We start from the raw sequence: 56,167 nt of genomic DNA on the forward strand, positions 1-56,167 counted from the left end.
GGCGACGCCCTTCACCTCGGCGCCGCGGGGGCGGATGGTGGAGAAATCATAGCCGATCCCGCCGCCCTGCTGCATGGTGAGCGCGGCCTCGCGCAGGGCGTTGAAGATGCCGTCGAGATTGTCGGGGATGGTGCCCATGACGAAGCAGTTGAAGAGCGTTACCTGCCGCGCGGTGCCGGCGCCGGCGGTGATGCGGCCGGCGGGGAGGAAGCGGAAATCCTCGAGCGCGTGGAAGAACGGGTCCTCCCAGGCCTCCGGCTCGGCCTCGTTCTGGGCCAGCGCGCGGGCCACGCGGCGCCAGGTATCCTCGACCGTGCGGTCGCGGACCGTGCCGTCGCCATCCTTCAGGCGGTACTTCATGTCCCAGATGGACTCGGCGATGGGGGCGGCAAAGCGGGTCATGTGCGGCAGGTCCTGGTTCGTGGAGACATCCACAATACCTTGAAGCCGTCCGGATTTCCACTACCGTATCTGGCCCAAAGGACGATTCTTTCACATGGCCAAACTGCATCTCATAAAACTCAGCGTCGGCTCGAAAAACGTCGAGAGCATGGCGGATTGGCAGGCCCTGCGCCGGGCACAGACCGAGGACGGGCTGCCGCGGCATGTCACGCGGATGTGGCCGCGGCGGGCCGACGAGGTGCTCGAGGGCGGGTCGCTTTACTGGGTGATCCAGGGGCTGGTGCAGTGCCGGCAGCGGATCGTCCGGTTCGACGAGGTGACCGGGCAGGATGGCATCCGGCGCTGTGCAATCGTGCTGGACCCCGAGATCGTGCGGACCACCACGGCGCAGAAGCGGCCGTTCCAGGGCTGGAGATACCTGCAGCCGGGCGATGCGCCGGCCGATCTGCCGGCCTCGCGGCGGGACGAGGAGGCGCTGCCGGCGGACCTGTCGGCGGCCCTGGCGGATATCGGGGTTTTGTGACGCGACAGGGCGATTTCCGGAAACGGCACGCGAATCAGGGTTAACGCGTTGATTTCGCGGCAGGAGGCCGTGTCGGTATCACGTCGGTATAACGTCGGTATTTTGTCGGTGTTCGGGACGGTGGCCGGCCGGGTTAACGCCCCGCGCGGTGGTGTTGCGCCGCGACAGGCGTCGATGGCCCGGACGCCCAAGAGGCGGCGGCGGCGCGCCCGCGCGGGTGCTGCATCGCTGCAACAGTCCGCTCATGACGCTAGGTCATCGGCGCAAACCGGCCCAAGTCACTGACATGCCGGCCAGTTTCTGCTTCTTTACCCCACCGCACCGTGCGCCCCGATCACGAATATCTGATTATCGCGGCACCCCCCTTGTCACGCCGCCGCAGGCGTATATGTGCGCCCAACACCCAAAAGATCGGGCGATGTCCCGACGGGGTGTCCGGTGCCGCGCGGCGGACCGGAGGAGCAGAAAGAGAATGGTCGTCAGACCAAAGGAGACCAGACATGAAGAGAACGCTTACCGTGCTTGCGGCAACCTCCGCCCTCGTCGCCGGCCCCGCGCTGGCCGGGAGCATGACGCCCGCCCCGCAGGAGCAGCCCGTCATTGCGCCGGTGGCACCGCCGGCCCCCGCAGGCCCCGACTGGACCGGCTTCTACGGCGGTGGCCAGATCGGTTACGCGAATGTTGACACCAACGTGCCCGGCCTCGACGGGGACGACGTGATCGGTGGTCTGACGTTCGGTTACGATTACGACCTCGGCAACTGGGTTGTGGGTGCCGGCATGGACTATGACTTCGCCGATATCTCGCTGGCCCCCGGCAACGATCTCGAGCGGGTCTACCGCGTCAAGGCGCGCGCCGGCTACAAGGTGGGTCAAGGCCTGCTCTACGGCACCGGCGGCTACGCCAACGCCGACGTGAGCAACGTGGGCGACGACGACGGCTATTTCGTCGGCGCAGGCTACGAGCACATGGTCAGCCAGAACGTGTCGGTTGGTGGTGAAGTGCTCTATCACGAGTTCGACAACTTCCAATCGACCGGCACCGACGTCGAAGCGACGACGGTTCAGCTTCGCGGCACGTTCCGCTTCTGATCCGACCAAGTCTTTCGATCGGAATTACGGCCCGGGCTTTCCCAAGCCCGGGCCGTTCATTTTTCAACACCGCCGCGTGTTTTCTCGGCGGCTTCTTGCTCAAAACTGCCTGTTATCCCGGGTTTGAGGGACTTTAGGTCACATGAGAGCAACACTTGCAAAACGACAAGAGATTTTGGCCCTTCTGTCGTTGAGTGTCGGGGCATCTCGCCTAGATACTGCGTCGTAGCACCCGGCACTTTCGGGCCAAATCTGATAATGCACAAATGGTTCGTGAGCGAACACGCGGACCGAAACGTGAGGACAAGAATATGAAGCACGCGCTTTCCCTGTTTGTGGCCGCCACTCTGACCGCTACGGGCCCCGCGCTGGCAGGCAGCCTGGCGGATCCTGTCGTCGATGCACCGGTCACGGTGCCGGCCCCGGCGAAACCGGCCATCCCCAACTGGACCGGTTTCTACCTCGGTAGCGAAATCGGCTACCTCAACATGGACACCAACTTTGCCGGCATCGACGGTGACGATCCCATCGCGGGTTTCACCGCCGGTTACGACTATGATTTCGGCAACTTCGTGCTGGGTACCGCGGTCGACTATGACTGGACCAGCCTGAACCTGACCCCGGCCGTGCAGGCCGAGAACATCCTGCGCGTCAAGGTGCGGGGCGGTGTGAAGATGGGCCGCGGCCTGGCCTATGCCACCGGCGGCTACACCAACCTCGACACCAATATCGCGGGTGACGTGGACGGGTATTTCGTCGGCGGCGGCTACGACTACATGGTCGGCGACCACCTGACCGTGGGTGGCGAACTGCTGTACCACGATTACGACGACTTCACCGGTACGCCGGTGGGCGCCGAGGCCACCACGCTGGCCGTGCGGACCGTCTTCAAGTTCTGATCTGTCGGAACATCGAAATCGAAGGCCCGGATGAGCGATCATCCGGGCCTTTCTCGTTCTGCGGTGCGGGGGCCCCTGCCCCCGTTTCCTGCCCGGCTCAGTCGGCGCCGAGCCTGGCGATGAGCTGTTTCAGGGTCTGGCGGTCGGCCGTGCCCATGTCGACCCCGCGGGCGCGGAACAGCGTGGCCTGGCTGCGCAGGATCAGCCCGTCTTCCAGCGTCTTGAGGTGGTTGGCGCGCAGGGTGTCGCCTGATGAGGTGATGTCGGCAATGGCCTCGGCGGTTTCGTTCTTGACGGTGCCCTCGGTCGCGCCCTGGCTGTCGACGAGCTGGTAGTCGGCGACGCCGTTCTCGCGCAGGAAGTCGCGGACGAGGCGGTGATACTTGGTGGCGATGCGCAGGCGGAAGCCGTGTTTCGCACGGAAGGCGGCGGCGACGGCGTCGAGATCGTCGAGCGCGCCCACATCGACCCAGACCCGCGGCACGGCGAGGACGAGGTCGGCATGGCCGAAGCCCAGCTCGGCCAGCTCCTCGACCCGGTGATCCCACCGGCCCAGCTTTTCCCGGACGAGATCGGTACCGGTGACGCCGAGATGGATGCGGCCGGCGGCGAGTTCGCGGGGGATTTCGCCCGCCGAGAGCAGGACGAGTTCGACATTGTCGATGCCGTCGACGAAGCCCGCATATTCCCGGTCGGAGCCCGCCCGGCCCAGTGCGACGCCACGGGCGCCGAACCATTCGAAGGTCTTCTCCATCAGCCGGCCCTTGGAGGGCACGCCCAGCTTCACGCTCATGCCGCACCCCCCAGCGAGATGACGAGGCCGGGGCGGATGACGCCGCCGACCGCCGGGATTTCCGCGCCGCCGCCCAGTTGGCGGGTCAGCGCGTCGTAGCGCCCGCCGGTGGCGACCGGGGGCAGGTCGGGCCGGCGCTCGGCGTAGAAGCCGAAGACGAAGCCGTCGTAATATTCCATTTGCGTGCGGCCGTAGCTGGCCTCGAAATCGAGCGCGGTGACGTCGATGCCGGCGTCGCCCAGCGCGTCGAGGCGGCGGGCCAGCCGGTCGATGGCGGGCGCGATGGCGGGCATGTCGACGGCGATGTCGCGAAGCTGTTCCAGCGCGTTGTCGGAGGTTTCGCGCACGGCGAGGATGGCGTCGAGCAGCGCCACCTCGTTTTCCGACAGGGGCGCGGCGGCGGCATCCTCGCGCAGGGTGTCGATGCGGCTGCGGATCTCGGCGGCGCTGCGCAGGCCGATCATCGGTGCGGCATGGGCCATCGGGTCGGTGGCGGCCAGCAGGGCGGCGCGGCTTTCGGGCACGCGGGCGCGGCCGGCGTAGCGGTCGATGAGTGCGCGGAAGCGCTTGGGGCGCCAGATGTGACGGCGGAGCGCGGCCTTGCGGCGTTCGGGCGTGCGGAGGCCCTCGACGGCGGCCATGAGGATGCCGATATCGCCGGTGGCGGCGCGGAGGTTCAGAGGGGCCAGCACCTTGTGGAAGAGGGCGAAGACGCGGGCGTCGGCGGCCTCGGGGTTGGCGCGGTCGAAGACTTCGAACCCGGCCTGGATGTATTCGTTGGCGCGGTCGGGGTCGTGTTCCTGGCGGCGGAAGACCTCGCCCGCGTAGGTGTAGCAGGCGGGGTCGGCGCCGTGGGCCATGTGCATCTGCACGACCGGCACGGTGAAGTCGGGGCGCAGCATCTGCTCGCCCCGAAGCGCGTCGGAGGTGACGTAGGCGCGGGCGCGGATATCCTCGCCATAGAGGTCGAGGAGGAGGTCGGCGGGCTGGAGGATGGCGGTTTCCACCGGGTCCGCCCCTGCCGCCTCGAACAGGCCGCGCAGGCGCATCGCCTCGGCCCGGATCGCGGCGCGGTTGGTCATCCGCCCTGCCCGTCCAGGATCTCGCGGACCTTGGCGACCATCTGGTCGCGCGGCACCTCGAACTGGCTGGGCCGTTCCTTCCATTCCTCGAGCGTGGCGTTCTCGGCGATCTTGGCGCCAAGGACCAGGTCCTTGATCTGGACGATGCCCTTCTCCTTCTCGTCGCCGCCCTCGATGATGGCGACGGGGGAGTTGCGCTTGTCGGCGTATTTGAGCTGGTTGCCGAAGTTCTTGGGGTTGCCGAGATAGACCTCGGCGCGGATGCCGGCCTGGCGGAGTTCGCCGACCATGGCCTGGTAGTCGGCCATGCGGTCGCGGTCCATCACGGTGACGACGACGGGGCCGGTGGCGGCGGTGCCGATGCGGCCTTTCTCGCGCAGGGCGGCGAGCAGGCGGTCGACGCCGATGGAGATGCCGGTGGCGGGGACGGCCTGGCCGGTGAAGCGCTTGACGAGGTCGTCGTAGCGCCCGCCGCCGGCGACCGAGCCGAACTGGCGCTTGCGGCCCGTCTCGTCGAGGATGTCGAAGGTGAGCTCGGCCTCGAAGACGGGGCCGGTGTAGTAGCCGAGGCCACGCACGACGGAGGGGTCGATGACGATGCGGTCGGGGCCGTAGCCTTGCGCGGCGAGGAGGTCGGCGATCTGTTCGAGCTCGGCGATGCCCTCCTGCCCCATGGGGCTGTCGCCCACGGCGCGGCGGAGGTTGGCGAAGGTTTCGCCCGTGTCGGCGGCCTTGGAGGTGAGGAAGGTCAGCACCGGGCCAGCCTGTTCATCGGTGAGGCCGACCCCATCAATATAAGCGCCCGACGCATCCAGCCGCCCCTTGCCAAGCAATTCGCGCACGCCCGCTTCGCCGACCTTGTCGAACTTGTCGATGGTGCGCATGACGGCGGCGCTGCGCTCTGCGTCGTCGGCGAGCCCCATGCTTTCCAGCACGCCGTTCAGAACCTTCCGGTTGTTCACACGGATCAGGTAATCCCCGCGCGGGATGCCCACCTCTTCCAGCGTGTCGGCGAGCATGGCGCAGATCTCGGCGTCGGCGGCCATGCTGGCGGTGCCGACGGTGTCGGCGTCGCATTGGTAGAACTGGCGGTAGCGGCCCGGGCCGGGTTTCTCGTTGCGCCAGACCGGGCCCATCGCGAAGCGGCGGTAGGGGGTGGGCAGGTCGTTGCGGTGCTGGGCGTAGACGCGGGCCAAGGGCGCGGTGAGGTCATAGCGCAGGGCGAGCCAGTCGCCCTTGCCGTCCTCGTCCGCCTCCTGCCAGGCGAAGACGCCCTCGTTGGGGCGGTCGACATCGGGGAGGAACTTGCCCAAAGCCTCGACCGTCTCGACGGCGCTCGATTCCAGCGCGTCGAAGCCGTAGCGATGGTAGACCGCGGCGATCTTCTGCAGCATCTCTGCGCGTTCGCTCACTTCCGCGCCGAAATAGTCGCGGAACCCCTTGGGGGTTTCGGCCTTGGGGCGGGGCTGTTTCTTGGTCTTGGCCATCTTGCGGGTCCTTGCCGGTGCCATTCGCCGCGCGGTCTAGCCGAAGGGGCGTGAAGGGGCAAGCGGCAGGCGCGCGCTTGACCGGTCCGGCCGGCCCGCCTAGATGCCTTTCATGGAAAAGCTCGAAGAACACATCGCCCACCTTGCCCGCGTCGTCGACGACCTGTCCGACGTGGTGGCCCGGCAGGAGACCGAGATCGGCCAGCTCAAGCGGCGGGTGGCCCTGCTGTTGCAGCGGGAGGCGGAGCGGGAGAGCCTGAGCTCCGCGGCCGAGGTGATCGGCGACGAGCGGCCGCCGCATTACTGAGGCGGCGCGGCGTCAGAGGCCGGTCTTGCGGTCCTGTGCCACGAGGTCGCCGCCGTGGAGCAGCAGGTTCATCCACTGGGCATTGCCGCCGAAGCGTTCGTAGACGCTGACGAAGACCGTGTCCTTCGCCATCTGGCCGATCCGGCTGCCGCAGGGTTTGCGGCGGGGCTTGTTGCAGACCCGGCGCTTGAGCTTTTCATAGGCCTTGTCGGTGTCGGAATAGGGCTGCACCTCGGCCGGCAGGCCGTAGCGGAGCTGTTCGTGCATCTCGACCGAGCCGAAGACGGCCATGGCGGCGGTGAACTGCCGGGCGCAGCCATCGTCGAAGCCGGTGATGTAGAAGGTGTGTGGCTCGGTGCTGCCCGGCGCGCTGTCGTAGAGTTGGTAGCGGGGGCGGCGTTCGGGATACTGGGCGGACCGCTGGCCCAGGCTGGCCGTGTCGACGCCGCAGATCGTGGCGACGCGGCCGTAAGGCAGGCTTGTGCCGAAGGCGATCTCGCTTTTCGAGGCGTCGGCGGCGGGCAGAGAGGCCTCGGTCACGGTGGCGCCGGACGGGGCCGCCCCCTCCTCTTCGGGCGGGGCGGTGGCGGCGCGGTTGCCGCCGAAGAGGCCGGCGAGGAAGCCGGTGCCGGAATTCTGGGCCATCGACATGGCGGGGGCGTCCGGATCCACGCTCTCGTCGGCGAGGCGCGGCACCCCGGCCATCTCGGCCCCGCAAGAGGCCGTGAGCGTGAGAACCAGACATGCCGCAGCGATACGCATCCGGGGTGACCCCTCCCATTCCAACGGATCGCGCAGAGCTTATCCGAGGCCATACGCCGCCGTCCAGCCCGGGGGCAATGCTGCGACAATTCAGGCACTTGCCCGCGTGTGTTCAGATTTCCTCGACCATGGCGACGCCCGGCAGGGAGCGCAGCGCGCCCTTGATCTGGGGCGAGACCGGGTAGTCGCGCCCGGCGGAGATTTCCACCTCGCCCGGCAGGGCCTGGTCGAGGAGGCAGAAATAGATCGGCCCGCGCCCGCCCTTGGCGTCGGCGGATTTTTCCAGAACGGTGGCGACGGAGGGCACCGCGCCCGCATCCTCGACGAAGATGCGCAGGCCCGAGGCCCCGGCATCGGCGACGACGCTGTCGGCGGGCTGGATGACGCGGGCCAGCAGCTTGAGCTGGTCCTCCTCCATCGTCGCCTCGACGGTCAGGACGACCATCGAGCCGGTCTCGAGGTGATCGCGGGAGGCTTCGAGCGTGTCGGAGAAGACCGTGACCTCGTAGCTGCCGGTGGTGTCGGAGAGCTGCACGAAGGCGAAGCGGTTGCCCCGGGCCGAGCGGCGTTCCTGCCGACCGGCGACGACGCCGGCCATCTTGACCACGGCGGCGCCGCGGCGGGCGTGTTCGGTGACCTCTTCCAGCGTCTTGACGTCCTTGCGCTTGAGCGGCGCGGCGTAGTCGTCGAGCGGGTGGCCGGAGAGGTAGAAGCCCACCGCCTGGAACTCCTCGGTCAGGCGTTCGGCGGGCAGCCAGTCTTCGACCGGGGAGAGGCGCGGTTCGGGCAAGTCGTCGCCCGCCTCGCCGAACAGCGAGACCTGATTGGAGTTCTTCTGTTCGTGGATCGCGGCGGAGTAGTTCATCAGCCGTTCGACATTGTCGAAGACGCGGCGGCGGTTGCGGTCGAGCTCGTCGAAGGCGCCGGCGCGGGCGAGCATTTCGAGCGGGCGTTTGCCAATGCGCTTGAGATCGGCGCGGCGGGCGAAGTCGAAGAGGGTGACGAAGGGTTTCTCTCCCCTGCCCTCGACGATCAGGCGCATGGCGTCGACGCCCACGTTCTTGAGCGCGCCCAGCGCGTAGTGGAGCGCGCCGTCCCTGACCATGAAGGTGGCGTTGGAGCGGTTCACGCAGGGCGGCACGTAGGGCAGCGCGAGGGCGTGCTTGACCTCCTCGAAATAGGTGGCGAGCTTGTCGGTGAGGTGGATGTCGCAGTTCATGACGCCGGCCATGAACTCGACCGGGTGGTTGGCCTTGAGCCATGCGGTCTGGTAGCTGACCACGGCATAGGCGGCGGCGTGGGACTTGTTGAAGCCGTAGTTCGCGAACTTGTCGAGCAGGTTCCAGACCTCGAGCGCCTTGTCGTCGTCGACGCCGTTTTCCTTGGCCCCGGCGATGAACTTGGGCCGCTCGGCATCCATCGCCTCCTGGATCTTCTTGCCCATGGCGCGGCGGAGCAGGTCGGCACCGCCGAGGGAGTAGCCGGCCATCTCCTGCGCGATCTGCATCACCTGTTCCTGGTAGACGATGATGCCCTGGGTCTCGTCGAGGATGTGGTCGACCGAGGGGTGCAGGTTGTCGCGCTTGGAGAGGCCGTTCTTGACCTCGCAGTATTTCGGGATGTTCTCCATCGGGCCCGGGCGGTAGAGGGCGACGAGGGCCACGATATCCTCGATGCAGGTGGGCTTCATCCGCTTGAGCGCGTCCATCATGCCCGAACTTTCCACCTGGAACACGGCGACGGTCTTGGCGCGGGCGTAGAGCTCGTAGGTTTTCGGGTCGTCGAGGGGGATCTGGCCGATATCGTTCTCGGCGCCGTCGAAGGGTTCGTAGATGGTGCTGCCATCGGCGGCGATGTGCAGGTCGCGGCCCGAGGCGTGGATCTGTTCGATGGCGTTCTGGACGACGGTGAGGGTTTTCAGGCCGAGGAAGTCGAACTTCACGAGGCCCGCCTGCTCGACCCATTTCATGTTGAACTGGGTCGCGGGCATGTCGGAGCGCGGGTCCTGGTAGAGGGGGACCAGCTCATCCAGCGGGCGGTCGCCGATCACCACGCCGGCGGCGTGGGTGGAGGCGTTGCGGAGGAGGCCCTCGACCTGCATGCCGTATTTCAGGAGGCGGTCGACCACCTCCTCGGAGCGGGCCTCTTCCCGAAGGCGGTCTTCCTGTTGCAGGGCCTTCTCGATCGAGACGGGTTTGACGCCCTCGACGGGGATCATCTTGGAGAGGCGGTCGACCTGGCCGTAGGGCATTTGCAGGACGCGGCCGATGTCGCGGACGGCGGCCTTGGACAGGAGCGCGCCGAAGGTGATGATCTGGCCCACCTTGTCGCGGCCGTATTTGCGCTGGACATACTGGATCACCTCCTCGCGGCGGTCCATGCAGAAGTCGATGTCAAAGTCGGGCATGGAGACCCGCTCGGGGTTGAGGAACCGCTCAAAAAGCAGCGAGTAGCGCAGCGGATCGAGGTCGGTGATAGTGAGCGCGTAGGCCACGAGGGAGCCCGCGCCCGAGCCGCGGCCGGGGCCGACGGGGATGTCGTGGTCTTTCGCCCATTTGATGAAGTCGGCCACGATCAGGAAGTAGCCGGGGAAGCCCATGCCCTCGATGATGCCGAGCTCGAACTCGAGGCGTTTCTCGTACTCCTCGACCGGGGCGGCGTGGGGGATGACGGCGAGGCGGGCCTCGAGCCCTTCCTTGGCCTGACGGCGGAGCTCGTCGACCTCGTCATCGGCGAAGCGGGGCAGGATCGGGTCGCGCCGGTAGGCGCCGAAGGCGCAGCGCTTGGCGATCTCGACGGTGTTCTCGATGGCCTCGGGCAGATCGGCGAAGAGGGTGGCCATTTCCTGCGGCGATTTGAAATAGTGCTGGGCGGTCAGGCGGCGGCGGGGTTGCGACTGGTCGACATAGGCGCCTTCGGCGACGCAGATCATGGCGTCGTGGGCCTCGTACATCTTTTCCTGCGGGAAATAGACGTCGTTGGTGGCGACGAGGGGGATCTCCATGGTGTAGGCCATCTCGACGAAGCCCTGCTCGGTCAGCCGTTCGTTTTCGGGCGCGCCCGTCTCGCCGGGGTGGCGTTGCAGCTCGACATAGAGGCGGTCGCCGAAGGCCTTGTGCAGGTCGCGCATGAGCGTCTCCGCCGCCGGGCGCTGGCCCGCCTGCAGGAGGCGGCCGACCGGGCCGTCGGGGCCGCCGGAGAGGCAGATGACGGCCTCGGAATGGCGCTGCAACTCCTCCATCGTCACGTGCGGCAGTTGCCCGTCGCCGCGCAGGTAGAGGCAGGAGTTGAGCTTCATCAGGTTTTCGTAGCCGCGTTCGGTCTGGGCCAGCAGGACCACGGGCGCCGGGGGCTTGTGGCGTTCGCCCGGTGCAGGCGTCACGTATTGCAGGTCGACCTGGCAGCCCATGATGGGCTGGATACCCGCGCCTTGCGCCGTGACGGAGAATTCCAGCGCCGCGAACATGTTGTTGGTGTCGGTCACCGCCACCGCCGGCATGTCGGCCGCCTCGCACAGGCCCGGCAGCTTCTTCAGCCGCACGGCGCCTTCGAGGAGGGAGTATTCGGTATGGACGCGGAGGTGGATGAATCGGGGGGCGCTGCTCATGGGGGCGAGCTTACGGCAGGCGACGGGGGGGTGGAAATACCCGATTGTCGCATGACCCGGCGGCAAGGCCATGCCGGGCGGCGGGGTGCAGACCACCCGTGGCCCTGCCCCGAGATTGGGCGAACCCATTGCCATATCCGGTCAGAAACACTTCCTCCGATTCCAAGGCAATCGGGGTGGGCGCCGCCCAACCCCTTGATTTCCCTTGCGTCACGGTGCCGCGGCCACGGCCCGTTCCGCCGCGGCACGCGCCGCTCCGCGGCCCACTCAATCCTTGCCAAGCCGCGAATTGCGCGCATAGCCTACCCTTCAGGAAAGCCCGCGCCCCTCTACGCCGCATCGGGGGAGCGCACCAGAAAAGGGCGGAGGTAACGCGGCAGGCAGACGTGCTTATGGACATTTCCTTTCGGTTGAACGGGGAGGCCATCGATCTTGCCGGGGTGTCGCCCACCGAGACCCTGCTCGACTGGCTTCGCGAAGGTCGGCGGCTGACCGGCACCAAGGAGGGCTGCAACGAGGGCGATTGCGGGGCCTGTACGGTGATGGTGAGCGATGCGCAGGGGGCGAAGGCGCTGAACGCCTGTATCCTGTTCCTGCCGCAGTTGCATGGGAAAGTCGTTCGGACGGTGGAGGGGATCAGCGGGCCGGATGGCACGCTGCACCCGGTGCAGCGGGCGATGATCGAGCATCACGGCTCGCAATGCGGGTTCTGCACGCCGGGATTCATCGTGTCGATGGCGGTGGCGCATTTGAACGGGGAGAGGGATTTCGACACGGCGCTGGCCGGCAACCTGTGCCGGTGTACCGGCTATGCGCCGATCATCCGCGCGGCGGAGGCGGCGGCGACCGAGCCGGTGCCGGAATGGCTGCGCGAGGATAGGGCGGCGGTGGCCCCTGCCCCGGCCTTGCCGGAAAGTGCGGACGACTTGGCGGCCCTCTTGGAGCGGGCGCCGGAGACGGTGCTGGTGGCCGGGGCCACGGATGTGGGGCTTTGGGTCACCAAGCAGTTGCGGGAATTGGCGCCGGTGGCGTTTCTGCACCGCTGCCGGGATTTGCAGCAGGTGGAGGAGAGTGGCTCCGGCCTGCGGGTCGGCGCGGGGGTGACGCTCGACCGGCTGATGCGGGAGATGGCGTCGCGCCACCCGTCTTTTGCGGAGTTGATCCGGCGCTATGGCTCGGCCCAGGTGCGGGGCGCGGCGACAATTGGCGGAAATATCGCCAATGGCTCGCCCATTGGCGACGGGCCGCCAGCGCTGATCGCGCTGGGCGCGGTGTTGCATCTGCGGAAGGGCGATGTGCGGCGGGAGCTGCCGCTGGAGGATTTCTTCCTCGAGTATGGCAAGCAGGACCGGGCGCCCGGCGAGTTCGTCGAGGCGGTGACCATTCCGGCGCAGGCGGACCGGTTGCGCTGTTACAAGCTGTCGAAGCGGTTCGATCAGGATATTTCCGCCGTGTGCGGGTGTTTCAGCATCACCGTCGAGGATGGCGTCGTGAGCGGGGCGCGGATCGCGTTCGGTGGCATGGCGGGGGTTCCGAAGCGGGCCACGCATGTGGAGGCGGCGATTACCGGCCAGCCGTGGACGCTGGAGACGGTGGAAGCCGCGGCGGGGGCGTGGGAGAAGGATTTCACGCCGCTGTCGGACATGCGCGCCTCGGCCCGGTATCGGTTGGAGGGGGCGCGGAACCTGCTGACCCGGTATTTCCACGAGGATCAGGGGCAGGCGACGAGCGTGCTGGAGGTGTCGGCATGAGCGTGACGAAGCCCCTCCCCCATGACGCCGCGCCGCTGCATGTGACCGGGCAGGCAAGGTATGTGGACGATATCCCGGCGCCTGCGGAGACGCTGCATTTGGCCTTCGGGCTGAGCGAGGTAGCTGCGGGGTCGATCACGGCTCTGGATGTCTCGGAGGTTCGGGCCAGTGCGGGTGTTGTCGCGGTGCTGACCGCCGACGATCTTGAGCGGGAGGCGGATACCTCGCCGTCCATTCATGACGAGCCGTTGCTGGCCACGGGCGAGGTGCATTACGCCGGGCAGGCCTTGTTCCTCGTGGTTGCCGACAGTCATCTGAATGCGCGCAAGGCCGCGCGGAAGGCGGGTGTGGAGATCGAAGAGGCCACGCCGATCCTGACGATTGACGAGGCCATCGCCGCCGACAGCCATTTCGAGGACGGGCCGCGCCTCTACGAGAAGGGCGATGCGAAGGCCGCCATCGCCGGTGCGCCTCATTCCATCGAGGGCACGCTGGAGATGGGCGGGCAGGAGCATTTCTACCTCGAGGGTCAGGCCGCCATGGCCCTGCCGCAGGAAGGCGGCGACATGGTGGTCATGTCCTCGACCCAGCACCCCAGCGAGATCCAGCACAAGGTGGCCCATGCGCTGGGCATTCCGATGCATGGCGTGCGGGTGGAATGCCGGCGGATGGGCGGCGGTTTTGGTGGCAAGGAGAGCCAGGGCAATGCGCTGGCGATTGCCTGTGCACTGGGGGCGCAGTTGACGGGCCGGCCCTGCAAGATGCGCTATGACCGCGACGATGACATGATCATCACCGGCAAGCGGCATGATTTCCGGATCACCTATCGGGCGGGGTTCGATGATGACGGCCGGGTGCTGGGGGTGGAGTTCACGCAATATGCCCGCTGTGGCTGGAGCCAGGACCTGTCGTTGCCTGTGGCGGACCGGGCGATGCTGCATGCGGACAATGCCTATCACCTTGAAAACGCGCGGATATTGTCGCACCGGCTGAAGACCAACACGCAGTCGGCCACCGCCTTCCGGGGGTTCGGCGGGCCTCAGGGGATGATCGGGATCGAGCGGGTGATGGATCATATCGCCCATGAGCTGGGCCGTGATCCGCTGGAGGTGCGGCGGGTGAATTACTATGCCGCGCCGAAGAAGACGGGCCCCGGCACGGGGCAGCGGTTCGGCGGGGATTTCTCGCCGGGGGCCAGCAGGGCCCAGCCGATCCCGGACGATATCGACCCGACCTCGCGCGGGGCGCAGGCGGAGATGCCGCCGGACGCGGTGCCGAAGCCACCCGCGGGCGTGCAGACCACGCCATACGGGCAGCCGGTCGAGGATTTCATCCTGCACGAGATGACCGATGCGCTGGTGGCGAAGGCCGAATATCACGCGCGGCGCAAGGCGGTGGCGGAGTGGAATGCCGCGAATGCCGTGCTGAAGAAGGGTATCGCGCTGACGCCGGTGAAGTTCGGGATTTCCTTCACGCTGACCCATCTCAATCAGGCCGGCGCGCTGGTGCATGTCTATAACGACGGCTCGATCCACCTGAACCACGGCGGGACGGAGATGGGTCAGGGGCTGTTCCAGAAGGTGGCGCAGGTGGCCGCCGCGCGGTTCGGGGTGCCGCAGGAGGCTGTGCGGATCACCGCGACCGATACCGGCAAGGTGCCCAACACCTCGGCCACGGCGGCGAGTTCGGGGAGCGACCTGAACGGGATGGCAGTGAAGGCGGCCTGCGACACCATTCGCGACCGTATGGCGGAATTCCTGGCGGAGTATCACCAGACGGAGCCCGCGACGGTGCGGTTCGAGGGTGGCAAGGTGTATGTGGGCGAGCACGAACGCAGCTTTGCCGAGGCCGCGAAGCTGGCCTATGAGCACCGGGTGAGCCTGTCCTCGACCGGGTTCTACAAGACGCCCAAGCTGGCCTGGGACCGGATACGCGGCGAAGGGCGGCCGTTCTTCTATTTCGCCTATGGGGCGGCTGTCACCGAGGTGGTGATCGACACGCTGACGGGCGAGAACCGGATTTTGCGGACGGATATCCTGCATGATGCGGGCGCCAGCCTGAACCCGGCGATCGATATCGGGCAGGTCGAGGGCGGTTACGTTCAGGGTGCGGGGTGGCTGACGACGGAAGAGCTGGTGTGGAACGACAAGGGGCGGCTGACCACGCATGCGCCGTCGACCTACAAGATCCCCGCCTGTGGCGACCGGCCGGACGTGTTCAACGTGGCGCTCTGGGATGACGGGAACCGGGAGGAGACGATTTACCGGTCCAAGGCGGTGGGCGAGCCGCCTTTCATGCTGGGGATTTCGGCCTTCCTTGCGTTGTCGGATGCGATTGCGAGTTGCGGTGCGGGTTATCCGGCGCTCGATGCGCCGGCGACGGCGGAGCGGGTGTTCCTGACGGTGGACCGGGTGCGTCATGGGGTTTGATCTTGATATGCTTGCCTGCGCCGTGGCCGAGCATGGGCGCGTGACGCGCGTGGTGATTGCGGCGACGCATGGCTCCTGCCCGCGCGAGACCGGGGCGGCGATGCTGGTTTGGGTCGGCGGGCAATCCGGGACGATCGGCGGGGGCGCTTTGGAACATGAGCTTGCCCGCGCCGCACGGGAGCAGGCGGTGGCCTGTCGGCTGAGCCGCCATGCGCTGGGGCCGGAGATGGGCCAGTGCTGCGGCGGGGCCGTGGAGGTGGTGAGCGAAGTGTATGACGCCGGGAGCCTGCCAGAGGCGGAGACGGTTGTCGCCCGCCCGGTGAGTGGCCCGGCGGCGATGCCGCTGTCGGTGAAGCGCATGTTGGCCACCGCGCGCAACCAGGGGCGGCCGCCGGAGGCACAGCTGCTCGATGGCTGGATGATCGAGCCGGTGGCAAGGCCCACGCGCGAGGTCTGGATCTGGGGCGCGGGCCATGTGGGCCGGGCGCTGGTCTCGGTGCTCGAGCCGCTGCCGGAGGTGCGGATCACCTGGGTCGATACGGCGCCCGACCGCTTTCCCGAAGACATTCCCGAGGGCGTGACCCCCCTGCCCGCGGCGGAGCCCGCGCGGCTGGTGCCCCACGCGCCCAAGGACGCGCATCACCTGATCCTGACCTATTCCCATGCGCTCGACCTCGAGCTGTGCCACCAGCTTCTGAGCCATGGTTTCGCCAGCGCCGGGCTGATCGGCTCGGCCACGAAATGGGCCCGGTTCCGCAAGCGGCTGGCGGCGCTCGGGCATGGGCCCGATCAAATCGACAGCATCCGCTGCCCGATCGGCGACCCCACCTTGGGCAAACACCCGCAGGCCATTGCGGTCGGCGTGGCGGCGGAGATACTGAAAACCGGGGCGCAACGACGCCTCCAACAAGGAAAAATCGCGTGACAGGGACACTTCTGACAATCAAGGGCCTGACCAAGGCCTATCCGGGCGTCGTTGCCAATGACGACGTCTCGTTCGAGATCAAGGAGGGCGAGGTTCATGCCCTGCTTGGCGAAAACGGCGCCGGCAAGTCGACGCTGGTGAAGATGATCTACGGGCTGGTGAAACCCGACAGCGGCGCGATGACGCTGCGCGGCAAGCCCTTCACCCCGGCCGAGCCGCGCGCGGCGCGGGCGGCGGGGGTGGCGATGGTGTTCCAGCACTTCTCGCTCTTCGATGCGCTGAACGTGGCGGAGAACATCGCGCTGGGGATGGAGCACCCGCCGCAGATGCGCGACCTTGCGGCGCGCATTCGCGAAGTGTCGGAGACCTATGGACTGCCGCTCGATCCCTATCGCACGGTGGGCGATTTGTCGGCGGGGGAACGGCAGCGGGTCGAGATCATCCGCTGCCTGTTGCAGGAGCCGAAGCTCCTGATCATGGACGAGCCCACCTCGGTGCTGACGCCGCAGGAGGTGGAGATCCTGTTCGAGACGCTGCGCAAGCTGACCGGGGAAGGCGTGGCGATCCTCTATATCTCGCACAAGCTGGAGGAAATCCGCGCGCTCTGCGATCACGCGACGATCCTGCGGCTGGGCAAGAACGTGGGCACCTGCGTGCCGGCCGAGACCTCGGCGCGGGAGATGGCGGAATTGATGGTGGGCTCGGCCTTCGAGGCGCCGGAACGGGCCGGGCGGGAGCTTGGTGATGTGGCGCTGGATATCTCGGGGCTGTCGGTCAAGTCGCCCTCGGCCTTCGGCACCTCGCTGAAGAACATTCACCTGACGGTGCAGCAGGGCGAGATCCTCGGGATCGGCGGGGTCGCGGGCAACGGGCAGGACGAATTGCTGGCGGTGCTGTCGGGGGAGCTGAAGACCCATCCCGACGCGATCCGCCTGCTGGGCCAGCCGGTGGGCCGGCTGGGGCCGACGGCGCGGCGCGAGCTGGGCTTGCTGGCCGCGCCCGAGGAGCGGCTGGGCCATGCGGCGGCGCCGGATATGAGCCTGATCGAGAACGGCGTGCTGACGGCGGCGCAGCGGGAGAACCTGCTGAACCGCGGCTTTCTGAAATGGGGCGCGGCGCGGAGCTTTGCGGAGAAGGTGATCGAAAGCTTCGACGTGCGCACGCCCGGCCCGGATAACGCGGCAAGGTCGCTGTCGGGCGGGAACCTGCAGAAATTCGTCATCGGCCGGGAGGTGCTGCAGCGGCCCAAGGTGCTGGTGGTGAACCAGCCCACATGGGGCGTCGATGCCGCGGCGGCGGCGGCCATCCGGCAGGCGCTGCTGGACCTGGCCGCCGAGGGGGCGGCGATCGTCTGCATCAGCCAGGATCTCGACGAGCTGATGGAAATCTCCGACCGGTTCGGCGCGCTGAACGAGGGGCGGCTGTCGGATATCCGGCCCGCCAAGGGCCTGACGGTCGAGGAGATCGGGCTGATGATGGGCGGTGCCCACGGGATGGAGGTGTCGCATGCCTGAGCGTGGGGGAAAGAGATTCTGTGCCTCCGGCGGGGATATTTTTGGCCAGAAGAAGCGTCGGGGCGTTTGCCTGCTTCTTCTGGCGGGAAAATATCCAGGGGCAACGGTGAGGGAGGCGCGCCATGCTGAAGCTTGAGAAACGGCCGCAGCCGTCGCGGCTCTGGACCTACCTGACGCCGGTGGTCGCCGTGGTGATCACCATGATCGCGGGCGGCGCGCTGTTCGCGCTTCTGGGCAAGAACCCGGTCGAGGCGATCGGGACGATCTTCTGGGAGCCGCTGTTCGGCGAGTTCGCGTTCTATTACCGGCCGCAATTGCTGGTGAAGGGGGCGCCGCTGATCCTCATTGCCATCGGGTTGAGCCTGGGGTTCCGGGCGGGGATCTGGAATATCGGGGCGGAGGGGCAGTATATCATCGGGGCGCTGACCGGCGCCGGTGTGGGGCTGGCCTTCTACCCGATGGAGGCGTGGTTCATCTTTCCGCTGATGGTGATCGCGGGGGCGCTGGGCGGCTGGGCCTGGGCGATGATCCCGGCCATCCTGAAGGTGCGGTTCGGGACGAACGAGATCCTGGTGTCGCTGATGCTGGTCTACGTGGCCGAGCAATTGCTGGCGAAGATGTCGCTGGGGCTGTTGCGGAACCCGGAAGGGCACGGCTTTCCGGGCTCGCGGAACCTGCAGCAATACGAATCCGCCCACAATGCCGAGGTGATTGCCGGGACGGGGATGCACTGGGGCGTGGTGGCGGCCTTCATGGCGGTGATCCTGGCCTATGTGCTGCTGAACCGGCATATCCTGGGCTATCACATCCGCCTGACGGGCGAGGCGCCAAGGGCGGCGCGGTTCGCGGGCGTCAACCCGGCGCGGCTGATCCTGTTCTGCCTGGGCACCGCCGGCGCTCTGGCCGGGATGGCGGGGATGTTCGAGGTGTCGGGCCCGTCCGGGCAGGTCAGCATCGATTTCAACGTGGGCTATGGGTTCACCGCGATCATCGTGGCCTTCCTCGGGCGGCTGCACCCGATCGGTATCCTGTTTGCCGGGCTGTTGATGGCGCTCACCTATATCGGGGGCGAGATCGCGCAGTCGAACCTCGGCCTGCCCGCCGCCGCCATCCAGATGTTCCAGGGGATGCTTCTGTTCTTCCTGCTGGCCGTCGACCTGCTCACCAATTTCCGTATCCGGATCAAGACAGCGGAGGCCGCGTGATGCAGCGATCCCTGAGATATCTCCTGATTTCCGCCGGCATCGCGTTCCTGGTGCTGGCCGGGTTGTCGTTTACCCCGCTCGATGTCTTTCCTGCGATCTTCACCCTGGTTGTTTCCAGTTGGGAAGGCATGGTTATCGGGCTCTTTCTGTTCGGGATGCCCTTCGGAGGCTACGTACTCATGCTGACCACCAATCACCCCCGGAAATGGCTGAACGAGGCGGCCGGACTTACCGGGTTTTGGATCGGCGCGACCTGCGGGTCGCTGACTGGACTCAAGCTTGCGGGGACACTTTAATGGACCTTTCTTCGATCAACCCTGCCCTTCTCGTGGCCTCGCTGCTTGTCGCGGCGACGCCGATCCTGCTGGCCGCCATCGGCGAGCTGGTGGTGGAGCGCTCGGGCGTTCTGAACCTCGGGGTCGAGGGGATGATGATCACCGGGGCGATCTGCGGCTTTGCCGTGTCGGTCGAGACCGGCTCCCCTGCCCTGGGCTTCCTGCTGGCGGCCCTGGGGGGCGCGGTGCTTGCGCTTCTCTTCGCGCTGCTGACGCAATATGCGCTGGCCAACCAGGTGGCGAGCGGGCTGGCGCTGACGCTGTTCGGGCTGGGGCTGAGTTCGCTGATGGGGCAAGGCTATGTGGGGATCAAGCCGCCGCCGACGCCGAAGCTTGATATTCCGGTGTTGAGCGACCTGCCCTTTATCGGCCGGGTGGTGTTTTCCCATGACCTGATGGTCTATTTCGCGCTGGCGCTGGTCGCCGGGGTCTGGGCCACGCTGAAATACACCCGTGCCGGGCTGGTCCTGCGGGCGGTGGGCGAGAACCACGATGCCGCCCATGCGCTGGGCTACAAGGTGGTGCGCGTGCGGCTGATGGCGATCCTGTTCGGGGGCGCCTGTGCGGGCCTGGGCGGGGCCTATATCAGCCTCGTGCGCGTGCCGCAGTGGACCGAGGGGATGACCGCCGGGGCCGGCTGGATCGCGCTGGCGCTGGTGGTGTTCGCAAGCTGGAAGGCGGGGCGCGTCCTGCTTGGCGCGTGGCTCTTCGGCGGGGTCACGGTGCTGCAGCTCAACCTGCAGGCCGCGGGGGTCGCCATTCCGGTGGAGTATCTTTCGATGTCGCCCTACTTGATCACCATCGTCGTGCTGGTCATCATGTCGGCGGACAAATCCCGCGCGCCCGCATCCCTGGGCCGCGTCTTCCACGCCTCGGCCTGAGGCAGACCGCAACGCAACACGAACCACCAAAAGACAACACGGGAGACCTTCATGACCCTTACCAGACTTCTCACCGGCGCCGCGCTCGCGCTTGGCCTGGCCACCTCGGCGGTGGCGCAGGACAAGACCAAGGTCGGCTTCATCTACGTGGGCCCGATCGGCGACGGCGGCTGGACCTACGAGCATGACAAGGGCCGGCTCGCCCTCGAAGAGCATTTCGGCGACAAGGTCGAGACCGTCTACCAGGAAAGCGTGCCCGAGGGCGCCGATGCCGAGCGGGCGATCACCCAGATGGCGCTTCAGGGCGCCGACCTGATCTTCACCACCTCGTTTGGCTACATGGACCCCACGATCAACGTGGCCAAGAAGTTCCCGGACGTGAAGTTCGAGCACGCCACCGGCTACAAGACCGCCGACAACGTCAGCACCTACTCGGCCCGGTTCTACGAGGGGCGCGCCGTGCAGGGGCATATCGCCGGCAAGATGACGGAATCGAACATCATCGGCTACATCGCCTCCTTCCCCATTCCGGAGGTGATCCGCGGCATCAACTCGGCCTATATCCACGCGAAGAAGGTCAACCCGGACGTGCAGTTCAAGATCATCTGGGCCTATACCTGGTTCGACCCGGCGAAAGAGGCGGATGCCGCCACCGCGCTGATCGAACAGGGCGCCGACGTGATCCTGCAGCACACCGATTCGACCGCGCCGCAGGCCGCCGCCGAGAAGGCCGGCAACGTCATCACCTTCGGGCAGGCCTCGGACATGGCCGAGTACAAGCCGAAACCGCGGGTGAGCTCGATCATCGACAACTGGGCGCCCTACTATATCGAGCGTACCCAGGCGGTGATGGACGGCACCTGGGAGAGCAAGCAGACCTGGGACGGGATCGGCCCGGGCATGGTCGAGATCGGCGAGATCACCGATGCGGTGCCCGCCGAGGTGAAGGAAGAGGCGCTGGCGATGAAGGAGGCGATGGCCAATGGCGAGTACCACCCCTTCACCGGGCCGCTGAAGAAGCAGGACGGCTCGGACTGGCTGGCCGAGGGCGAGACGGCGGATGACGGCACGCTCTTGGGCATGGATTTCTATGTCGAGGGGCTGACGGGGGAGATCCCGCAGTAAGGCTGGACGTTTTCGAGAAAAGGGAAGGCCCCGCCGGGTTGGCGGGGCCTTTTGCTTTTTTGGGGTGGGGTCGGGCATGGCTGACTGCGACCACAGCGGCATTCCGCCGGGTGCGGGGCCGGAGGAGGTGGTCATGCGTCGACCGTGACGCATCAGTCGGGTATCGTCGGAAAAAATTTGTGGAGGTTAGTATGGAAAAGGTGACTGGAATCGGTGGTGTCTTCTTTCGATCCCGCGATCCTGAATTCCTGGCTGCATGGTATCGGGACAACCTCGGGGTCGATCCCATCTCCGAAGGCTTCTGGAAGCAAGAGGCCGGGCATACGGTGTTTGCGCCTTTCGCCAGTGATACCGAGTATTTCGGCCGGCCGGATCAGCAATGGATGATCAACTTTCGTGTGAGCGATCTGAACGCAATGCGCGCGCAACTTGCCAGGTCCGGCATCGAGTCTGAAACGCGCGACGAGTGGGACACGCCGGAAACCGGACGATTTGCCCGATTGCATGACCCAGACGGCAATCCGATCGAACTCTGGGAACCTCCACATTGACAACCCGTCCCCGCTGGTTGTCGCAAGGCCCACCGAGGGGCTCTAGATGGGGGAGCGTTTCTTGGTAGGGGGCCGGCCGGTTCGACGCGGGCCTTTTTGTGGGCCGGCCGCTTGAAAATGTCCCGGCCCCGGCTATCGTGAAGGGCCAACCGCGGGAGAGTTCATGCCACAACGCCACCTGCCTGCAGAGCTTGCCTCGGTCGCCGAGCCGGGCGGGGACGCGCGGCTGTCGGCGCCCTCGGCGCTGCGCAATGCCGGGCCGATCACGGATTTGCTGCGCGCCCATGCGCCGGCGGAGGGCCGGGCGCTGGAGATTGCCAGCGGGACCGGGCAGCACGTGCTGGCTTTCGCGCGGGCGTTTCCGGGGCTGGACTGGCAGCCGACCGAGATCGCGGCCGAGCGGCGGGCCAGCATCGACGCCTGGGCGGCGACGGAAGGACTGCCCATTATCCGGCCTGCCATCGCGCTCGACGCCACCGCGCCGGGCTGGGCCGATGCGCATGGCGGGCAGGACCTGATCGTGCTGGTCAACCTGCTGCACCTGATCAGCACGCCAGAGGCGCGGGCGATCATCGCCGAGGTCGCGCGGGCGCTGGCGCCGGGCGGGCGGTTCATCCTCTACGGCCCCTTCCTGCGCGATGGCGAGGCCACCTCGGAGGGCGATGCCAGCTTTGACGCCAGCCTGCGCGCCAGTGATCCGGAGGTGGGCTACAAGGACGATTTCACCACCATCGACTGGCTGCACGCGGCGGGGCTGACGCTCGTCGACGTGGTCGAGATGCCCGCCAACAACCTTGCGTTCGTCACGCAACGCGACCCGGAAACCTGATCATGCCCCGCCTTGCCGCTTCGCTGCTTTCGCTGATCCTGCTGGCCGGTCTCGCCCTGCCCGGGGTGGCGCTGGCGCAACAGCAGGTGATCGAGGTCCGGTCCTCCGATTTCGACGATCGCGACCCGGTGGATTTCGGGCGCAACGGGCCGGATCGCTACCCGGTGCACGGGATCGACGTGGCCCGTTACCAGGGCACGGTCGACTGGCACGCGGCGGCGCGGGCCGGGGTGAACTTCGCCTTCATCAAGGCGACGGAGGGCGGCGACCTTCTGGATTCGCAATTCGCGCAGAACTGGCAGATGTCAGGGCGCGCGGGGGTGCTGCGCGGGGCCTATCACTTCTACTATTTCTGCACCGATGCCGAGACGCAGGCGAAATGGTTCATCCGCAACGTGCCGCGCGAGAGGGGCGCCCTGCCCCCGGTTCTGGACATGGAGTGGAACCACCTGTCGCCCACATGCCAGAAACGGCCCTCCGGGTCGGCTGTCCGGAGCGAGATGAAGATCTTCCTCGACATGCTGCACCGGCATTACGGCCAGCGGCCGGTGATCTACACCACCCCGCAATTCTACAAGGACGCGGGGCTGCACCGCCTGACGCAGGAGGAATTCTGGCTGCGGTCGGTGGCGCGGCCCCTCGACCAGGTCTATCCCGGCCAGCGCTGGAGCTTCTGGCAGTATAGCGGCACGGGGATCGTGCCGGGCCTGAAGGGCGATGTGGATCTCAACGCCTTTGCCGGGTCGCGGCAGGCCTGGGCGCAATGGGTCGGGCTGCGGCAGCAGTAGCGGGCCGGTGTGGGGCTGGAGGCCGCGGGACGCCTCCGGCGGGAGTATTTGGGGAACAATGAAAGCTGGGGGCGCGCCTTGCCGGCTAGTGGAATTTCCTGCGGATGCGGCGGACGAGAAGCCAGACGGCGGCGACGACCGGCAGGGTCACGGCGGCGGTGATCAGCCCCTTGCTGACCCCCAGCACGCCCGTGAGCGGGTAGAGCAGGTAGCCCGCCAGCGAGACGGCGTAGTAGCTGATGGCGACCACCGAGAGCCCCTCGACCGTCTTCTGCAGGCGAAGCTGCAGGTCGGCGCGCCGGTCCATGCTTTCCAGCAGCGCCTGGTTCTGGGCGCTGCGTTCGACATCGACGCGGGTGCGCAGCAGCTCGCCCGCGCGGCGGGCGCGGTCGGCCATGGCGCGCAGGCGGTCCTGGGCCGAGCGGACGGTGCGCATGGCCGGGTCGTAGCGGCGCATCATGAACTCGGCAAAGGTCTGGCGGCCCTTGAAGCGGTCCTCGCGCAGAACCGAGATGCGCTGGTTGACGATGGTCTCGTAGGCCTCGGTCGCGCCGAAGCGGAAGGAGCTTTGCGTCACCATCGCCTCGAGCTCGGCGGAGATGTCGAGCAGGTCGGGCAGCGTTTCCTCGGCCTTCTTCTCGCCGCCGGTCATGTCGCCGATCATGGCGCGCATCCGGTTCTCCAGCTCGCCCATGCGCGGGCTGAGCTCGCCCACGCGGGAGAAGCCCAGCATCGACATCGACTTGTAGGTCTCGATCTCGCAGAGGCGCTGCATGATCCGGCCCACCCGACGCGGGCCGGTTTCGGGCGAGACGCTGATCAGCAGGCGCTGGTGGCCCGCCGGGTCGATGCGGAAATCGCCGGCTATGACGGCGGCGTTGTCGAGCACGCGGGCGACGGCCACGCTGTCGGGCACGAACCACTCGGCGATATCGGCGCTGAGCGCGTCGTCATCCTTGAGCGGCTGGATGCGGATGAGCGCCGAGGTGATGCGCAGGCCGGGCGCCTCGGCCAGCCAGTCGGGGGGGAAGACCTCGAAATCGGCCGGGTCGAAGGGGCGCTTGCCCTGCCCTTCGGAGAAAGCGGTGTAGGTGACGAACTCGGTATGGCTTTCCCATTTGAGCGTGTGCCGCCCGATGGGGCCGGAATAATGCGTGGCGCCGGGCTGCGGATGGGCCGCGCCGTGCCGGTCGAGCAGCGCCACGAGATGCGCCATGTCGGCCGCCCGGTCGCGCCCCGCCGCGCCGTGCTCCTGCTTGATGGCGAGGAAGACGGCGGTCGAGGGCACGCCGAGCGCCGGGAACGGGCGGGCGTGCAGCTCGTTCGCGAGGCCGTAGCGAAGGGGATGGTCCTTGATCGGTGGCATGGGCGCGGGTTTTACGTGATGTCACGGGCAAACTACGACACCGGGCCGCTGAAGGGAACAGATTTATTCGCAGGTTCAATAGGTTAGATGAATACTGCCGTATGCAATCCGTTTTCGGACCCGCGACAGGCAACGGGGCGCCGGATCCTCGCCGCCGCCCCGTGGTGGTTCTCGCCGAATACGGCTCAGGCCGCTTTCTTCAGGGCCTTCTTGGCTTTCTTCAGCTTGGTCTCCTGGCGCGCGACTTTCTTCTTGCGCGAGGCGACTTCCTGTTTGAGTGCCTTGATCTTGGCTTTCTTGGCCATGTGATGTCCTTTCCTCATATGGCGCCGCTGGTTAAGCGGTGCGGCGCATATGCGTTTGATATACTGCGTATATACTAAAATCCACCCCTGCCGGCAAAAAACTGCCCCACGAAACGAAACGGGCACGGGGGTTTTCGCCCCCGTGCCCGCATGGTCCGGATGGGACCGGATCAGTCGATCAGGCCGATCAGCTTGGTCACGCTCTCCTTGGCGTCGCCGTAGAACATGCGCGTGTTGTCCTTGTAGAAGAGCGGGTTCTCGATGCCGGAGTAGCCCGTGCCCTGCCCGCGTTTGGAGACGAAGATGGTCTTGGCCTTCCAGACCTCCAGCACCGGCATGCCGGCGATGGGGCTGTTGGGGTCTTCCTGCGCGGCGGGGTTCACGATGTCGTTCGAGCCGATGACGATCACCACGTCGGTTTCCGGGAAGTCGTCGTTGATCTCTTCCATTTCGAGGACGATGTCGTAGGGCACCTTGGCCTCGGCCAGCAGCACGTTCATGTGGCCGGGCAGACGGCCCGCGACGGGGTGGATGCCGAAGCGGACATTCTTGCCCTTGGCGCGCAGCTTGTTGGTCAGCTCGCTGACCGCCTGCTGGGCCTGCGCCACCGCCATGCCGTAGCCCGGCACGATGATCACGCTGTCGGCCTCGTTGAGGGCCTGTGCCACGCCGTCGGCCTCGATGGCGACCTGTTCGCCCTCGATTTCCGCCGCCGGGCCGCCATCGTTGCCGAAGCCGCCGAGGATCACACTGATGAACGACCGGTTCATCGCCTTGCACATGATGTAGCTGAGGATGGCACCCGAGGAACCCACCAGCGCGCCCACCACGATCAGCAGGTCGTTGCCGAGCGAGAAGCCGATGGCGGCGGCCGCCCAGCCCGAGTAGCTGTTCAGCATCGAGACCACGACCGGCATGTCGGCGCCGCCGATGCCCATGATCAGGTGGTAGCCGATGAAGAGCGCCATGGCCGTCATCAGCAGGAGCGGGAAGAAGTCGCCGCTGTTGAGATACCAGATCAGGCAGATCACCGAGATGATCGCGGCACCGGCGTTGAGCATGTGCCCGCCCGGCAGCTTCTCGGCCTTGGAGCTGACCCTGCCGGCAAGCTTGCCGAAGGCGATGACCGAGCCGGTGAAGGTGACCGCGCCGATGAAGACGCCGAGGAACAGCTCGACCCGGAGGATGTTGATTTCCACCTGGGTCTTCTTGGCGACGAGCGCCGCGAAGCCCTTGAGGGTGGAGTAGGTGTCGGCCTCCATCGCCATGACGCGGCCGATCTCGATATCGGCGTTGAAGCCCACGAAGACCGCGGCGAGGCCCACCAGCGAGTGCATGGCGGCGACAAGCTGCGGCATCTCGGTCATCTGCACGCGCTTGGCGACATAGACCCCGATCGCGCCACCCGCGGCGACGAGGATCAGCGACAGCAACCAAAGGCCGGAGCCCGGACCGATGAGCGTGGCCAGCACCGCCAGCCCCATGCCGACGATCCCGTACCAGACGGCGCGCTTGGCGCTTTCCTGCCCCGACAGCCCCCCGAGCGAGAGGATGAAGAGAACGGCGGCCACGACATAGGCCGCAATGGTAAATCCGAATTCCATCTCTCAGGCCTCCTTCAGGACTTCTGGAACATGGCGAGCATGCGCCGGGTGACGAGGAAGCCGCCGAAGATGTTGATCCCGGCCATGAAGACCGAAAGCGCGGCGAGCAATATGACGATGAACGAGCCCGAGCCGATCTGCATCAAGGCGCCGAGGATGATAATCGACGAAATGGCGTTCGTGACCGCCATCAGGGGCGTGTGCAGGGAGTGGGAGACGCCCCAGATGACCTGGAAACCCACGAAGACGGCGAGCACGAAGACGATGAAATGCTGCATGAAGCTGGCCGGCGCGTAGAGCCCGGCGAGCAGCACCAGCAAACCGCCGATGGCGAGCAGCGTGACCTGGTTCTTGGTCTGCTGCTTGAAGGCCGCGACTTCCTGGGCGCGGCGTTCCTCGGCGGTCAGTTCCTTCGGCTTTTCCTTGGGTTTCTGGGCCGCGATGGCCTGGACCTTGGGCGGTGGCGGCGGCCAGGTGATCTCGCCCTTGTGGGTGACGGTCGAGCCGCGGATGACGTCATCCTCCATGTCATGAACCGGCTTGCCGTCCTTCTCGGGCGTCAGGTCGGTCATCATGTGGCGGATGTTGGTGGCGTAGAGCGTCGAGGATTGCGTGGCCATCCGGCTGGGGAAGTCGGTATAGCCCACGATGGTGACGCCGTTGTCGGTGACGATCTTCTCGTCCGGCTGGGTCAGTTCGCAGTTGCCGCCGCGCTCGGCGGCGAGGTCGACGATGACCGAGCCGGGCTTCATCGCCTCGACCATGTCCTTGGTCCACAGGACCGGCGCGGGCCGGTTGGGGATCAGCGCCGTGGTGATGACGATGTCGACCTCGGGCGCCAGCTCGCGGAACTTCTCGAGCTGCTTTTCCTGGAACTCGGGGCTCGACGGCGCGGCATAGCCGCCGGTGGAGGAGCCGTCCTTCTGCTCTTCCTCGAAGTCGAGATAGACGAACTCTGCGCCCATCGACTCGATCTGTTCGGCCACTTCGGGGCGCACGTCGAAGGCATAGGTGATGGCGCCCAGCGAGGTGGAGGTGCCGATGGCGGCGAGGCCCGCCACGCCGGCGCCCACCACGAGAACGCGGGCGGGGGCGACCTTGCCGGCCGCCGTGACCTGCCCGGTCATCAGGCGGGGGAAGTTGTTGGCCGCCTCGATCACCGCGCGGTAGCCGGCGATATTGGCCATGGAGCTGAGCGCGTCCATCTTCTGGGCACGGCTGATCCGCGGCACCATTTCCATCGCGATGACGGTGGCGCCCTTGGACTTCGCGAGTTCCAGCCCGTCTTCGTTGCCGCCGGGGTTGAAGAAGGTGATCAGCGTCTGGTCCTTGCGCAGCCGCTTCAGCTCGGTCTCGGTGGGGACGCGGACCTTGGCGACGATATCGGCCGCCTTCCACAGCGCGGCCGGCGTCTTGATGATCTCGACACCCGCGGCCTCGTAATCGGCATCCTTGAAGCCGGCGTTCAGGCCCGCCCCGGTTTCTATGGCGCAGTCATAGCCCAGCTTCTGGAGCTGCAACGCCGAGTCCGGTGTCATCGCGACCCGGTTCTCGCCCTTCAGAACTTCCTTTGGCGTTCCGATCTTCAATGTCTCATTCCCCTTGCTGTCAAAGGACCGCTTTGCGTCGCGGCGTTACTTGGTCTTGATATTGTCCATGGCCTGCGAGACCTGCCCGCTGAGGCGGTCGAAGGCCTGCTGGTTGGCCGATTGGGCGGCCTCGGCCATTTCGCGCATCAGGTTGAAGGCGGTCTCGGCGGCCTCGGCGTAGATCTTGGAATTCTTCGCGGCGGCGTCGGCGCTGACCGGGCTTTCGGTCTGCTTGGCCACGTCCTGGGCGGCGGCGGTCATGCGGTTGAAGATGTCCATCTGCTTTTCCAGCATGTCCTGGTAGGTGGCGGCGGCGGCCTTGTTGGCCTCGACCATCGCCTCGAACGAGGCCTGGTTCTTCTTGATGATCGCGTTCATGTCCATGTCGGCCGACTGCATCGCCGGCATCTGGGCGAAGACCTTCTGCGGGTCGAACATCTGGGCGACGCGATCTGGGTCGAACATCTTGAACGACTCCTGGAACATCTGCGAGAACCCGAACGGGTCCATCGGTGACTGGGTCTGCTTGCCGGATTTCTTGTTGTCGGCCATGGCTTGTCTCCCTGATCGAAGGCGCGCGTCAATTCCTCCCGCGCGCGTGACGGTTTTATTCGTCCAACGGTCGTTATTTCACAATACCCCCGGATATGCGACACCCAGATTGCCCCAATTTTCGCGCCCGGCGCCGGGTTTTTCGGCGACCGGGGGCGATTCCGGGCCGATTGCGGCGGCGCGGGGCCCGGTTTTTGCGGAATCACCGCGCGGTTTTCAAGGGCCGGAGGGCCGGCGGGATCAACCGGCTTGTTCCCCCCGATATGTCCTATAGGGTTGCGCTGGAACAGGACCAAGGAGGCCGCGATGCTGGACGGGAAACACGCAATTGTCACCGGGGGTGGCACGGGCATCGGGCTGGCCATCGCCCGGGCGCTGGCGGATCAGGGCGCGGCGGTGACGATCACCGGGCGGCGCCGCGAGGTGCTGGAAGAGGCGGCGGGCGACAGGCTGCACCCGCTGGTGATGGACGTGACCGACGAGGCGTCGGTTTCGGGCGGCATCGCGCAGGCGGTCGAGGCGCGGGGGCCGGTGCAGATCTGCGTGCCCAACGCCGGCGTGGCCGAGGGGCGCGCGCTGCACAAGACCGATACCGAGTTCTGGCGCCGGGTGATGGCCACCAACCTCGACGGGGCGTTCTGGACGATCCGGGAATCGCTCGGTTCGATGCGGCAGACCGACTGGGGCCGGGTGATCGCCATCTCGTCGGTCGCGGGCATTCGCGGGCTGAAGGGGGCGGCGGCCTATACCGCGTCGAAACACGGGATGATCGGCCTGATCCGCAGCCTGAGCGAGGATTACCTGGGCCAGCCCATCACCTTCAACGCGGTCTGCCCCGGTTACACGGATACCGAGATCATCAGCCGCAACGTCGAGACCATCCGCGACCGCGCCGGGATCAGCGAGGAGGAGGCGATGAAGATCATGGTGCACACCAACCGGCACAAGCGTCTGATCGAACCCGAGGAGGTGTCGGCGGCGGTGGCATGGCTGTGCGGGCCGGGCTCGCAAAGCATCAACGGGCAGACGATCGAGATCATGGGCGGGCAGAGCTGACGCGATGACCCGGGAGGAGTTCAACGCCTTCTGCGGCGGGCTTGTCGGCACCCATCACGTGGTGCAGTGGGGCGATGCGGACGTGTGGAAGGTGGGGTCGAAGGTCTTTGCCCTCTGCGGCTGGAACGAGGGGCGGGAGGCGTTTACCTTCAAGGCGTCAGAGTTGGCCTTCGAGGTGTTGCAGGACCAGCCGGGCGTGCGCCCTGCCCCGTATCTTGCGTCACGCGGGCTGAAATGGCTGCAGGTCTACGAGGCGCAGGGGATGTCGGATGACAGTCTGCGCGAGCATATCGTGGCGTCTTATGACATGGTGGCCCGCAACCTTACGAAGAAGGCGCGGGCCGAGCTTGGGATCGTGCTGGAGTGACCGTCTGCCTCAGGACAGATCGTCCTCGTCGAAATGGAGATTGCCGTCACAGTTCTTCTTGTAGTTGCGCCAGGCCTCTGCGGCGATGCTCAACATATTGTCCATCTCGTGAACGACGACATCGTAATTTCGACTGCCGCGCCGCGCGCAGTTCAAATACCCCTCCTCCCGGTCCACAATGATATTATCGTAGACTTCATCCCGAAGGTCCTCCAACTGCGGCCTGAGGTGACGGCGATACACGGTCAGCCCGTCTCTGAGCTTGCGGCAGTCCTTGGTGACCTGCACCGTTCCGCCGGGCAGGTCCTTGGACTGAATGTCCTGGCCGATGATGGGTTTCAGGAAATCACGCGAGTAGCTCTGAGCGTCGTTGTAGTACTCGGCCTGCACATCGAAATAGCAGTTCTCGGCGACCGAGAAATTAGGGGCCAGCGCCAGAACGGCGGCGCAGAGGGGTTTCGTGAAAAACGGTTTCATACCAATTACCTTTCTTGCATCAAATGACTTTTGGCACATAAGACCGGCGGGCAGATGCCGCCGGCCCCCGTGCATGTAATCCTTTGAGTTTTCGACGATTCTGTCCGGCGATCAAGGGCGGAGGGAAAATTTACCTCGCCCGCAACCTCAGCCCACCCGGCCCATCCGCACCTGCCCGTCATGCAGGAAACAGGCCTTGTCGAAGAGGCCCGGATCGAACGGGTTGGGCATCCGGATATCCCTCAGCCCCGGCAGTTTGCCCGAGGCCGAGTCGAAGGCCCGGTCGACCTGCGAGATTATGGCGAAGATGGCGCCGGACGCCCTGGCATGGGTCTTCAGCGCCGCCAGTTGTTCGGCGAGCGGCGGGGTGTCGCGCCGCTGGTCGAGGATCTGGAGATAGTCGATCACGGCGAGCGCGGGGGTGTCGAGGCGGGACAACCTGTCGGTTACGTAGGACGCGCAGATCTCGTCGGAGGTGTCGATCATGACCTCCCCCTGCCCCGGCAGGCGGGAAAGATGTGCCTCCACTTCGCGGCGCGTGTAGTCGAGCGTGAAGAACACGCCGCGGCGGCCGAGGGTTTCGGCGCCGCGGGCCAGTTCGAGCCCCAGCAGCGTCTTGCCCTGTCCCGGGCGGGCGGCGACGAGCAGCATGTCGCCCGGGGCGAGCTGGTGCAGGACGGCTTCGGCCGGGCCGGGTCTGGCCGTTTCGGCAAGGTGGCTCCAGGAGCGGAAGCCCTCTGCGCCGGCGATCCGGTCGAGCGCGGCGTGGAGGGCGATCCCCTCGTCGCGGGCCATGCGTTTCGCCTGGCGTTTCAGTTGGTAGAGGGGGGCTGACAGTTTCATTCCGGTCTCTCCGCCGCCGGGCGTGGCGCGCAACCCCTCCTCATGCGCGGCCCCGGCGTGGGCGGGAGCGATACGGGAACTGGCCCTGCACGTGCGATGCTGCCCCGGTCGGAGGGAGGAGGCGCGGGCCGCGCCTGATCACGAGCCTAGCCGCGCGGGGGCGGTGGCCGCAAGCCTGAAGGTGGAGAAGGCGGCAGGGTCAGGCCGAGCGGCGCACCGGGGCGCTGCGGCCCGCCGCCCAGTCGCGGGCGGCCTGGCCGAAGGCGCCGAAAAGTGCCCGGCTGACCGGGTCGGCGGCGGCGTTGTATTCGGGGTGCCATTGCACCGACAGGGTGAAGCCCGGCGCATCCTCGACATAGATCGCCTCGGGCGTGCCGTCGGGGGCGTAGCCGTCGATCACCACGCCGCGGCCCGGGTCGATGATCCCCTGCCCGTGCAGCGTGTTGGTCATCACCTCGGCCTCGCCCAGCAGGCGGTGGAAGACGCCCCCATCGGTGAATTTCACCGTGTGGCGGAGGGCGAATTTCTCCTCGATCGTGCCGTCGGGGGGCATGCGGTGGTTCTCGCGCCCCGGCAGGTCGCGGATCTCGGGGTGCAGCGTGCCGCCCAGCGCCACGTTCACCTCCTGAAAGCCGCGGCAGACGCCGAAGACGGGCTGGCCGCGCTCGACACAGGCCCGCACCAGCGGCAGCGAGATCGCATCGCGCGAGCGGTCGAAGGTGCCATGCGCCTCGGTCGGCTCGTGGCCGTATTCCTCGGGGTGGACGTTGGGGCGGCCGCCGGTCAGCAGGAAGCCGTCGCAGGTCTCCAGCAGTTCCTGCACGGAAACGAAGCGCGGATCGGTGGGCACGATCATCGGGATGCAGTCCGACACCTGTGAGACGGCGTCGGAATTCATCTGGCCACCGGCATGAACCGGGTAGCTGCCGTCGATGAGATAACTGTTGCCGATGATGCCGATGATCGGGCGGGCCATGCTGATCCTTTATCCGTTCGAGCCTGTCACTCTGGATATATTCGACCCGAGGATAAGGAAACAGGTATTCCCGCACAACCGGACGCGCGCCAGTGCAGAATGCCGCAGCGGTGATCACGAAAGCGGCAAAGCGGGGTCAGTCGGCCTGTTCCTCGGCGCCGGTGCGGCCATCGATCTGGGGTTCGGCATTGCCGGGCTCGTTGCCCTGATAGCCGAGCCAGAGGATGAGCCCCACCAGAAGCGCGGAGGCAAAGAGAACCACGGCGACCATGCCGATCAGCGGCACCTTGTGGCGGCGTTCCTGTTTCTCGATGTTTGTTTTCGGTGCGGACACGGAGGACCTCGTCAATCTGAAGGTGAAAATCGCGGTGTGCTGCCATTGCAGCCCCCTGCTTGTGGAAATAACGTGCAGCCGACCGCTTATGTTCCCGACCGGAGGCCGCGATGAAGGATGCATCCCCCCAGACGATCTACCTCAAGGATTACACGCCGTTCGGCTTCCGGGTCGACGAGGTCGCGCTGACCTTCCGGCTGAATCCCTCCGCCACGCGCGTGATCTCGCGCATTGCGTTCCGGCCCAATCCGGAGGCCGAAGACCGGCGGTTTTTCCTGCATGGCGAGAAGCTGAAGCTGATCTCGGCCAGCATCGACGGCCAGCCCGTCACGCCCGAGGTGACCGCGGAGGGGCTGACCTGCGAGGTGCCCGACAAACCTTTCGTCTGGGAGGCCGAGGTCGAGATCGACCCGCAGGCCAATACCGCGCTCGAGGGGCTTTACATGTCGAACGGCATGTACTGCACCCAGTGCGAGGCCGAGGGGTTCCGCAAGATCACCTATTACCCCGACCGCCCCGACGTGATGGCGCCCTTCGACGTGCGCATCGAGGGGGAGGAAACGGTGCTGCTGTCGAACGGCAACCCCGGCGCGCGGGGCGACGGCTTTGCCGAATGGCACGACCCGTGGCCCAAGCCCGCCTACCTGTTCGCGCTGGTGGCGGGCGACCTTGTCAACCATCCGGGCAGCTTCACCACCCGGTCGGGCAAGGCGGTCGAGCTGAACGTCTGGGTCCGCCCCGGCGACGAGGACAAGTGCGCCTTTGCCATGGAAAGCCTGATCAAGTCGATGAAGTGGGACGAGGAGGTGTACGGCCGCGAATACGACCTCGACATCTTCAACATCGTCGCGGTCGACGATTTCAACATGGGCGCGATGGAGAACAAGGGTCTCAACATCTTCAACTCGGCCGCCGTGCTGGCCAACCCGGCCACCTCGACAGACATGAATTTCGAGCGGATCGAGGCGATCATCGCGCATGAGTATTTCCACAACTGGACGGGCAACCGCATCACCTGCCGCGACTGGTTCCAGCTGTGCCTGAAGGAGGGCCTGACCGTCTTCCGCGACAGCCAGTTCACCGCCGACATGCGTTCGGCGGCGGTCAAGCGGATTTCGGACGTGATCGCGCTCCGTGCCCGGCAGTTCCGCGAGGATAACGGCCCGCTGGCGCACCCCGTGCGGCCCGAAAGCTTCGTCGAGATCAACAATTTCTACACCGCCACGGTCTATGAGAAGGGCGCCGAGTTGATCGGGATGCTGAAGACGCTGGTGGGGGACGCGGGCTATGCCAAGGCGCTCGACCTCTATTTCGAGCGGCACGATGGCGACGCGGCGACGATCGAGGACTGGCTGGCCGTGTTCGAGGGGGCGACGGGGCGGGACCTGTCGCAGTTCAAGCGCTGGTACACGGATGCGGGCACGCCGCGGGTGAAGGTCACGGACGAATGGGCAGATGGCATCTATACCCTGCATTTCGAGCAGTCGACGCCGCCGACGCCCGGCCAGACCGACAAGCCGCCGCGGGTCATTCCGATCGCCGTGGGGCTGTTGGGCCCGAATGGCGACGAGGTGCGGGAAACGCAGGTGCTGGAGATGACAGAGGCGAAACAGAGCTTCCGCTTCGAGGGGCTGGGAGCGAAGCCGGTGCCGTCGATCCTGCGCGGCTTCTCGGCGCCGGTAATCGTCGAGCGCGAGACCGATAATGCCGAGCGCGCTTTCCTGATGGCCCATGACACCGACCCGTTCAACAAGTGGGAGGCGGGCCGCGACCTGGCGCGCGACGGGCTGTTGCGGATGCTGCGCGAGGGCGCCCAGCCCGATGACCGGTATCTCGACGCGGTGCAGGCGCTGGCGCGGGACGAGAGCCTCGACCCCGCCTTCCGGGCGCTGGCGCTTGGCCTGCCGTCGCAGGACGACCTCGCGCAGGCCCTGCACGAGGGCGGCACCACGCCCGACCCGCAGGCGATTTACGAGGCGCTGGAGACGCTGAAGCACGCTCGCGCCGAGGCGATGCAGGATCTTGCGCCGAAGCTTTATGCCGGCCACCAGGTGACCGCCCCCTACCAGCCCGATGCAGAGCAATCCGGCGCGCGGGCGCTGGCCAATGCGGCGCTGGGGATCATCACGCGGCTCGATGGCGGGGTGCTGGCGCAGACACAGTACGACGCGGCCGACAACATGACCCAGCAGCTCGCCGCCTTCTCCTGCCTATTGCAGGCCGGCAAGGGGGAAGCGGCGACGCGGGCCTTCTACGACCAGTGGCAGCATGACCGGCTGGTGATCGACAAGTGGTTCATGATGCAGATCGTCAATGCCGCGCCGGACGAGGCGGCGGCGGTGGCCGAGCGGCTGACGCAGCACCCGGATTTCAGCATGAAGAACCCCAACCGCTTCCGCGCGACGCTGGGCGCGCTGGCGATGAACCCGGCGGGGTTCCACCATGCGTCGGGCGAGGGCTATCGGGTGCTGGCGGACTGGCTGATCAGGCTCGACCCGCTCAACCCGCAGACCACGGCGCGGATGTGCTCGGCCTTCGAGACGTGGAAGCGCTACGATGCCGACCGGCAGGCGAAGATCGCCGCCGAGCTTGACCGGATCCTTGCCGTCGAGGGGCTAAGCCGCGACACGACCGAGATGGTCAGCCGAATCCGGGGGGCGTGAGACAAAAATCCACCGCCCCTGTCACAGATCGGGGCGGTCGATCGTCATGGAGGCAGACGCAACCCTGAAAGGAGAAGTCGCCATGACACCGAGACTGAACATGCACACCGCCTCGCCCGAGGCCGCCAAGGCCATGCTGGCCCTCGAGAACGCCACCCACAACCTGACCATCGGCCCGGCCCTGCGGATGCTGATCAAGATGCGCGTGTCGCAGATCAACGGCTGTGCCTACTGCCTCGAAATGCATGCGCCCGAGGCGCTGAAGGCGGGCGTCACCCAGCAGCAGCTCGACGTGCTGGCGGCATGGCGGGAAAGCCCGGCCTTCGATGCGCGCGAGCGGGCGGCGCTGGGATGGGCCGATACGCTGACGCGGATCGAGGCGACGGGCGCGCCGGAGGCCGATTACGCCGCGCTGGCCGAGGAGTTCAGCAAGGCCGAGCAGGTCGATCTGACGCTGATCATCAACGCCATCAACGGGTGGAACCGGTTTGCCGTGGGCTTCCGCTCGCAACACCCGGCGCGGAAGGCGCAGGATGCCGCCTGACCGGCATATAGACGCCTTCGAGGGCGAGCGCCGCCGGCTGGCGGGGCTCGCTTATCGGATGACGGGCTCGGTGGCGGAGACAGAGGATATCCTGCAGCAGGCCTGGCTGCGCTTTGCCGGGCAGGATCTGGCGGCGCTGGACAGCCCGGCGCGCTGGCTGACCACGGTGGTCAGCCGGCTGAGCCTCGATCACCTGAAATCGGCCCGGCGGCAGCGCGAAACCTACGTGGGCGCGTGGCTGCCCGAGCCGTTGCTGGAAAGCCCCGAGCCGACGCCGGAACAGCAATGGATGGTGACCGAGGATGTGAGCATCGCGCTGATCCTGCTGCTGGAGACATTATCGCCCGAGATGCGCGCGGCCTTCCTGCTGCGCGATGCGTTCGACTACGAGTTCGAGGAGATCGCGCAGGTGGTGGGCCGCACGCCCGCGACCTGCCGGCAACTGGTCTCCCGCGCCCGCAAGCGGCTGGCCGGGGCCGAGCCGCCGGCGGCGGCGCCGTCGCTCGACGCCGCGCGCCCGATCATCGCCGCCTTCTGGGAGGCGAGCCGCGAGGGCGACATGCAGCGCCTGCTGGAGATCTTCGCCGAGGATATCGAGGTGCATACCGATGGCGGCGGCAAGGTGCCGGCGGCGATCAACGTGCTGTCGGGCGCGCGCCGGGCGGCCGGCCTCTTCGTGGGGCTGGCGCGCAAGCGGCAATTGCCCCAGCGCCCCTGCCCGCCCCTGCAGCGGATCAACGGCGCGCCGGGCTTCGTCTCGGTCGATCCGGCGGGGGTGATGCAGACCACCGCCGTCAGCCTCCGCAACGGCCGGATCGCGGCGCTGTGGATCGTGCGCAACCCCGACAAGCTGCGCCACCTGTCGGGCGCCACGGGCTAGCGGCGGCGCCACGGGCGGTCAGGGCGAGACGATCTCGAGGTCGGGCGGCTCGGGGGGCAGGATCTCCAGCTCTAGATCCTCGGGCGTGGGGGTGGCGCTGTCTTTCGGCGTCACGATTTCCAGTTAGAGGTCGTCGGGCGCTGCCGTGGCGCTGTCCGTCGGCGTCACGATCTCAAGCTCGAGGTCTTCGGGCGCCGCCGTGGTGCCGTCCTCCGGCACGATGGCCTCCAGCTCGAGGATCGCGGGCACCGCCGCCTCGACCACCTCCGGCGGCCGTACCCTGGGCCGCAACGCGACCACTTCCCGCGCCGGGTTCCAGCCCTCGGGCCGGGCGCGGGGCCGGACCGAAGACAGCGGCGTGCAGTATTTCTGCGACTTGGTCCAGGCCATCATCTCGTGCCGTTTCGCGCGGCTGACCAGCGGCCCCCAATCCGCCGCCACGCCGCGCATCCCCCGCGACACGACCCCGTCGCGCCGCACGGTGCGGGTCATGATCCGGATGGCACAGGACAGGTTTGCCGGCCCGTTGAGCAGTGCCTGCCCGCTGCGCGCCCGGCAGCCATAGCCGCGCGCCGTGCCCGGCAGGATCTGCAACAGGCCGAACCAGCGCCCGCCGCCCCCCACGGCATGCGGCCGATGGGTGCTTTCATAGCGCGCCAGCGCCGACAGGAACCCGACCCAGAAGGCGCGGCGCTTTTCCGCCGAGGCATTGGGATAGGCCGGGCACCAATCGGCGATATCGCGCGGGACCGTTTCCACCAGCGCCGCGCCGTGCTGCTTGAGCGCCGACAGCGCGCTGCGCGTCCAGAGGGCGGATTCGGCGCGGTGATCCCATCGGGCGCGGGGAATCTGGGCGACGCGCGCGGGCGGAAACACGCCGGCCTCGGCCCCCTCGTCCTGCTCCGCCGGCGAGGCCGAGGGCAGGAATAACAAGTAAAGACAAAGTATTAGTCGACGCATCCCCCCGGACCCCCAAATTTTCGCCGCCTCCTGGCATACATGCGCTGGCCGCACGTTTTCCCTGCCATCTCCCTCGACTTGCCCAAATTTGGGCCGAATACGCTGTCACAAGCACGAACGAATTCCATCTGAACAGGCAAAGTATGTTGAAATCGCGCAATCAGTCAAAGTCCGCGTCCGGAACCTTCTCGAAGCTGCGCGGGATGCTGACCGGGTCCGGCGGCCGTCCGGCGGCGCCGAAGATGCGGAAGATGACCGAGAAGGACATCGACGCCCTGACCAAACGGATCATCCTGCCTTCGCTTCCGGTCTCGGACGAGGAGATGGCCCGGGCCACACACCAGGACAAGGGGCAGAAGCTTGCCCGGCAGGACCGCTGGACCGAGCTGTCGCGCCGCATTCGCTATGCCGACGAATCGCGCCTGACCACGCCGGGGGGCGAGACGGCCTCGCTTCTGCTGGCCTTCGGGGCGCGCAGCGACGTGGTCTCGGCCGCCGAGGACGCGCTGCACGACAATGCCGAGCCCAGCCCCGAGGGGATCGAGGCGCTGGAGGAGGTGCTGGAGGAAGAGCCGGGCGACTATGCCTGTGCGCTGGTCGTGGCGCTGGCCCATCTCGATATCGCCTGGGCCTGGCACAGCATCATGTTCGAAACCGCGCCCGAGAAAAGCCTGAACCGGGCGCATGAGCATCTGGAACGCGCCGAGGAGATCCTTGCGCCCCATGACGGGGTCGCGCTCGACGCGCCGTCGGTGCTGGCGGCGCAATGCGCGCTCAACGCCACCAACGAGAAGCGCGGCCGCCACCTGGCCGAGGATTACGCCACGCTGATCGGCATCGATCCCGAGGGCCACCGCCACATGCGCGCCATGGGCCGGCACATGGTGCCGCTGCTGCGCAAGTCGCCCAACGTGCTCGAGATCGAGGCCCGCCGCATCGCCTCGCAGACCGAGGAGGTCTGGCAGGCGGGCGGTTACACCTGGGTCTACCTCGATGCGCTGACCGCCGATCCGCAGGCGATCGAGCTGCTGGATGCGGAGTTCTTCATCGAGGGGATGGAGAATATCATCAACCGCAAGCGCGACCAGCACGTGATCAACCAGTTCGCCGCCTTCTGCGCGATTTCCATGGCGCCGCTGAAGCAGGACAAGATGCTGTCGCGGCGCGGCCATGCGAGCCGCGAGCAGTTGCATGACTGTCTCGACTGGCTGCTGGCGGATTACCTGCAGGAGCTGCACCCGCTTATCTGGTCGCAGACGCTGCTGGTGCCGGGCCAGGTGCCGATGCTGCCCTCGCGCCGGGCGCTGGTGGTCAAGGGGCGGCAGACCGCGCTTCGGATCATCGCCGCGCGGTTCGCCGGCGAGATCGCCGATGGCAGCTCGATCGCGTTCTCGCCGCAGGGGATGTACCGGCTGCCGGCGCTTTGATCCTTCGCGCCGGGGGGCGCAGTCTTTGAAAGACTGCGGATCGAAGTATTTTAAGGACTTCGTGGGCGTCCCTGCCTGCCCGCGCCTCTTGCCCGTTCCGCCCGCCCGGTCTAGAACGCCGGACGATACGCAAACGGAGCGCCGCAGATGCTTGACCTGACCTACGAGCCCCCGAAACCCAAGGTGATCGCCGGGGCCAAGCACGACTGGGAACTGGTGATCGGCATGGAGGTACATGCCCAGGTCGCCTCGAACGCCAAGCTGTTCTCGGGCGCCTCGACGCTTTTCGGGGCCGAGCCCAACTCGAACGTGGCCTTCGTCGATGCGGCGATGCCGGGCATGCTGCCCGTCATCAACGAGTTCTGCGTCGAGCAGGCGGTGCGGACGGGGCTGGGCCTGAAGGCACAGATCAACCTGAAATCGGCCTTCGACCGGAAGAACTATTTCTATCCCGACCTGCCGCAGGGCTACCAGATCTCGCAGCTCTACCACCCGATCGTGGGCGAGGGCGAAATCATCGTCGACATGGAACCCGGCATCGCCCGCAAGGTGCGGATCGAGCGCATCCACATGGAGCAGGACGCCGGCAAGTCGATCCATGACATGGATCCGCACATGTCCTTCGTCGACCTCAACCGCACGGGCGTCTGCCTGATGGAGATCGTCTCCCGCCCCGATATCCGCGGGCCCGAGGAGGCGGCGGCCTATATCCTCAAGCTGCGCCAGATCCTGCGCTACCTGGGCACCTGCGACGGCAACATGCAGAACGGGAACCTGCGGGCCGACGTGAACGTCTCGGTCTGCCGGCCGGGCGCCTATGAGAAATACATGGAAACGCAGGATTTCTCGCATCTCGGCACGCGCTGCGAGATCAAGAACATGAACTCGATGCGCTTCATCCAGATGGCCATCGATTACGAGGCGCGGCGCCAGATCGCGATTGTCGAGGGCGGGGGCGAGGTGGTGCAGGAAACCCGGCTTTACGATCCGGACAAGAACGAGACCCGGTCGATGCGGTCGAAGGAAGAGGCGCATGATTACCGCTACTTCCCCGATCCCGACCTGCTGCCGCTCGAGATCGAGCAGGACTGGGTGGACGGCATCGCCGAGTCCCTGCCGGAGCTGCCGGACGAGAAGAAGGCGCGGTTCGTGGGTGATTTCGGGCTTTCGGAGTATGACGCCAACGTCCTGACCGCCGAGCACGAGAACGCGGCCTTCTTCGAGGAGGCCGCGAAAGGCCGCGACGGCAAGCTGGTCGCGAACTGGGTCATCAACGAGCTGTTCGGGCGGCTGAAGAAGGAAGGCCACGACATCACCGACAGCCCGGTTTCCCCCGCGCAGCTTGGCGGGATCGTCGACCTGATCTCTTCCGATGCCATCTCGGGCAAGATCGCCAAGGACCTGTTCGAGATCGTCTATACCGAGGGCGGCGACCCGGCGCAGATCGTCGAGGAGCGCGGCATGAAGCAGGTCACCGATACCGGCGCCATCGAGACGGCGGTCGACCAAATCATCGCCGACAATCCGGCACAGGTGGAGAAGGCGCAGTCGAACCCCAAGCTGGCCGGCTGGTTCGTCGGACAGGTGATGAAGGCCACGGGCGGCAAGGCCAACCCGAAGGCGGTGAACGAGATCGTGCAGCAGAAGCTGGGGATCTGAGTTAACGGTTGGTCAAGACCTGTTGAGAAATGGTTAAGCGCCCTGCGGATTTGCTCTGCGGGGCGTTTTTGCTTTTCCGGAGGCTGATCGTGCGATGTGCTCCCGGTGCGAAGCCGCGCGATCGACAGGCCGGGGGCTGGCGATGCAACGGCCGTGAATCGCACTTTATGCCAGCCAAATCCGAAGAACCTCTTAACGGAGCTCTGCCGTCTCCCAATCGCCAGTCCGTCACGCCAATGGCGTGCCGATAACAGGAGGCGCACCTATGGTGCGGCGGGCCGGCCTGTCGATCGCGCGGCGGGCTTCGCCCTGGATTCCGCGCGGGGCACCACGTCGCCTGTCGCGGATAATTTCGGGCGAATAGGCCTTCAGCCGCTTTTCACCTTCCGCCTGATCCCGATCCGGCTGCCCACCCCTTCGGGCGCGGGCAGTTCTGCATGGGCCCGGGCCAGCTCCGCCAGCCGGCGCTGGATATGCTCGGGCATCGGCGCCACTTTCGGCCCGCCCAGATCGACATGCAGGGTCAGCCCCTCGCCCGTCGCGGACAGCCAGCCATCCTCGTGGTAGAGTTCCTGGAAGGTGTGGAACCGCTTCTCGTCATGGTCGAGGATGCAGATTCGGGAATAGAGCCGGTCGCCCAGCTTGACCTCGCGCAGGTAGCGGACGTGGAACTCGGCCGCGAAGGTGGTGTGGTTGGTCTCGGCCACGTAATGCGCGCCGAAGCCCAGCCAATCCCACAGCTGGTCCGAGGCGCGGTCGAACACCACCGTGTAATAGCCCATGTTCAGATGATTGTTGTAGTCGATCCAGCCCTTCTCGATCTCGAGAAAGGAGGACACGAACGGGCCGGTATCGGTCATGGTCACGCGTGCTGATTCAAGGGTCGCGGCAAGATAGGGCGAAGCCGCGCGGGAGTGCAAAGGGTTTCTCCCCCCTGCCCCGGCCCCTCAAGAGGAGGCTGGAAATTACCGCGATCCCCCGCCATAGTACCAATTCACGCGGGCCCGGTCCGGATTGGTCTGGTGCGCGCGCTCAAAGGCCCAGCGGGGGAGCACGCATGCAGAAGGACCTCGACGACAGCGCGCGCGGGATCGTCACCGGCCAGCCGGTGGGGGCGACGGTGCAGATCGTCGTCGACACGCTGTTTGCGCGGATCAAGTCGGAGGAATACCCGACCGACACGCGCCTGCCGTCGGAGCGGACGCTGGCGGCGGAGCTGGGTGTGGCAAGGAATACCGTGCGCGAGGCGCTCGACGTGCTGGAAAGCCAGAAGGCCATTCGCCGGCGGCCGGGTTCGGGCAGTTTCGTGACCTACCGGTCCGCCGCGCCGGGGGATGCGGCGACAGCCTCGGTCGCCGACGAGACGAGCCCGCTACATCACCTCGTGGTGCGGGGGATACTGGAGCCGGAAATGGTGCGGCTGGCGGTGGTGAACATGACCCCGCGCGAGATCAACGACCTGTCGGAGACGCTGTCGAAGATCGAGACGATCCAGACGGATGTGGACGCGTTCATCGAGCTGGAAGAGAAGTTGTACACCCAGATCGCCGAGGGCACGGGCAACCCGCTGCTGGCGTCGTGCTACCGGCTGACGATCGAGACCTACCGGCAGAGCTTCCGCACCAAGCTGCGGCGCCGGAACCTGACGCCGAAGCGGATGCAGGATTACCAGAAGCGGTACAATACCTTGTTCAACGCGATTGCCTCGCGGGACGTGGCGAGCGCGGTGGAGTTCATCAAGCTGCACCTGGTGGAAGAGCAGAAGCTGTTGTTGCAGGATTTTTGAGGGGGTGCGGGAGGTGGGTTGGCACCCACCCTGCGAGGCTTGGAACACGCCCGGAATCGAGGCCGAAGGCCGCCGGGCGAGCGCCGGCCCCTCCCGGCGGGCAGGCGCTGTGGCAGGTGTAGTGCGACGTCTCTAGGTAGGATGTATTCGGCACGATAAAGCGGCAGCAATATCCGTTGCAGCGCCTCCCCACGGGCCGGCGCTCTCCCGGCGGCGGCACCGTCGCGACCCGTACCTGAACGGTGGTATTGGCGCCGCGAGGTCCCGGCTCGGAGGCCGGGACGAGATGGCAGCTCATCAAGGCCAAAATCCAACGTCGGTATCACGTCGGTATTTTGTCGGTATAACGTCGGTGCGCCCCCTACTCCGCCACCGTCCTTGCCCCCAGCTTCGTCGCCCGCGCCGGGCCGGTGAGGCGCTGTTCCCACATCTGGCCCAAATCCAGCATCTCGCGCCGGAGCGCGCCGCTATGGGCGTGCAGCCAGCCCGGGACCGAGCCGAACTCCTCGATCCGGGCCTTGCCGTCGCGGATCGACACGACCGGCCAGTCACCCACCAGCGCGTTGTCGATGCCGAAGAGGTCGGTGCCCCACCATTCCGCCGGGCCGAAGGCGTGGGTGACGTGGCCCAGCTGTTTCATCGCCGCCAGCACCGAGACCGGGTTGACCGTGCCCGCCTTCTCGACCGCGGCGTGCCAGATGTCGAGGATGGCGGCGTATTCCCAGCTCACCGCCGACCAGCTTCCGGGGTTGCGGGCGTTGTATTCCTCGTAAAACACGTTGGGCTGGTTGAAGAAGAACGCCTTTTCGCGCAGCGCCGGGTCGTCGAAATCGGGGAACTGGAAGGTGACGCCTTCCATGAACTCCGCGCCCAGCCTGCCCACCAGCCGGTCGTAATGGTCGAAGGTGCAGGAGAGGATGCGGCCCTTGAAGCCCTGCGCATGGGCGTATTCGGTCATGGCGTGGACCATCGGCGTGTAGCTGGTGCACCAGCAGAGGATGTCCGGCCGGGCCTCGAGCATGGGCCCCACGATCTCGGCCGGATCGCCGCCCGAGGCGGGGTATTGCACCTCCTTGACGATCTCGACCCCGGCAGCCTTGAAGGCCGCGCGGTAGGTGGCGAGCGAGGGCAGGCCCATGCCGTCCTTCTGGGCGCAGAGGGCGACGGTTTTCAGCCCCGGCTGCGTGCGGGTCAGCCAGTCGACCCCGGTGACCACGTAAACCGGGTGCACCTCGGACGGCGCGATCAGGTAGGGCGTGTCGGGCGACAGGTCGGAGGGCAGCAGCGTCGAGGTCAGGATGCGCTTCTCGGTCAGGTAGTCGCCCACGGCGGCGTAATCGTCGCCGCCCAGCATCATCATCAGCTTCACGTCATGGCCCTGCACCAGTTCGACGGCGCCTTCATGCGCCTCGTCCGGCCCGGCCCCGCAATCATGGGCGTGGATGCGAATCGGGTAGCGCCGCCCGCCGATCAGGAGGCCGCCCGCGCGGTTGAGCCAGCCTTCCCAGATGCGGCAGCCATGCAGCCCCGGCAGGCCCCAGCTTTCCGCCTGCCCCGAGAGCGGCGCGAGAAAGCCGATATTGACCGTGCTGGCCATGCCGACCGAAAGCCTTGGCATGGCACCGGAAATCGCCAGCCGTTGTGCGAAACTCGAAGCTTCCAACCGTACGCGTCCTTTCTGCAAGCGGGCTGGGCAAGTCTAGGGGGAATCTGCCCGCCTGAACAGGTTTGTTGTTGACAGATTGGTTCACGCTTTGGTTTCCTGAAATGAACCAAAAGTACCAAAATGAAATATTGGTTCAATACAGACAGGGAGACCAGCAGAATGGCCAAGAAAAGAGTTGCGATCATCGGTGCCGGGCCGTCGGGCCTTGCGCAGTTGCGCGCGTTCCAGTCCGCCAAGGACAAGGGCGAGGAGATCCCCGAGATCGTCTGCTACGAGAAACAGTCGAACTGGGGCGGCCTGTGGAACTATACCTGGCGCACCGGGGTCGACAAGGATGGCGAGCCCTGCCACGGCTCGATGTACCGCTACCTGTGGTCGAACGGCCCGAAGGAAGGGCTCGAATTCGCCGACTATTCCTTTGACGAGCATTTCGGGCAGGAGATTGCCAGCTACCCGCCGCGCGCCGTGCTTTTCGACTATATCGAGGGGCGGGTGAAGAAGGCCGGCGTGCGCGACTGGATCCGGTTCAACAACGTGGTGCGGGACGTGAGCTTCGACGAGGCGTCGGGCAAGTTCACCGTCACCGCGCGGGACAGCGAGAAGGACCAAGAATCGGTCGAAGACTACGATCACGTGATCGTCGCCTCGGGCCATTTCTCGGTGCCGAACGTGCCGGAATATCCGGGCTTCGACGGGTTCAACGGCCGCATCCTGCACGCCCACGATTTCCGCGATGCGCGCGAGTTCGAGGGCAAGGACATCCTGATCATGGGCTCCAGCTACTCGGCCGAGGATATCGGCAGCCAGTGCTGGAAATACGGCGCGAAGTCGATCGTGTCCTGCTACCGCTCGGGGCCGATGGGCTATGACTGGCCCGACAACTGGGACGAGGTGCCCGCGCTCGACCGGGTCGAGGGGCGCACGGCGCATTTCTCGGACGGGACCAGCCGCGACGTCGATGCGATCATCCTCTGCACCGGCTACAAGCACCATTTCAACTTCCTGCCCGACGATCTGCGCCTGAAGACGGCGAACCGGCTGGCGACGACCGACCTCTACAAGGGCGTGGTCTGGGTGCATAACCCCAAGCTCTTCTACCTCGGGATGCAGGACCAGTGGTTCACCTTCAACATGTTCGACGGCCAGGCGTGGTGGGTGCGCGACGCCATCATGGGCAAGCTCGAGATCCCCGACCGCGCCACGATGGAGGCCGACTGGAAACAGCGGCAGGCCGACGAGGACGCGCTGGAGGACGATTACGCCTGCATCAAGTACCAGGGCGATTACGTGGCCGAGCTGATCGCCGAGACGGATTACCCGAGCTTCGATGTCGATAAGGCCTGCGAGCAGTTCTACAAGTGGAAGAAGCACAAGAAGCAGGACATCATGGCCTTCCGCGACAACGGCTATGTCTCGCCGCTGACGGGCAAGCAGGCCCCGGCGCACCACACCGCGTGGAAGGAAGCGCTCGACGACAGTCTCGAGGCGTACCTGCAGACCGGCGCCTGACCGCCAGGAACACCGGGCGCCGGCCGCACATCTCCCCGAGTGGCCGGCGCCCTTACTCAGGTCAGAGCGATGACCTCCCGGCCCTTCGTGGCCGGGATTTTTTTTCGTGGGGGTTGCGTCAGGCGGGCGCCGTCGCTGCGTCCCGCAGATGACGGTCGCGCAAGACCGCCAGCAAGGCCATTGGCAGGGCGGCCGTCACAAGGAACATCGCCCCCGCCCCCACCGTGTCATAGGCCGCGCCCGCGATCGCCGGCCCGATGATGTTGCCGGCGGCGGTGGCCAGCAAGGCCACGGTGAAACTGAGCGTCGGCATGGCCGGAAACAGCCGCTCGGACCAGAAGGCGAGGATGGCGCTGGTGACCATGACATGGACGCCCTGAAGCGCCGCCGATCCGGCAAGACCCGTCCAGCTTCCGGGCACGAGTGCGACGAGCGCGGCAGAGCCCGCGCCGGCCAGCATGGCGCCGCGCAGCAGGACCGGCAGGCCGAGCCACGACCGGAGCCGGCCGGTCAGCAACCCGGCCAGCCCGGCAAGGCCGAAGCAGATGAACACGAGGGCCGGCGTGGCCGCGACGGACATGCCGGGGACGCCGTCGCTGTCGGTGATGTGCTTGGCCGCGAAGGAGATGTAGTTGGCCGAAACGGTCCCGAAGACGAAGCCCACCCCGACAATCGGCGCCATTTCCGGCCGCACCAGCGCGCGCCAGTTTTCTCCGGCGGCGGGGGGCGGGGCGCGGTCGACCTGCCGCAGCGCCGCCCAGTTGGCGACAAGGGCGCCCGCCCCGGCCAGGGCGAAGACCGCCCAGCAGAGGCGCCACGACACGCCCGTCAGAACCATGACCAGCGCCGCGGCACCGGCCAGCGCGATGCCGACGCTGGTGCCGGTGCTGATCTCGGACAGTGCCGTGGGCCGGTCGACATCGCGGATCTTTCGATGGACCGCGTCGTTGAAGGGCGTCCAGGCGAAGCCCGCGCTGGTGGCGGCAAAGAAGACGCCCGCGGCCAGCACGCCGGCATTGGGGGCCACGCTCACCAGCCCCATGCCCAGCGTGGCCGCCGCGAGCCCGGTCAGCACGGGGAATTCCGGGCCGCGCCGGTTGAGCAGGAGCTGCGCGGTCAGGAGAGCGAGGAAGAACCCGAGAAAGCCGAGGCTGGAAATCAGGCCCACCATCGCCGGCGACAGCGAGAAGGCCTCGCTCAGTTCGGGCACGAAAAGGCCGAAGCCCATGCGGCCCGGCCCGTAGCTGATGGCGGTAGCGGCGAAGCCCGCGGCGGAGAGGCTGTGGAAGTAGGTGATGGCATCCTCCTGCCCCGGAAGAATGCAAGGGCCGCGGTTTTGTTCCGGAAAACGTCGGGTCGGGGCTGCCCCGCCCTACCCTGCGCTGACCGCCGTGCCGAGCCGCGCCGCCTTCTGCCCCCGCCCCTCGCGCCCCAGCGCCCGGCAGAGCACCGCCACCGGGATCAGCCCGAAGCCCACCAGCACCAGCGAGGGCACCGCCGCCTCGGCCAGCCGCTCGTCGGCGGCAAGGCGGTGCGCCTGGACCGCCAGCGTCTGGAAGTTGAACGGGTGCAGGATCAGCGTGGCGGGCAGTTCCTTCATCACGTCGACGAAGACGATCAGCAGCGCCGTCAGCACCGAGTTGCGCGCCACGGGCAGGTGGATGCGCCAGAGAAGGCGCTGGCCCGGCTGGCCCAGCGAGCGGCCGATGGCGTCGAGGTGATGTGGGATCGTGGCCATGCCGCTGTCATAGGCGTTGAGCGCGGCCGCCATGAACCGGGCCATGTAGGCCAGCACCATCAGCCAGATCGAGCCGGTGATCAGCAGGCCGGTGTCGATGCCGAACCGCGCCTCCATGATCCCGTCGATGATGTTGTCGAGCGCGGCCATGGGGACCATCAGGCCGACAGCGATCACCCCGCCCGGCACCGCATAGCCCACGCCCGCGCCGATCACGATCAGCTTGGAGCTGCGCGAGGGCCGCGTGCGGGCGCGGAAGCCGATGAGGATGGCGCCCAGCACGGTCAGCACCGCCGCCACCCCCGCCACGGTGATGGAATTCTGCATCAGCCCGACATAGCGCGAGGACAGCAGCGACTGGCCCGAGCCGATCGCCATCTGGCCCAGCATCAGGACGGGGATGACGAAGCCCAGCAGCACCGGCCCGAGGCAGAGCGCGCAGGCGATCCAGCCCGGCGCGCCGGTCAGGCGGGGGCGTTCCATCGTCTCGAACCGCGTGCCGTGGGCGGCGGTGCGGGCCCGGCCCCGCTGGGCGCGTTCCAGCCCGGCGAGAAGGAGGGCGAAGCTCAGCAGGCAGAGCGAGAGCTGCGCCGCCGCCGCCCGGTCGCCGAGCGAGAACCACGCCTGGTAGATGCCGGTGGCGAAGGTCTGGACGTTGAAGAAGGCGACGGTGCCGTAATCGGCGATGGTCTCCATGATCGCCAGCAGCGCGCCGCCGGCGATGGCGGGCCGGGCCATGGGCAGGGCCACGCGGTAGAAGGCTTTCAGGGGCGAGCGGCCCAGGGTGCGGGCGACGAGGAAGGCATTGGCCGATTGTTGGCGGAACGAGGCGCGGGCCAGCAGGTAGACGTAAGGGTAAAGCACGATGGTCAGCATCAGGGCGGCGCCCCCGATCGAGCGCACCTCGGGAAACCAGTAATCGCGCGGGCCCCAGCCCATCACCTCGCGCAGGGCCGACTGCACGGGCCCGGGATGGTCGAGCATGTAGGTATAGGCATAGGCCATGACATAGGCCGGGAAGGCCAGCGGCAGGGCCAGCGCGATCTCGAGCCAGCGGGCGCCGGGGAAGCGGTAGACCGTCACCAGCCAGGCCGTGACGCTGCCGATCACCGCCGTCGAGATGCCGACGATCACCACGAGGATCAGCGTGGTGCGCGCATAGCGCGGCAGGACCGAGGCCAGCACGTCGCGCCATGTGTCGAGGTCGCCGGTAAAGGCCGCCAGCGCCGCCGCGAGGATGGGCGCGACGCAGAACGCCACGACGACCCATGCCAGCCGGTGCAGGACGGTTTCGCTCAGCATTTTCAGGTCCGGTCCGCCTCTGGTTCCTTGGGGCCGCGCCGGGGCGCGGGCCGCCTGCCTACCCGTCCGCCCACATGCGGTAAAGGTTGCTTTTCGCCTTGAAGAGCCGGTCGAAGGCCGGGGTCTTGCCGTGCTCGTCGAAGATCGAGCGGGTGGCCACGTCTAGATCGTGCAGCGCCTCGCGTTTCGCCGCGTCGCGCACCCAGCTCGTGACCCAGCCCACGACTGCCACGCGCTCGCCCGTGCTGACCGGCTCGACCCGGTGCAGGGCCGAGGTGGGGTAAAGCACCATGTCGCCCGCCTGAAGCCGGATCACCCGTTCCTCGAGCACGTCGTCGATCACGAGGCCGCCGCCCTCGTATTCTTCCGGTTCCGACAGGTAGAGGGTGAAGGAGAGGTCGGTGCGGGAACCCTTCATGATCGGGTCGTCGACATGGAAGCCGTATTCCATCCCGGGGCCATAGCGGGAGAGCAGCGAGCGGGCGATCTTGCGGGGCCGCGCGACCGAGCGGAACAGCTCGTTCTTGAAAAGCTTCGTACGCACCGAGGCGAGGATCTCGTCGAGGTCCTTCGAGGGTTTCGCCTGAAGGTTCGACTTCACGCCGCGGGCATAGCGGCCCGCCGTGGCGCGCCCGTCCTGGAACTCGATGGCGTCGGCGGCCTGGCGCAGGTCGGCCACCTCGTCCTTGGTCAGCACGTCTCCGATCACTATGAACATGGGTCAGTACACCTTCGACAGGGCCAGATCCATCCGCCCGGCGGCGCCGTGGATCAGGCTGGCATCGGGGTCCAGACCTTCGGCCTGCAGGTCGGTGAAGGCCGGGTCGGCAAAGGCCAGCGCGTCGAGCAGGCCCTGGCCTGCGCGGGCGATGCGCTCGTTGCCGGCCTCGGCCAGCTCCTGCGCCTCGGTCTTCGCCAGTTGCACCATGCCCCAGGCGGCCTGGTAGGCGGCGGGGTCGGCGATCTGGTCGCCTTCGACGGCGGCGGCATAGGTCTTGCCGGCCTCGCGGGTCAGCGCGATGAGCGCGCGGAACTGGGCGCGGGCGGTGGTGTCGCGGCGGGCCTCTTCGAAGAGGTCGCGTGCGGCGTCGTATTGCGCTTGGGACTCACCGTCCGACAGGGCGGCTTCGAGCGCGTCCAGCGCCTCGGGCACGCCGTCGATGCCGCGGGCCTCGAGCGCGTCCAGCGCCTCGGCCTCTGGCGTGTCGATGAGGGCCGCGGCGGCATCGGCCTCGCCCTCCTCGGCCAGCGCGGTGGCGGCGCGCAGCCGGCCTTCCAGCCGGCCGAGCGCCACGAGGAAGGAATCGTCGTCGAGCCGGGCCTCGCTGGCCTCGCCCTCTCCTTCGCCTTCGCCTTCTCCCTCGCCTTCACCCTCTCCTTCGCCTTCGCCGGCGGCGAGCCAGTAGCTTTCGGGGAGGTCGGCCTCGGCCGGGGTGATGACGGCGGCGTGGGCGGCGGTGGCAAGGCCGGCGGCCAGTGTGCCGACGGTCAGGCTACGGCGCGCGGCGACCAGCCGGCGGGGTTTGGGGGGCGTCTGCGTCATGTCGCGATCCTTTCGGGAAGCTCTGAAATCATGGACGCCGCATGTGGGACATGCGGCGCCTGCAGGGTCGGTTGGCCGGTGACGGGCCGGAGGTCAGGAGCCTTCGCCTTCGCCCTCGCCTTCTCCCTCACCTTCGCCTTCACCTTCTCCCTCACCTTCGCCTTCGCCCTCACCTTCGCCGGAGGACTCGCCTTCGCCTTCCTCGGAATATTCCTCGGTGCCTTCGCCTTCACCTTCACCCTCGGCTTCGCCTTCACCCTCGGCTTCGCCCTCGCCTTCGCTTTCGCCCTCGCCGGAGGCCAGCAGGACCCAGTCGGGCGTGTCGGTCATGTCGGGGGTCGCCACGGCGGCGTGGGCGGCAGTGCCGCCGGCGACGACAGCGGCCAGCGTGCCCAGCGCGACGCTGCGGCGGGCGGCGACAAGGCGGCGGGGTTTTTCGGGGGTGTCGGTCATGGTCGGGTCTCCTCGTGTTCCTGATAGAAATAATTGGTATTGGTCGCCAGCGCGCCTGTCAACAAAGCCATGCATTCTAGTCAGGTATGGAAATCGACGCGCCGGACCCGCCCGGACCACGGCCACCCCCCCGCCACGGGGCACGCCCCAAGCCTTTGACCTTTTGATAAAAATTCCCATAGGTCGCTGGATTGGCTGACTTTTTATCCCGCTTGACAGCCCTGACGTAGGGGCACGCGGCCTTTACACCCGTCCAGAATCGCGACAACCTTGCGCGCATGTCGGGGCACCCACGCTATGGTGGTGCCACGAAAACCGGCTTATCCAGGGAGAAATACATGAAAATCCTACGCAATCTTGCAACAGCCTCCGCGATTCTCGTGGCGGCCGCGGGGATCGGCTCGGCGCAGACGCTGAACTTCGCCTATGACGCCGACCCGGTGTCGCTCGATCCGCATGAGCAGCTTTCGGGCGGCACGCTGCAGCTCAGCCACATGGTCTTCGACCCGCTGGTGCGCTGGAACAAGGACCTCGGCTTCGACCCGCGCATCGCTACCGAGTGGGAGCGGATCGACGACACGACCATGCTGTTCCACATCCGCGAAGGCGTGAAATTCCATTCCGGCAACGAGCTGACGGCCGAAGACGTGGTCTACACGATCGAGCGGCTGAAATCCTCGCCCGACTTCAAGGGCATCTTTGCCGGCTGGACCTCGGCCACCGCGGTCGACGACTATACCGTCGAGGTGAAGACGGACGGGCCGAGCCCGCTGATCCTGCACACGGCGACCTATGTCTTCCCGCTGGACAAGAAGTTCTACACCGAGGGCGGCGACGAGATCGCCAAGCACGGCGACAGCTTTGCCAGCAAGAACATCTCGGGCACCGGCCCGTTCACCGTGGCCGAGCGCGAACAGGGCGTGAAGGTGACGTTCGAGCGCAACCCGGATTACTGGGACACCGAAAGCCCGGGCAACGTGCAGACCGCCGTGCTGACCCCGATCAAGGAAGCGCCGACCCGTGTCGCCGCCCTGCTGTCGGGTGACGTCGACTTCATCGCGCCGGTGCCGCCGACCGATCTCGAGCGGATCGAGAACGACGAGAACACCAACCTCGTCAGCATGACCGGCACCCGGATCATCACGCTGCAGCTCAACCAGGAGCGCCACGAGGCGCTGGCCGACGTCAAGGTCCGCCAGGCGATCGTGCATGCCATCAACAACGAAGGCATCGTGCAGAAGATCATGAAGGGCTTCGGCACCGTCGCGGCGCAACAGTCGCCCGAGGGCTACGTGGGCCACAACCCCAACCTCGAGCCGCGCTACGACGTGGAAAAGGCCAAGGCGCTGATGGAAGAGGCCGGTTATGCCGACGGGTTCTCGGCCACGATGATGTGCCCCAACAACCGCTACGTGAACGACTACAAGATCTGCGAAGCGGCGGCGGCCATGCTGGCCAAGATCGGCATCGAGATCGACCTGACCACCATGCCCAAGGCGCAATACTGGCCCAAGTTCGACGAACGCGCCGCCGACATCATGATGATCGGCTGGCACGCGGACACCGAGGACAGCGCCAACTTCAACGAGTTCCTGACCATGACCCCGAACGCCGATACCGGCCGTGGCCAGTACAACTCGGGCAACTACTCGAACGAGGAGGTCGACCGCCTGACCATGGCGTCGCTGACCGAGACGGACGAGCAAAAGCGCGCCGACATGCTGCAGAAGGTCGAGCAGATCCTCTATGACGAGGCCGCCTTCGTGCCGCTGCACTGGCAGGATCTGGCCTGGGCCGCGCGCACCGGCGTCGACATCGAGCCCGTGCTCAACGTGATGAACTTCCCCTACCTGGGCGACCTGGTCATCGAAGAGTAAGCATTACGCTGCGTCCGGCGGGCCGGTTTTCCCGGCCCGTCGGCTTTCCGCGCCTTGCACCCGGTGCGCCATCCGTGATTTGTCGCGCGCCACGCACCACCTGAGTCGCCAGACGAGCGCGCGCCACGGGACAGATCCGAAGCCATGCACATTCTAGCTTTCCTCATCCGCCGGGCCCTGCAGGCCGTGATCGTGATGTTCGTCATCTCGCTCATCGGCTTTTCCATCCAGGACAATCTCGGCGATCCGCTGCGCGAACTTGTGGGCCAGTCGGTCTCGGAGGAAGAGCGCGTCGCCCTGCGCGAGGAACTGGGCCTCAACGACCCGTTCCTGGCACAGTATCTCCGGTTCCTCGGCAATGCCGTGCAGGGGGACCTCGGCACCTCGTATTTCTTCAAGCGCCCCGCCCTCGACGTGATCATGGACAAGTTCCCGGCCACGTTCGAGCTGGTGCTGGGCGCCGTCGTCATCTTCCTGTCGGTGTCGATCCCGGCGGGGATATATTGCGCGATCAACCGCGACAGTTTCCTCACCCGCGTCATCATGACCGGCTCGATCATCGGCATTTCGATCCCCGTCTTCCTGACCGCGATCATGCTGGTCTGGATCTTCGGGGTCGAGCTTCAATGGCTGCCCGCCTTCGGGCGCGGCGACACGGTCGAGCTGCCATGGGGCTGGGACACGGGCCTTCTGACGGTTGACGGCTGGGCGCACCTGATCCTGCCCTCGGTCGCGCTTTCGTCGATCATGCTGCCGCTCTTCATCCGCCTGATCCGGGCCGAGATGATGGAGACGATGGCCACCGATTACGTGCGCTTCGCCCGCGCCAAGGGGCTTTCGACCCGGCGGGTGCGCTATGTCCACGCCTTCCGTAACACGCTTCTGCCGGTGGTGACGGTGGGCGGGCTGATGATCGGCACGCTCATCGCCTATACCATCCTGACCGAGACGGTCTTCCAGTGGCCGGGCATGGGCTTTCTCTTTCTCGAGGCGGTGAACCGGGTCGATACGCCTCTCATCATCGCCTATATCATCGTGGTCGGCCTGATCTTCGTGGTGGTCAACACCATCGTCGATTTCATCTACACGCTGATCAACCCGACCGTGAAACTGCCGGGGGCCAAATCATGATCACCTGGCGCTTTGTCTTCAAACGCTTCCTTGGCGACCCGGTGGCGATGGCCGCGGGGATCGTCCTGCTGCTGCTCATCCTGATGGCGGCGTTCGCGCCCTTCATCGCGCCGCAGAACCCCTATGACCTGATGCAGCTCGACATCATGGACAGCGAGATGCCCCCGTCGTGGCGCGAGGGCGGCGACGAACGCTTCCTGCTGGGCACCGACGCGCAGGGGCGCGGGGTGCTGTCGACCATCATGTACGGCACCGGCATTTCCCTCCTGATCGGGATCGGCGCGGTGATCGTGCAGGCCATCCTCGGCATCACGCTGGGGCTCATCGCGGGCTACAAGGGCGGCTGGATCGACGCCTTCCTGATGCGGCTGGCGGATATCCAGATGTCGCTCTCGACCCTGATGATCGCGATCATCGTGCTGGCCATCTTCAACGCCGCTTTTGATGCCAACACCTATGCCGACTATGCCATCTTCATGCTGATCGTGATCATCGGCATCGCCGAATGGCCCAAGTTCGCCCGCACGGTGCGCAGCTCTGTGCTGGGCGAGAAGGGCAAGGAATATGTCGACGCCGCCCGCGTCATCGGCCTGCCGCCGCGCAAGGTGATGTGGGGGCATATCCTGCCCAACACGCTGACGCCGGTGCTGGTCATTTCGACCATCCAGGTGGCCGAGGCGATCATGACCGAGGCGGCGCTCTCCTTCCTCGGGCTGGGGATGCCGACCGACAAGCCGTCGCTGGGCTCGCTCATCCGCTCAGGGTTCGAGTTCATCTTCTCGGGCTCGTGGTGGATCACGCTCTACCCCGCCATCGTGCTGGTGGTGCTGATCCTCGCGCTGAACCTTCTGGGCGACTGGATGCGCGACGTGCTCAATCCGAAACTGCGGCGGGGAGAGGACTGATGGCGATGCTCGAAGTACGCGACCTGCGCGTGGCCTTTCCGCGCGGCAAGAATAATGAGGTCGAGGCCCTGCGCGGTGTCGACCTAACGCTGGAAAAGGGCGAGCGGCTGGGCGTCGTGGGCGAGTCGGGCGCGGGCAAGTCGATGCTGGCCTTCGCTATCCTCAACCTCATTGCCGAGCCGGGCCGCGTGTCGGACGGCACGATCAATTTCCACGGGCAGAACCTTCTGGAGCTGTCCGAGCGGAAGATCCGCAAGCTGCGCGGCAACCGCATCTCGATGATCTTCCAGGACCCGATGGTCACGCTCAACCCGGTGATGACCATCGGCGCCCAGATGATCGAGACGCTGCAGGCGCATCGCCGCATCTCCAGATCGGAGGCGCACAAGCTCTGCGTCGACAAGCTGCGGCTTGTGGCCATCCCCTCGGCCGAGAACCGGATGACCTCCTACCCGCACGAACTTTCCGGCGGCCTCCGCCAGCGGGTCGTCATCGCCATCGCGCTTTTGACGGACCCGGAGCTGATCATCGCCGACGAGCCCACCACGGCGCTCGACGTGACGATCCAGGCCGAGATCATGGCGCTCATCCTCAAGCTCTGCCGCGAGCATGACGTGGCGCTGATCCTGATCACCCACGACCTCGGCGTCGTGGCCGAGGTGACCGAGCGGATCATGATCATGTATGCCGGCAAATGCGTCGAGGAAGGCCCCACGCAGGAGATCATCCGCGCGCCGCAGCACCCCTATACCTACGGCCTGCTGCAGGCCCTGCCGCAGAACGCGGCGCGGGGCGAGCGGCTCTACCAGATCCCCGGCTCGATGCCGCCGATCACCGCCCTGCCCAAGGGCTGCGCCTATCACCCGCGCTGCAACCGCGCGACCGAGCGCTGCCGGCAGGAAATCCCCGAACGCGCGGGCGGCCACGCCGCCTGCTTCCACCCCCTGACCCCGGCGGAGGCCGCCTCATGAGCCAGCCCATCGTCGAAACCAAGGGCGTCGAGGTGCGCTTTGCGCTGCCCACGCACTTCCTGTCGCGCGAAACCCCGGTGCTGCACGCGCTGAACGGCGTCGACCTCGCCATCGAACCCGGCGAAAGCTTCTGCGTGGTGGGCGAGTCGGGCTGTGGCAAGACCACGCTGGGCCGCGCCATCATCGGCCTGCTGAACCCCACCGAGGGCGAAATCCACTTCCAGGGCCGGCGCATCGACACCATGGACGAGGCCGCCCGCAAGCCGGTGCGCCGCGACATGCAGATGGTGTTCCAGAACCCCTACGCCTCGCTCAACCCGCGCCGCAACGTGTTCGACACGCTGGCCGAGCCGGTGCGCCACCTGATGCCGGAAATGAATGCCCAGCAGGTGCGCCAG

General features: G+C 66.7%; 51 protein-coding genes (2 of these 51 cut by a window edge). 29 read left to right on the forward strand and 22 right to left on the reverse strand.

What is annotated here, in order from left to right:
• A protein-coding gene (locus RLN94_RS04555; protein ID WP_350123330.1) for an adenosylcobalamin-dependent ribonucleoside-diphosphate reductase crosses the window boundary here: on the reverse strand, positions 1 to 402 show its beginning. The gene continues 2,085 nt to the left of window position 1, outside the view; the window shows 402 of its 2,487 coding nt (coding positions 1-402); it begins with the start codon at positions 400 to 402; its stop codon lies off the left edge, out of view.
• Between the two features lie 94 nt (positions 403 to 496).
• Between RLN94_RS04555 and RLN94_RS04560 the strand changes: the two genes are divergently transcribed.
• The 3 genes from RLN94_RS04560 to RLN94_RS04570 all read left to right on the forward strand — a co-directional run bounded on the left by RLN94_RS04560 (position 497) and on the right by RLN94_RS04570 (position 2,915).
• Complete coding sequence (locus tag RLN94_RS04560) at positions 497 to 925, forward strand: DUF1489 family protein (RefSeq protein WP_350123164.1); 429 nt, start codon at positions 497 to 499, stop codon at positions 923 to 925.
• A gap of 500 nt (positions 926 to 1,425) precedes the next feature.
• Positions 1,426 to 2,016, forward strand: a complete 591-nt coding sequence (locus tag RLN94_RS04565; RefSeq protein ID WP_350123161.1) for an outer membrane protein — start codon at positions 1,426 to 1,428, stop codon at positions 2,014 to 2,016.
• 311 nt (positions 2,017 to 2,327) lie between these two features.
• Complete coding sequence (locus RLN94_RS04570; protein WP_350123158.1) at positions 2,328 to 2,915, forward strand: outer membrane protein; 588 nt, start codon at positions 2,328 to 2,330, stop codon at positions 2,913 to 2,915.
• 97 nt (positions 2,916 to 3,012) lie between these two features.
• Here the strand turns inward: RLN94_RS04570 and hisG are convergent, their stop codons facing one another.
• The 3 genes from hisG to hisS are packed head-to-tail and all read right to left on the reverse strand — an operon-like array spanning position 3,013 to position 6,277.
• The gene (hisG, locus tag RLN94_RS04575; protein ID WP_350123155.1) at positions 3,013 to 3,708 is read right to left on the reverse strand and encodes an ATP phosphoribosyltransferase; all 696 of its coding nucleotides are present in this window, start codon (positions 3,706 to 3,708) and stop codon (positions 3,013 to 3,015) included.
• On the reverse strand, positions 3,705 to 4,790 hold the full coding sequence (locus RLN94_RS04580) for an ATP phosphoribosyltransferase regulatory subunit (RefSeq protein ID WP_350123152.1): 1,086 nt from the start codon (positions 4,788 to 4,790) through the stop codon (positions 3,705 to 3,707). Before RLN94_RS04580 ends, hisG begins: the two co-directional genes overlap by 4 nt.
• Positions 4,787 to 6,277 carry a histidine--tRNA ligase gene (gene hisS / locus RLN94_RS04585; RefSeq protein ID WP_350123149.1) on the reverse strand — a complete coding sequence of 497 codons (1,491 nt, stop codon included), beginning with the start codon at positions 6,275 to 6,277 and terminating at the stop codon, positions 4,787 to 4,789. Before hisS ends, RLN94_RS04580 begins: the two co-directional genes overlap by 4 nt.
• A gap of 112 nt (positions 6,278 to 6,389) precedes the next feature.
• On the opposite strand from hisS, the gene RLN94_RS04590 reads away from it, so the two are divergent.
• Complete coding sequence (locus tag RLN94_RS04590; RefSeq protein WP_350123146.1) at positions 6,390 to 6,584, forward strand: SlyX family protein; 195 nt, start codon at positions 6,390 to 6,392, stop codon at positions 6,582 to 6,584.
• Positions 6,585 to 6,596: 12 nt separating this feature from the next.
• Here RLN94_RS04590 and RLN94_RS04595 read toward each other — a convergent pair whose 3' ends face one another.
• Positions 6,597 to 7,346 (reverse strand): hypothetical protein, encoded by a 750-nt coding sequence (locus RLN94_RS04595; RefSeq protein WP_350123143.1) that lies wholly within the window; start codon positions 7,344 to 7,346, stop codon positions 6,597 to 6,599.
• Between the two features lie 112 nt (positions 7,347 to 7,458).
• Positions 7,459 to 10,953, reverse strand: coding sequence for a DNA polymerase III subunit alpha (dnaE, locus tag RLN94_RS04600; protein WP_350123140.1), 3,495 nt, complete (start codon positions 10,951 to 10,953; stop codon positions 7,459 to 7,461).
• A 392-nt stretch (positions 10,954 to 11,345) separates the two neighbouring features.
• Here dnaE and RLN94_RS04605 point away from each other — a divergent pair, with 392 nt between their 5' ends.
• The 11 genes from RLN94_RS04605 to RLN94_RS04655 all read left to right on the forward strand — a co-directional run bounded on the left by RLN94_RS04605 (position 11,346) and on the right by RLN94_RS04655 (position 23,286).
• Positions 11,346 to 12,704 (forward strand): xanthine dehydrogenase small subunit, encoded by a 1,359-nt coding sequence (locus RLN94_RS04605; RefSeq protein ID WP_350123137.1) that lies wholly within the window; start codon positions 11,346 to 11,348, stop codon positions 12,702 to 12,704.
• Positions 12,701 to 15,133, forward strand: coding sequence for a xanthine dehydrogenase molybdopterin binding subunit (gene xdhB, locus RLN94_RS04610; protein ID WP_350123134.1), 2,433 nt, complete (start codon positions 12,701 to 12,703; stop codon positions 15,131 to 15,133). The genes RLN94_RS04605 and xdhB overlap by 4 nt, the downstream gene beginning before the upstream one ends.
• Complete coding sequence (gene xdhC / locus RLN94_RS04615) at positions 15,123 to 16,058, forward strand: xanthine dehydrogenase accessory protein XdhC (RefSeq protein WP_350123131.1); 936 nt, start codon at positions 15,123 to 15,125, stop codon at positions 16,056 to 16,058. The genes xdhB and xdhC overlap by 11 nt, the downstream gene beginning before the upstream one ends.
• The gene (locus RLN94_RS04620; RefSeq protein WP_350123128.1) at positions 16,055 to 17,572 is read left to right on the forward strand and encodes an ABC transporter ATP-binding protein; all 1,518 of its coding nucleotides are present in this window, start codon (positions 16,055 to 16,057) and stop codon (positions 17,570 to 17,572) included. Before xdhC ends, RLN94_RS04620 begins: the two co-directional genes overlap by 4 nt.
• 122 nt (positions 17,573 to 17,694) lie before the next feature.
• The gene (locus tag RLN94_RS04625; RefSeq protein ID WP_350123125.1) at positions 17,695 to 18,777 is read left to right on the forward strand and encodes an ABC transporter permease; all 1,083 of its coding nucleotides are present in this window, start codon (positions 17,695 to 17,697) and stop codon (positions 18,775 to 18,777) included.
• Complete coding sequence (locus RLN94_RS04630; protein WP_350123122.1) at positions 18,777 to 19,073, forward strand: hypothetical protein; 297 nt, start codon at positions 18,777 to 18,779, stop codon at positions 19,071 to 19,073. Before RLN94_RS04625 ends, RLN94_RS04630 begins: the two co-directional genes overlap by 1 nt.
• Positions 19,073 to 19,993 carry an ABC transporter permease gene (locus RLN94_RS04635; RefSeq protein WP_350123119.1) on the forward strand — a complete coding sequence of 307 codons (921 nt, stop codon included), beginning with the start codon at positions 19,073 to 19,075 and terminating at the stop codon, positions 19,991 to 19,993. The genes RLN94_RS04630 and RLN94_RS04635 overlap by 1 nt, the downstream gene beginning before the upstream one ends.
• Before the next feature lie 51 nt (positions 19,994 to 20,044).
• Entirely contained in the window at positions 20,045 to 21,118 is a 1,074-nt protein-coding gene (locus RLN94_RS04640) for a BMP family ABC transporter substrate-binding protein (RefSeq protein WP_350123116.1), read from the forward strand.
• 191 nt (positions 21,119 to 21,309) lie between these two features.
• Positions 21,310 to 21,669, forward strand: coding sequence for a VOC family protein (locus tag RLN94_RS04645; protein WP_350123113.1), 360 nt, complete (start codon positions 21,310 to 21,312; stop codon positions 21,667 to 21,669).
• A gap of 163 nt (positions 21,670 to 21,832) precedes the next feature.
• On the forward strand, positions 21,833 to 22,498 hold the full coding sequence (locus RLN94_RS04650) for a DUF938 domain-containing protein (RefSeq protein WP_350123110.1): 666 nt from the start codon (positions 21,833 to 21,835) through the stop codon (positions 22,496 to 22,498).
• Positions 22,499 to 22,500: 2 nt separating this feature from the next.
• A complete protein-coding gene (locus RLN94_RS04655) occupies positions 22,501 to 23,286 on the forward strand; it encodes a glycoside hydrolase family 25 protein (protein WP_350123107.1) in 786 nt (261 codons plus the stop codon).
• An 85-nt stretch (positions 23,287 to 23,371) separates the two neighbouring features.
• On the opposite strand, the gene RLN94_RS04660 is transcribed toward RLN94_RS04655, so the two are convergent.
• The 4 genes from RLN94_RS04660 to RLN94_RS04675 form a co-directional block, all read right to left on the reverse strand.
• Positions 23,372 to 24,652 carry a DUF3422 family protein gene (locus RLN94_RS04660; protein WP_350123104.1) on the reverse strand — a complete coding sequence of 427 codons (1,281 nt, stop codon included), beginning with the start codon at positions 24,650 to 24,652 and terminating at the stop codon, positions 23,372 to 23,374.
• A 475-nt stretch (positions 24,653 to 25,127) separates the two neighbouring features.
• Complete coding sequence (locus RLN94_RS04665; protein ID WP_350123101.1) at positions 25,128 to 26,561, reverse strand: NAD(P)(+) transhydrogenase (Re/Si-specific) subunit beta; 1,434 nt, start codon at positions 26,559 to 26,561, stop codon at positions 25,128 to 25,130.
• Positions 26,562 to 26,575: 14 nt separating this feature from the next.
• Positions 26,576 to 28,150, reverse strand: coding sequence for a Re/Si-specific NAD(P)(+) transhydrogenase subunit alpha (locus RLN94_RS04670; RefSeq protein WP_350123098.1), 1,575 nt, complete (start codon positions 28,148 to 28,150; stop codon positions 26,576 to 26,578).
• 45 nt (positions 28,151 to 28,195) lie between these two features.
• Entirely contained in the window at positions 28,196 to 28,702 is a 507-nt protein-coding gene (locus tag RLN94_RS04675) for a phasin family protein (RefSeq protein WP_350123095.1), read from the reverse strand.
• Positions 28,703 to 29,008: 306 nt separating this feature from the next.
• Here RLN94_RS04675 and RLN94_RS04680 point away from each other — a divergent pair, with 306 nt between their 5' ends.
• Entirely contained in the window at positions 29,009 to 29,758 is a 750-nt protein-coding gene (locus RLN94_RS04680; protein WP_350123092.1) for an SDR family NAD(P)-dependent oxidoreductase, read from the forward strand.
• Between the two features lie 4 nt (positions 29,759 to 29,762).
• Entirely contained in the window at positions 29,763 to 30,125 is a 363-nt protein-coding gene (locus tag RLN94_RS04685) for an MmcQ/YjbR family DNA-binding protein (protein ID WP_350123089.1), read from the forward strand.
• A gap of 9 nt (positions 30,126 to 30,134) precedes the next feature.
• Here RLN94_RS04685 and RLN94_RS04690 read toward each other — a convergent pair whose 3' ends face one another.
• From RLN94_RS04690 to RLN94_RS04705, 4 genes are all read right to left on the reverse strand, one after another.
• Positions 30,135 to 30,602 carry a hypothetical protein gene (locus tag RLN94_RS04690; RefSeq protein WP_350123086.1) on the reverse strand — a complete coding sequence of 156 codons (468 nt, stop codon included), beginning with the start codon at positions 30,600 to 30,602 and terminating at the stop codon, positions 30,135 to 30,137.
• A 147-nt stretch (positions 30,603 to 30,749) separates the two neighbouring features.
• Positions 30,750 to 31,445, reverse strand: a complete 696-nt coding sequence (locus RLN94_RS04695) for a DNA helicase (RefSeq protein ID WP_350123083.1) — start codon at positions 31,443 to 31,445, stop codon at positions 30,750 to 30,752.
• Positions 31,446 to 31,644: 199 nt separating this feature from the next.
• Complete coding sequence (locus RLN94_RS04700; protein ID WP_350123080.1) at positions 31,645 to 32,421, reverse strand: gamma-glutamyl-gamma-aminobutyrate hydrolase family protein; 777 nt, start codon at positions 32,419 to 32,421, stop codon at positions 31,645 to 31,647.
• Positions 32,422 to 32,557: 136 nt separating this feature from the next.
• Positions 32,558 to 32,755: an ETRAMP family protein gene (locus RLN94_RS04705; RefSeq protein WP_350123077.1), complete on the reverse strand. Its 198-nt coding sequence runs from the start codon at positions 32,753 to 32,755 to the stop codon at positions 32,558 to 32,560.
• A gap of 110 nt (positions 32,756 to 32,865) precedes the next feature.
• On the opposite strand from RLN94_RS04705, the gene pepN reads away from it, so the two are divergent.
• The 3 genes from pepN to sigJ all read left to right on the forward strand — a co-directional run bounded on the left by pepN (position 32,866) and on the right by sigJ (position 36,842).
• Complete coding sequence (pepN, locus tag RLN94_RS04710) at positions 32,866 to 35,418, forward strand: aminopeptidase N (RefSeq protein WP_350123074.1); 2,553 nt, start codon at positions 32,866 to 32,868, stop codon at positions 35,416 to 35,418.
• An 82-nt stretch (positions 35,419 to 35,500) separates the two neighbouring features.
• Positions 35,501 to 35,962: a carboxymuconolactone decarboxylase family protein gene (locus tag RLN94_RS04715; protein ID WP_350123071.1), complete on the forward strand. Its 462-nt coding sequence runs from the start codon at positions 35,501 to 35,503 to the stop codon at positions 35,960 to 35,962.
• A complete protein-coding gene (sigJ, locus tag RLN94_RS04720) occupies positions 35,952 to 36,842 on the forward strand; it encodes an RNA polymerase sigma factor SigJ (RefSeq protein ID WP_350123068.1) in 891 nt (296 codons plus the stop codon). Before RLN94_RS04715 ends, sigJ begins: the two co-directional genes overlap by 11 nt.
• A gap of 123 nt (positions 36,843 to 36,965) precedes the next feature.
• Here the strand turns inward: sigJ and RLN94_RS04725 are convergent, their stop codons facing one another.
• Positions 36,966 to 37,802 carry a transglycosylase SLT domain-containing protein gene (locus RLN94_RS04725; protein WP_350159161.1) on the reverse strand — a complete coding sequence of 279 codons (837 nt, stop codon included), beginning with the start codon at positions 37,800 to 37,802 and terminating at the stop codon, positions 36,966 to 36,968.
• A gap of 251 nt (positions 37,803 to 38,053) precedes the next feature.
• On the opposite strand from RLN94_RS04725, the gene RLN94_RS04730 reads away from it, so the two are divergent.
• Complete coding sequence (locus tag RLN94_RS04730) at positions 38,054 to 39,229, forward strand: hypothetical protein (protein WP_350123062.1); 1,176 nt, start codon at positions 38,054 to 38,056, stop codon at positions 39,227 to 39,229.
• A gap of 147 nt (positions 39,230 to 39,376) precedes the next feature.
• On the forward strand, positions 39,377 to 40,888 hold the full coding sequence (gatB, locus tag RLN94_RS04735) for an Asp-tRNA(Asn)/Glu-tRNA(Gln) amidotransferase subunit GatB (protein ID WP_350123059.1): 1,512 nt from the start codon (positions 39,377 to 39,379) through the stop codon (positions 40,886 to 40,888).
• Positions 40,889 to 41,256: 368 nt separating this feature from the next.
• Here the strand turns inward: gatB and RLN94_RS04740 are convergent, their stop codons facing one another.
• The gene (locus RLN94_RS04740) at positions 41,257 to 41,748 is read right to left on the reverse strand and encodes a thioesterase family protein (RefSeq protein ID WP_350123056.1); all 492 of its coding nucleotides are present in this window, start codon (positions 41,746 to 41,748) and stop codon (positions 41,257 to 41,259) included.
• Between the two features lie 197 nt (positions 41,749 to 41,945).
• Here RLN94_RS04740 and RLN94_RS04745 point away from each other — a divergent pair, with 197 nt between their 5' ends.
• Entirely contained in the window at positions 41,946 to 42,674 is a 729-nt protein-coding gene (locus RLN94_RS04745; RefSeq protein WP_300892199.1) for a FadR/GntR family transcriptional regulator, read from the forward strand.
• A 361-nt stretch (positions 42,675 to 43,035) separates the two neighbouring features.
• Here RLN94_RS04745 and RLN94_RS04750 read toward each other — a convergent pair whose 3' ends face one another.
• On the reverse strand, positions 43,036 to 44,337 hold the full coding sequence (locus tag RLN94_RS04750) for an ABC transporter substrate-binding protein (RefSeq protein WP_350123052.1): 1,302 nt from the start codon (positions 44,335 to 44,337) through the stop codon (positions 43,036 to 43,038).
• Positions 44,338 to 44,499: 162 nt separating this feature from the next.
• Here RLN94_RS04750 and RLN94_RS04755 point away from each other — a divergent pair, with 162 nt between their 5' ends.
• Positions 44,500 to 45,849, forward strand: coding sequence for a trimethylamine monooxygenase (locus RLN94_RS04755; protein ID WP_350123046.1), 1,350 nt, complete (start codon positions 44,500 to 44,502; stop codon positions 45,847 to 45,849).
• Positions 45,850 to 45,967: 118 nt separating this feature from the next.
• Here RLN94_RS04755 and RLN94_RS04760 read toward each other — a convergent pair whose 3' ends face one another.
• The 5 genes from RLN94_RS04760 to RLN94_RS04780 form a co-directional block, all read right to left on the reverse strand.
• Complete coding sequence (locus RLN94_RS04760; protein WP_350158505.1) at positions 45,968 to 47,170, reverse strand: MFS transporter; 1,203 nt, start codon at positions 47,168 to 47,170, stop codon at positions 45,968 to 45,970.
• A gap of 51 nt (positions 47,171 to 47,221) precedes the next feature.
• On the reverse strand, positions 47,222 to 48,889 hold the full coding sequence (locus RLN94_RS04765; protein ID WP_350123043.1) for an ABC transporter permease: 1,668 nt from the start codon (positions 48,887 to 48,889) through the stop codon (positions 47,222 to 47,224).
• 58 nt (positions 48,890 to 48,947) lie between these two features.
• Positions 48,948 to 49,607, reverse strand: coding sequence for a Fe2+-dependent dioxygenase (locus RLN94_RS04770; protein WP_350123040.1), 660 nt, complete (start codon positions 49,605 to 49,607; stop codon positions 48,948 to 48,950).
• 3 nt (positions 49,608 to 49,610) lie between these two features.
• Positions 49,611 to 50,432: a hypothetical protein gene (locus RLN94_RS04775; RefSeq protein ID WP_350123037.1), complete on the reverse strand. Its 822-nt coding sequence runs from the start codon at positions 50,430 to 50,432 to the stop codon at positions 49,611 to 49,613.
• Positions 50,433 to 50,525: 93 nt separating this feature from the next.
• The gene (locus RLN94_RS04780) at positions 50,526 to 50,885 is read right to left on the reverse strand and encodes a hypothetical protein (RefSeq protein ID WP_350123034.1); all 360 of its coding nucleotides are present in this window, start codon (positions 50,883 to 50,885) and stop codon (positions 50,526 to 50,528) included.
• 338 nt (positions 50,886 to 51,223) lie between these two features.
• Between RLN94_RS04780 and RLN94_RS04785 the strand changes: the two genes are divergently transcribed.
• The 5 genes from RLN94_RS04785 to RLN94_RS04805 all read left to right on the forward strand — a co-directional run.
• Complete coding sequence (locus RLN94_RS04785; RefSeq protein ID WP_350158501.1) at positions 51,224 to 52,762, forward strand: ABC transporter substrate-binding protein; 1,539 nt, start codon at positions 51,224 to 51,226, stop codon at positions 52,760 to 52,762.
• Between the two features lie 144 nt (positions 52,763 to 52,906).
• Positions 52,907 to 53,893 carry an ABC transporter permease gene (locus RLN94_RS04790; protein WP_350123028.1) on the forward strand — a complete coding sequence of 329 codons (987 nt, stop codon included), beginning with the start codon at positions 52,907 to 52,909 and terminating at the stop codon, positions 53,891 to 53,893.
• A complete protein-coding gene (locus RLN94_RS04795) occupies positions 53,890 to 54,798 on the forward strand; it encodes an ABC transporter permease (protein ID WP_350123025.1) in 909 nt (302 codons plus the stop codon). Before RLN94_RS04790 ends, RLN94_RS04795 begins: the two co-directional genes overlap by 4 nt.
• Complete coding sequence (locus tag RLN94_RS04800) at positions 54,798 to 55,769, forward strand: ABC transporter ATP-binding protein (protein WP_350123022.1); 972 nt, start codon at positions 54,798 to 54,800, stop codon at positions 55,767 to 55,769. Before RLN94_RS04795 ends, RLN94_RS04800 begins: the two co-directional genes overlap by 1 nt.
• A protein-coding gene (locus tag RLN94_RS04805; protein WP_350123019.1) for an ABC transporter ATP-binding protein crosses the window boundary here: on the forward strand, positions 55,766 to 56,167 show its start. 567 nt of this gene lie beyond the right edge of the window; the window shows 402 of its 969 coding nt (coding positions 1-402); the start codon lies at positions 55,766 to 55,768; the stop codon falls past the right edge of the window. Before RLN94_RS04800 ends, RLN94_RS04805 begins: the two co-directional genes overlap by 4 nt.

This window comes from Roseovarius sp., assembly GCF_040223625.1.
Lineage (GTDB): Bacteria > Pseudomonadota > Alphaproteobacteria > Rhodobacterales > Rhodobacteraceae > Roseovarius.

Excerpts from the sequence above, each read along its gene's own strand:
- RLN94_RS04560 (WP_350123164.1), top strand. The coding sequence starts at position 497 with ATGGCCAAACTGCATCTCATAAAACTCAGCGTCGGCTCGAAAAACGTC.
- RLN94_RS04565 (WP_350123161.1), top strand. The coding sequence starts at position 1,426 with ATGAAGAGAACGCTTACCGTGCTTGCGGCAACCTCCGCCCTCGTCGCC.
- RLN94_RS04570 (WP_350123158.1), top strand. The coding sequence starts at position 2,328 with ATGAAGCACGCGCTTTCCCTGTTTGTGGCCGCCACTCTGACCGCTACG.
- hisG (WP_350123155.1), bottom strand. The coding sequence starts at position 3,708 with ATGAGCGTGAAGCTGGGCGTGCCCTCCAAGGGCCGGCTGATGGAGAAG.
- RLN94_RS04580 (WP_350123152.1), bottom strand. The coding sequence starts at position 4,790 with ATGACCAACCGCGCCGCGATCCGGGCCGAGGCGATGCGCCTGCGCGGC.
- hisS (WP_350123149.1), bottom strand. The coding sequence starts at position 6,277 with ATGGCCAAGACCAAGAAACAGCCCCGCCCCAAGGCCGAAACCCCCAAG.
- RLN94_RS04590 (WP_350123146.1), top strand. The coding sequence starts at position 6,390 with ATGGAAAAGCTCGAAGAACACATCGCCCACCTTGCCCGCGTCGTCGAC.
- RLN94_RS04595 (WP_350123143.1), bottom strand. The coding sequence starts at position 7,346 with ATGCGTATCGCTGCGGCATGTCTGGTTCTCACGCTCACGGCCTCTTGC.
- dnaE (WP_350123140.1), bottom strand. The coding sequence starts at position 10,953 with ATGAGCAGCGCCCCCCGATTCATCCACCTCCGCGTCCATACCGAATAC.
- RLN94_RS04605 (WP_350123137.1), top strand. The coding sequence starts at position 11,346 with ATGGACATTTCCTTTCGGTTGAACGGGGAGGCCATCGATCTTGCCGGG.
- xdhB (WP_350123134.1), top strand. The coding sequence starts at position 12,701 with ATGAGCGTGACGAAGCCCCTCCCCCATGACGCCGCGCCGCTGCATGTG.
- xdhC (WP_350123131.1), top strand. The coding sequence starts at position 15,123 with ATGGGGTTTGATCTTGATATGCTTGCCTGCGCCGTGGCCGAGCATGGG.
- RLN94_RS04625 (WP_350123125.1), top strand. The coding sequence starts at position 17,695 with ATGCTGAAGCTTGAGAAACGGCCGCAGCCGTCGCGGCTCTGGACCTAC.
- RLN94_RS04630 (WP_350123122.1), top strand. The coding sequence starts at position 18,777 with ATGCAGCGATCCCTGAGATATCTCCTGATTTCCGCCGGCATCGCGTTC.
- RLN94_RS04635 (WP_350123119.1), top strand. The coding sequence starts at position 19,073 with ATGGACCTTTCTTCGATCAACCCTGCCCTTCTCGTGGCCTCGCTGCTT.
- RLN94_RS04640 (WP_350123116.1), top strand. The coding sequence starts at position 20,045 with ATGACCCTTACCAGACTTCTCACCGGCGCCGCGCTCGCGCTTGGCCTG.
- RLN94_RS04645 (WP_350123113.1), top strand. The coding sequence starts at position 21,310 with ATGGAAAAGGTGACTGGAATCGGTGGTGTCTTCTTTCGATCCCGCGAT.
- RLN94_RS04650 (WP_350123110.1), top strand. The coding sequence starts at position 21,833 with ATGCCACAACGCCACCTGCCTGCAGAGCTTGCCTCGGTCGCCGAGCCG.
- RLN94_RS04655 (WP_350123107.1), top strand. The coding sequence starts at position 22,501 with ATGCCCCGCCTTGCCGCTTCGCTGCTTTCGCTGATCCTGCTGGCCGGT.
- RLN94_RS04660 (WP_350123104.1), bottom strand. The coding sequence starts at position 24,652 with ATGCCACCGATCAAGGACCATCCCCTTCGCTACGGCCTCGCGAACGAG.
- RLN94_RS04665 (WP_350123101.1), bottom strand. The coding sequence starts at position 26,561 with ATGGAATTCGGATTTACCATTGCGGCCTATGTCGTGGCCGCCGTTCTC.
- RLN94_RS04675 (WP_350123095.1), bottom strand. The coding sequence starts at position 28,702 with ATGGCCGACAACAAGAAATCCGGCAAGCAGACCCAGTCACCGATGGAC.
- RLN94_RS04680 (WP_350123092.1), top strand. The coding sequence starts at position 29,009 with ATGCTGGACGGGAAACACGCAATTGTCACCGGGGGTGGCACGGGCATC.
- RLN94_RS04685 (WP_350123089.1), top strand. The coding sequence starts at position 29,763 with ATGACCCGGGAGGAGTTCAACGCCTTCTGCGGCGGGCTTGTCGGCACC.
- RLN94_RS04690 (WP_350123086.1), bottom strand. The coding sequence starts at position 30,602 with ATGAAACCGTTTTTCACGAAACCCCTCTGCGCCGCCGTTCTGGCGCTG.
- RLN94_RS04695 (WP_350123083.1), bottom strand. The coding sequence starts at position 31,445 with ATGAAACTGTCAGCCCCCCTCTACCAACTGAAACGCCAGGCGAAACGC.
- RLN94_RS04700 (WP_350123080.1), bottom strand. The coding sequence starts at position 32,421 with ATGGCCCGCCCGATCATCGGCATCATCGGCAACAGTTATCTCATCGAC.
- pepN (WP_350123074.1), top strand. The coding sequence starts at position 32,866 with ATGAAGGATGCATCCCCCCAGACGATCTACCTCAAGGATTACACGCCG.
- RLN94_RS04715 (WP_350123071.1), top strand. The coding sequence starts at position 35,501 with ATGACACCGAGACTGAACATGCACACCGCCTCGCCCGAGGCCGCCAAG.
- sigJ (WP_350123068.1), top strand. The coding sequence starts at position 35,952 with ATGCCGCCTGACCGGCATATAGACGCCTTCGAGGGCGAGCGCCGCCGG.
- RLN94_RS04725 (WP_350159161.1), bottom strand. The coding sequence starts at position 37,802 with ATGCGTCGACTAATACTTTGTCTTTACTTGTTATTCCTGCCCTCGGCC.
- RLN94_RS04730 (WP_350123062.1), top strand. The coding sequence starts at position 38,054 with ATGACCGAGAAGGACATCGACGCCCTGACCAAACGGATCATCCTGCCT.
- gatB (WP_350123059.1), top strand. The coding sequence starts at position 39,377 with ATGCTTGACCTGACCTACGAGCCCCCGAAACCCAAGGTGATCGCCGGG.
- RLN94_RS04740 (WP_350123056.1), bottom strand. The coding sequence starts at position 41,748 with ATGACCGATACCGGCCCGTTCGTGTCCTCCTTTCTCGAGATCGAGAAG.
- RLN94_RS04745 (WP_300892199.1), top strand. The coding sequence starts at position 41,946 with ATGCAGAAGGACCTCGACGACAGCGCGCGCGGGATCGTCACCGGCCAG.
- RLN94_RS04755 (WP_350123046.1), top strand. The coding sequence starts at position 44,500 with ATGGCCAAGAAAAGAGTTGCGATCATCGGTGCCGGGCCGTCGGGCCTT.
- RLN94_RS04765 (WP_350123043.1), bottom strand. The coding sequence starts at position 48,889 with ATGCTGAGCGAAACCGTCCTGCACCGGCTGGCATGGGTCGTCGTGGCG.
- RLN94_RS04770 (WP_350123040.1), bottom strand. The coding sequence starts at position 49,607 with ATGTTCATAGTGATCGGAGACGTGCTGACCAAGGACGAGGTGGCCGAC.
- RLN94_RS04775 (WP_350123037.1), bottom strand. The coding sequence starts at position 50,432 with ATGACGCAGACGCCCCCCAAACCCCGCCGGCTGGTCGCCGCGCGCCGT.
- RLN94_RS04780 (WP_350123034.1), bottom strand. The coding sequence starts at position 50,885 with ATGACCGACACCCCCGAAAAACCCCGCCGCCTTGTCGCCGCCCGCCGC.
- RLN94_RS04785 (WP_350158501.1), top strand. The coding sequence starts at position 51,224 with ATGAAAATCCTACGCAATCTTGCAACAGCCTCCGCGATTCTCGTGGCG.
- RLN94_RS04790 (WP_350123028.1), top strand. The coding sequence starts at position 52,907 with ATGCACATTCTAGCTTTCCTCATCCGCCGGGCCCTGCAGGCCGTGATC.
- RLN94_RS04795 (WP_350123025.1), top strand. The coding sequence starts at position 53,890 with ATGATCACCTGGCGCTTTGTCTTCAAACGCTTCCTTGGCGACCCGGTG.
- RLN94_RS04800 (WP_350123022.1), top strand. The coding sequence starts at position 54,798 with ATGGCGATGCTCGAAGTACGCGACCTGCGCGTGGCCTTTCCGCGCGGC.